This is a genomic window from Streptomyces sp. NRRL S-378, assembly GCF_000720645.1.
In the GTDB taxonomy this organism is placed as follows: domain Bacteria; phylum Actinomycetota; class Actinomycetes; order Streptomycetales; family Streptomycetaceae; genus Streptomyces.
Window position 1 is genome coordinate 1 of sequence record NZ_JOBX01000027.1, and the last position, 55,776, is coordinate 55,776.

Here is a 55,776-nt window from a genome sequence, read left to right on the forward strand (position 1 = left end):
GGGGAGGGCTGGTGGACCGGAGGGGCGGGCGGAGCCGGGGGTGCCGCGGGCGCCGGGGGCGCGGGCGGGGCGACGGCTGCCGCGGGAGCCGGTTCCTCGTCCACGCTGACCCCGAAATCGGTGGCGATGCCGGCGAGGCCGTTCGCATACCCCTGGCCGACCGCGCGGACCTTCCACACACCGCCGCGCTGGTAGATCTCGACGACGACGAGCGCCGTCTCGCCGGCCAGCTGCGGCGGGGTGAACGAGGCGATCACCGAGCCGCCGTCGGCGTTGCGCACGGTGGCGGTGGGCTCGATGCCCTGGAAGGTCTGTCCGGCGGCGTCGGGGCTGGCCGTGACCACGATCCGCTCGATGCCCGGGGGCACCGAGGCGGTGTCCACGGTGACCGAGTCCGGTGCCGCGCCGCCACCGGAACGGTAGGTGACACCGGGCCCGGTGGGCTGGTTGAAGAAGATGAAGTCGGCGTCCGAGCGCACCTTGCCGTCCGCCGTCAGGAGCAGGGCGGACACGTCGAGCCGCACCGGCGCAGCCACGTCGACCGTCACGCGGACGGCGTTGAGCGGCAGGTTGGATCCAGGGGTCATAGCGGTCATGCCCGGAGAACGACCGGAGGGGCTTTGCCGTTCCCTTACCCTCGCGGGATATTTCCGCGCCGGTTGCGGGGGTGGTTCTTCGCGGTGCGCTCGTTGCCGAACTTGTAGGAGCCGGTCCACCGGGCCATCACGAGCTGTGGATCCCCGGCCTCCACTTCGGCCAGGAACGCCGCGGCGCGCCCCCCTCGCAGGGTGGCGGCGGTGCGGCCCCGGTGGGTGATGACGACGTGGCCGTCGCTCCGTCGGTCGTAGGTGAACCCGTGCGGTTTCGGCATGGCCCGCAGCCTGCCCCGCCGGGGGCGGGGCGGGCAACGGGTTTCTGCGTGCGTTCGCGCGCTCACATGTCCGTGGGTTCGTGGCGCGTTGGCTCGTGTGCTCGTGCCGCGGTGGCTCGTGCGCCCGGGCTCCCGGGGGCCGGCCGCCGGGGGCCGGCCGCCGGCCGCCGGGGGGTCAGTCGCCCGTGACCCGGCGGGGGAGCCCCAGGGGATTGGCCTCGCGCAGCTCGGCCGGCAGCAGCGCGTCCGGCACCGACTGGTAGGCCACCGGCCGCAGCCAGCGCTCGATCGCCGTGCCGCCCACCGAGGTGGAGTGCGAGGTCGCGGCCGGGTACGGCCCGCCGTGGTGCTGGGCCGGGGCCACCGCGACCCCCGTCGGCCAGCCGTTGACCACGATCCGCCCCGCCAGCTGCGTGACCTGCCCGATCAGCTCGGCCGCCGGGCCCGGGGCGCCCTCGGCCTCGGCGGCCGACAGCTGGAGGGTGGCGCTCAGGTTCCCGCCCAGCAGCCCGAGGACCGCGCCCGCCTCGGCCTGCCCGCCGTACCGCACGACGACGGTGACCGGGCCGAAGCACTCCTCCAGGAGGAGGCCGTGCCCGTCGCCCGCGAGGAGGTCCCCGGCCCGCACGGTCAGGTAGCCCGCACCCACGGTGTGCTCACCGCCGGACCCCGGCGTCACGGGGGCCTCGACACCGGGCAGCGCGGCCCGCTCGCGCACCCCGGAGATGAAGTTCTCCCGCATCCGCCGGTCGAGGAGCACCCCGGGCTCGATCTCGCCGAGGGCCTTGGTGAGCTCGCCGGTGAGCCGGTCGCCGTCCGCGCCGTCGGGCACCAGGACCAGGCCGGGCTTCACGCAGAACTGGCCGACGCCGAGGGTCATCGAGCCGGCGAGACCGGAGCCGATCTCCTCGGCGCGTTCGGCGGCCGCGGCCGGGGTGACCACGACGGGGTTGAGGGAGCCCAGTTCCCCGTGGAAGGGGATGGGCACCGGCCTGGCGGCGGCGGCGTCGAACAGCGCCCGGCCGCCCCGGACGGAACCGGTGAACCCGGCGGCGGCGACCAGCGGGTGGCGGATCAGCTCCAGGCCGGCGTCGAACCCGTGGACCACGCTCACCACTTCGGGCGGGAGCCCGTTGGCGGCGGCGGCCCGGCGCAGCAGCGAGCCGCACAGCTCGGAGGTGGCGGGGTGGTCGGGGTGCGCCTTGACCACGACCGGGCAGCCCGCGGCCAGCGCGCTCGCGGTGTCCCCGCCGGGGACGGAGAAGGCGAGCGGGAAGTTGGAGGCGGCGTAGACCGCGACCACGCCAAGCGGCACCTTGTAGCGGCGCAGCTCGGGGCGGGGCGGGCTGAGCGAGGGATCGGCGCGGTCGATCCGGATGTCGAGGTAGGACCCTTCGTCGACGGCGTCGGCGAAGGCGCGCAGCTGGCCGGTGGTGCGGGCCAGTTCGCCGGTGAGCCGGCCCGGGCCCAGCGCGGTCTCTGCGTCGGCGGCCTCGATGACGTGGGCGGCGGCCTCGTCGAGCAGCGCAGCGGCGGTGCGCAGGAACGCGGCGCGGACGGCGGCGTCCGCGAGCGGTCCGCGGGCGGCGTGGGCGGCCCGTACGGCCTCGTCCACCTCACGGGGTGTGGCCTCCACCGCAACCTGTTCGCGCTGCTTCCCGGTGCGGGGGTCCACACTCCAGACTGGTGTCGTTGTCATGGCCCACTGCCTCCTGGATCGTTCAGTATTCTGAACGCGGTTCCGGTGGATGAATGATCACATCTGCTGCGGACTCTATTTCCGGGTCCTCCGCGTGACAAGAGCCGACGAGTGGCGACCAGAGGGGAAGCAGGCGTATGACGACGACCGAGCCGGGGATCCCTGCCCAGGCCGCGCCGGTCAAATCGGCGGTCCGCACCGTCCTGCTGCTGGAGCACTTCGCGGCGCGGCCGGGGCTGCACAGTCTGGCCGACATCCAGAACGACCTTTCCCTGCCCAAGTCCAGCCTCTACATGCTGCTGCGCACCCTGGTGAACCTGGGCTGGGTGGAGACCGACGCGACGGGCACGCGGTACGGCATCGGCGTACGGGCCCTGCTGGTCGGCAGCTCGTACATCGACGGCGACGAGGTGGTCGCCGCGGCCCGGCCCACCCTGGACCGGCTCTCCGACGACACGACGGAGACCATCCACCTGGCCCGGATCGACGGGACCAGCGTGGTGTACCTCGCCACCCGGCAGTCCCAGCACTACCTGAGGCCCTTCACCCGGGTCGGACGGCGGCTGCCCGTGCACTCGACGGCGCTCGGCAAGGCCCTGCTCGCCACGCACTCGGACGCGGAGGTGCGGGCGCTGCTGCCGCGGCGGCTGGAGGCGGTCACCGAGCACACCATCACCGACCGGGAGCAGCTCATCGAGGAGCTGGAACTGGTACGGGAGCAGGGGTACGCGGTGGACCGGGAGGAGAACACGCTCGGACTGCGCTGCTTCGGGGTGGCCGTGCCGTACCGGACGCCGGCCCGGGACGCGGTGAGCTGCTCGGTGCCGGTGGCCCGGCTGACGCCCGGGCACGAGCAGGTCATCAAGGCGGCGCTGTTCGAGGCGCGCGACCGGCTGTCGGTGGTGACGCGCCGCATGTGACGGTGCGTGGGGCGCCGCGGGCCCGGGAGGTTCCTCCCCCGCACGGGGGAGGCGGTTCCCCTTCGAGGGGGAGGTGGCGGGCCGCCGTGCACGCGACTGTGGGGACATGACCACACGAGGCGTTCACACGACGTACGAGCCGCAGTCCTCCACCCCGTCGCAGGGGGCCGGGAGGAGCGTCCTCGCGGCGGCGGCCCTGGCGGCCACGGTGCCGTATCTGGCGCTCAAGGCCGCCTGGCTGTCCGGCAGCCGGATCGGGATACCGGACGGCAGCGTGCTGCTGGAGGCCGGGCCGTTCCTCACCGTGGCCAATGCCGTCACGCTCGCCATGGACGCGGCCGTGATCGTGCTCGTCCTGGTGCTCACCAGACCCTGGGGGCTGAGAACGCCCGCCTGGATGCTGACCGTTCCGGTGTTCACCGCCACGGGCCTGCTGACCCCGATCCTCCTCGGCTTCCCCGGTCAGCTGCTCGCGCGGGCCCTGGGCTTCGGGACCGGCCCGGACGAGGCGGCCGCGAGGGAGTCCTTCCTGGACTCCTGGGTCTTCATCGTCGTGTACACGGGATTCACCGTCCAAGGACTCGCCCTGGCCGGACTGTTCGTGCCCTATGCGCGCAAGCGCTGGGGCCGGCGGTGGCAGGGCGTGCTGGGAGAGCGGCTGCCGTCGCCCACGGGGGTGGTGGCGGCAGCCGCGGTCCCGTGCGCCCTGGCCCTGGGGGTGCTCTTCCTCTACTGGGCCTTCGGCGGTACGGCCGGGCTGAGCGCCGAGCGGGCCGAGGCGTATGCGGTGGAGAGTGCCGTGGGCTCCGTGGCCCACGCGATATGTGCGCTTGCCGCGGGAGCGGGCACGTTGCTCCTGACCCGGGGCGGGACGCTGCGGGCACGGTGGCCGCTCGGGCTCACCTGGGTCGGCGCCGCCGCGACCCTGGCCTGGGGAGCCTGGATGCTGATCGCCTCGCTGGGCCCACAGGTGGACGGCGGTGAAGGGCCGTCCACCGCGGGGCAGTTGATCTACGCTGGCCAGATGGTCACCGGAGCGCTCGCCACCGCCGTCCTCACCCGGTTCCTCATATCCCGACGCGCGAGCTGATGCGCGACGGCCCGGGCCGGCTGCTGGGTGAGCGGGCCCGGCTGCGATGGCTCCACCAGATCCTCGGCGGTGCCCTGCTGATGCCGTACTTCCTCCTGGCCTCGGTGGGGGTCGGCTCGGCGGCCGGCGGAGCCAACGCCCTGTCCTCCCTCCCGCTGAGCCTCGCCGCCTACGCGGCGGCCCTCCCGCTGGTCGCCGTCACCGGCGTGTACGGGCTGGTCCGGCCGCTGTCGGTGACCGCCGTGCGGGCCATGTGCGGGGTGCCGGGGGAGCGGCTCGCCGAAGGGCCCGCGCGGACCTGGGCCGCGCGGGGGCGGGCCTGCGCCTGGTGGATCCTGCACCTGGGGGTCGGAGCACTGGTCAGCGGGATGACCCTGGCGGTGCCGCCCATGGCGGTGGTGCTGCTCGTCCTGCCCTTCGTCAGTGGCCTGCGGGAAGTCCGGCTGGGGTTCGGCTGGTTCAACACGGGCGTCGAGACGTACACGGCGCCCCTCCTCGGGATCGGTCTCCTGGCCGCTCTCACGCTGTGCGCGGCCGCAGCGGGGGAGCTGCTGGCCCGGCTGGCGCCCGTACTGCTCGGGCCGACGGCGGCGGACCGGCTCGCGGCGGCCGAGGAGCGGGCCGCCGACCTGGCCGTGCGCAACCGGCTCGCCCGGGAGCTGCACGACGCGGTCGGACACGCGCTCAGCGCCGTCACCCTCCAGGCGGCCGCCGCCCGGCGGATGCTGGAGCGCGACCCCGAGTTCGTACGGGAGGCGCTCGCCGCGATCGAGGACACCACCCGGCGGACGGTGGGCGAGCTGGACGCCGTACTGGGCCTGCTGCGCGAGGGGGACCCGGCCCGGCCGGACGGCGCGGCCGCCCCCGCCCCCACCCTCGCCGCCGACCTCGACGGCCTGCTCGCCCGCACCCGGGCCGCGGGAGCCGTCGTCACCGCACACCAGGACCCCGGGCCCGTGGAGGACTGGCACCGGCTTCCGGAGATCACCTCGCGCGAGGCCTACCGGATCGTCCAGGAAGGCCTCAGCAACGCCCTGCGCCACGGCGCCGGCCCGGTGGACCTGTGGATCCTCGTCCGGGCCGGCCACGACACCGCACCGCGAGAACTGGAGATCACCATGACCAATCCCCCCGCCGGGCCCGAGGGACGGGAGCCCCGCACCACCGGCGGCCGCGGGCTGCGCGGCTGCGCCGAGCGGGCTGCACTGCTCGGCGGCAGCGTCGGGGCGGGCCCGCACGAGGACCGGTGGCGGCTGCGCGCGGTCCTCCCGCTGGCCGGAGGCGAGCGATGACCACGGCCGCCCCGGCGGGCCGGCCGCCGCTGCGCATCGTGCTCTGCGACGACGAGCGGATGGTCCGCACCGCGCTGCGGGCCATCCTCGAGGCCGAGGCGGACCTGGAGGTCGTCGGAGAGGCCGCCACCGGCGCCGAAGCGGTCCCGCTGGTGCGCTCCCTCGCCCCCGACGTGGTGCTGATGGACGTCCGCATGCCCGAGATCGACGGCATACGGGCCACCGAGCAGATCCTGGCCACCATGGCCGAGCCGCCCCGGATCGTGGTCGTCACCACCTTCGAGAACGACGCCCACGTCTATGACGCGCTGCGCGCCGGAGCCGTCGGCTTCCTCCTCAAGCGCGCCGATCCCGACGAGCTGGTCGGAGCGGTCCGGCTCGTCGCCCGCGGCGACTCGCTGCTCTTCCCGGCCGCCGTCCGCTCCCTCGCCGCCACGCACGCGTCGGCCCCCGCCCCCGTCACCGCCCCCTGGATCGCCAGGCTCACCGACCGCGAGGCCGACGTACTGCGTCTGATGGCCACCGGGCTGTCCAACCACGAGATGAGCGAACGGCTCGGGGTCGGACCCCAGACGGTCAAGACACACGTCGCGTCGGTCCTCACCAAGACCGGCTCCCGCGATCGCACCCAGGCGGTCATCGCGGCCTACGAGGGAGGATTCATCATGAAGAACCGCTGAGAACTCGGCCACAATCGGGGCAGAGCGGAACGCCGGGGGCCGCCGGGGCGTCCTTTCGTTCGATGAACAAAACGATCAGGCGTGCGTCGGTCTTCTGTCTGCTCCTGGTGCTGGCCCTGCTGGTCCGCGTCACCTGGGTGCAGGCGTACCAAGGCCAGGCCCTCGCAGACGACAAGCACAACCGCCGCAATCTCATCGGGCAGTACGAGAACCCGCTGGGCAACATCATCGTGGGCGGGGAGGCGATCACCGGCTCGGAGAAGACGGGGGGCAAGGACTTCGGCTACAAGCGGACCTACGTCGACGGTCCCCTCTACGCGCCCGTCACCGGTTACAGCTCACAGGCCTTCGGCACCAGCATGCTGGAGGGCGTCTACAAGAACGTCCTCAACGGCTCCGACAGCAGGCTGAAGACCGTGATGGACATGCTCACCAACAAGCGGGCCGACCCCGGCAACGTCCTCACCACGATCGACAAGGACGTCCAGAAGGCCGCCTACGACGCGCTCCAGGGCAAGCAGGGCGCCGCCGTGGCCATCGACCCCGTCACCGGCGAGATCCTCGCCGTCGTGAACAACCCCTCCTTCGACCCGGGCAGCATCGCCGGCGCCAACGACCAGAAGGCCTGGGACGCGCTCTCCGCCGACAAGGGCAAGGCCATGGAGAACGTGGCCCTCCGCAAGCCCCAGGCGCCCGGCTCCACCTTCAAGCTGGTCACCCTCGCCGCGGCGATCGAGAACGGCCTGGTCACCGACATCGACCAGCAGACCGGCATCGCCGACCCGTACACGATCCCCGGCACCCGCACCCCGCTGCCCAGCGAGGCGGGCTCCGCGGCCTGCAACAACGTCTCGGTGCGCACCGCCCTGCGCCTGTCCTGCAACAACGTGTTCGCCGAGCTCGCCTCCAAGCTCGGCCAGGACAAGATGCGCGCGACCGCCGAGAAGCTCGGCTTCAACACGCAGATCGACACCCCGGTCCGCACCAACCCGCCGAGCAAGTACCCGTCCAAGAAGATGTCGATCGACCAGGTCGCGCAGACGGGCATCGGCCAGTTCGACGTCCAGGCCACCCCGCTGCAGATGGCGATGGTCACGGCCGCGATCGAGAACGGCGGCAAGCTCGTCGCCCCGCACATGGTCTCCGAGGTCACCGACGCCAACGGCAACGTGCTGGAGAGCTTCAAGGACCCGAAGTCCCAGCAGGTCATGAAGGAGCGGACGGCCTCGATGATCCGGGACGCCATGCGCACCGTCGCCACCGAGGGCGGCGGCAAGCCGGCCCAGGTGCCGGGCGCAGAGGTGGGCGGCAAGACCGGCACCGCCCAGCGCGGCGTGAACAACAGCCTCGCACCGCTGGCCTGGTTCACCTCGTACGGCAAGGCGAACGGCAAGCAGATCGCCGTGGCCGTCGTGATCGAGAACTCCGACACCGACCGCTCCGAGATCGGCGGCGGCAAGCTGGCCGCCCCGATCGCGCAGAAGATGATGCAGGCCTGGCTGAAGAAGTAGGCGAGCGGGGCTCCGTGCCCGACGCGCCGGGAACCGACGCGGTTCCCGGCGCGTATCTGTCGTCATGATCAGGAATGCGCGACCCGCCGACCTCGACGCCATCGCCGCCCTCCACACCAGGGCCCGCGCCACCTATTACCAGGGCCACATACCCGAGGAGGCCTACGCCGGGGAGGCCGAGCTGGCCCGGACCCGCGAGGGCTGGACCCTGGCCGTCGCCCGCGACGCCACCGAGGGCGGGGTTCTGTGCGCCGAGGAGGACGGCGTGCTCACCGGGGTCGCCGCCTTCCGCACGCAGGGCGGCGAGACCACCCTCACCCAGCTGCACGTCGACCCGGTCCACTGGCGCCGGGGGACCGGGGGCGCCCTGCACGCCGCCTGCGTGGAGGTCTGGCGGCGCGCCGGCGTCCGCCGGGTGCGCGTGGAGGTCTACGAGCACAACCTCCGGGCCCAGGCCTTCTACACGGCCCAGGGCTGGCTGCCCGACCCGGCCGGCACCCCCTCGGGCAGCCACCGCACGCTCTGGCTGGACGTCGCCTGAGGCAGCCGCGCCGTCAGAGTCGTCAGAGCCGTCAGCGCCGTCAGCGCCGTCCGCGCCGTCCACGGCGTCCGGGGAATGAGACGGCGGAGCGGATGGTTCGCACCACTGATGGTTGAACAGCAAACCGTCCCCCCCAGTGACCCCGGAGAGAAGAAGGATCATGCGCGTCGAGATCTGGAGCGACATCGCCTGCCCCTGGTGCTACATCGGCAAGGCCCGTTTCACCAAGGGGCTGGCCGAGTTCGCGCACCGTGACGAGGTGGAGGTCGTCTTCCGGTCCTTCGAGCTCGACCCGGCCGGCCCCAGGGGCGTGACCGCCCCCGTCGTGGAGATGCTCGCCAAGAAGTACGGCCGCACCCTCGACGAGGCGCGCGGCATGGAGGAGCACGTCGCCGCGAGCGCCCGCGCCGAGGGGCTGGCGTACCGGACCGACGGGCGCGACCACGGCAACACCTTCGACATCCACCGGCTGCTGCACCTGGCCGACGCCAGGGGGCGGCAGGAGGAACTGCTCGACCTCGCCTACCGGGCCAACTTCGCCGAGGAGCGCTCCGTCTTCGACCCCGAGGTGCTGGTCGCGCTCGCGGTCGAGGCCGGACTGGACGAGGCGGAGGCGCGCGCCGTCCTCGCCGACGGCTCCGCCTATGCCGACGAGGTCCGCGCCGACGAACGCGAGGCCGCCGAGCTGGGTGCGAACGCCGTGCCGTTCTTCGTCCTCGACCGCCGTTACGGGATCTCCGGCGGACAGCCGGCCGAGGTGTTCACCCGGGCCCTGGAGCAGGCGTGGGCCGGGCGTGAGGTGGAGGAGCCGGCCGCCGGGGCCGACGCGTGCGAGCCCGACGGGTCGTGCGCCGTCCAGGCATAAGCATCACTTGGAGTGGGCGAGAAAAACTCGGCAATGGACTTTGGGTCGTTCCTGGCACAGAGTTGACGGCATGGACCTTCCGATCGCCGAAGCGACCCGTGCCGAGTTCGCCCACTCCACCACCTACCTCAACTCCGCCAAGTGCGGGGTGGTCCCGCGCTCCGCCGTCGTGGCGATGAAGGAGCTGGCCGAGGCGGCAGGGGCCGGGACCCCCGCCGGATTCGGCGACTTCGACCGCGTGAACCGCGCCCGCGCCTCCTTCGCCCGCCTGGTCGGGGTGGACGCCGACCGGGTGGCCGTAGGCTCCGCCGTGTCCACCCACGTCGGCCTCGTCGCGGCCTCGCTGCCCTCCGGCGCCGAAGTGCTCTGCCCGGAGGGCGACTTCGCCTCCGTGATCAACCCGTTCGTGGTGCGGGGCGACCTCAAGGTGCGGTTCGCGCCGCTGGAGGCCCTCGCCGAGGCCGTCGGCCCGGACACCGCCCTGGTCTCGCTGAGCGCCGTCCAGTCCGCGAACGGGCGCAAGGCCGACCTGGCGGCGGTGCGTGCGGCGACCGCCGCACACGGGGCCCGGATGCTCGTGGACGCTTCCCAGGCGGCCGGCTGGCTGCCCTTCGACGCCTCGCCGTACGACTACACGGTCGCCGTCGGCTTCAAGTGGCTGCTCGGCGTCCGCGGGGCCTCGTTCATGACCGTGTCGCGGGAGGCGCAGGACGCGCTGACCCCGCTGCACGCCGGCTGGGTGGCGGCGGAGTCCATGTGGGACGCCGTCTACGGTCCGATGCCCGAACTGGCCGCCTCCGCGCGTCGGTTCGACGAGTCCCCGGCCTTCCTCGCCTACTACGCGGCAGAGGTCTCGCTGGCCCTGATCGAGCGGATCGGCATCGAGGCCGTGCACGCCCACGACACCGCCCTGGCCGCCCGCTACCGCGCCGGACTCGCGAGCCTCGGCCACGAGCCCGTACCCGGTGACGCCGCCATCGTCTCCGTGCCGGGCCTGGCCGACCGGCAGCCCGCCCTGGAGTCGGCCGGCATCCTCACCTCGGCCCGAGCGGGCCTGCTGCGGGCCTCGTTCCACCTGTACAACACGGAGGCGGAGGTGGACCGGCTGCTGGACGTCCTCTCCGCCTCCTGACGCGGTGGGGGCCGGACGTACAGTGCCGCCATGAGCCATGTGAGCGATGTGCGCGATGTGAGGGGTCCGAGCGGTCCGGGCGACGTGCTGCACGTGAAGGGGCGGGTGCTGATCGGGCCCGACGAGGTCCGCGACGAGCTCTGGGTGGTCGGCGGGCGCGTCTCCTACGAGCGCCCGCCCGGCGCGCGCGAGGTCACCACCGTGACCGGCTGGGTCCTGCCCGGGCTGGTCGACGCACACTGCCACGTGGGGCTCGACGCCCATGGGCCGGTCGACGCCGGGACGGCGGAGCGCCAGGCGCTCACCGACCGCGACGCGGGCACCCTCCTGATCCGCGACGCCGGATCGCCCTCGGACACCCGCTGGATCGACGACCGCGAGGACCTCCCGAAGATCATCCGGGCGGGCCGGCACATCGCGCGCACCCGCCGCTACATCCGCAACTACGCCCACGAGATCGAGCCGGCCGATCTCGTCGAGTACGTCGGCCGCGAGGCACGGCGCGGCGACGGCTGGGTGAAGCTGGTCGGCGACTGGATCGACCGCGACGCCGGCGACCTGACGGCCTGCTGGCCGCGCGCCGAGGTCGAGGCGGCCATCGCCGAGGCGCACCGCCTGGGCGCCCGGGTCACCGCGCACTGCTTCGCCGAGGACTCGCTGCGCGACCTCGTCGAGGCCGGCATCGACTGCATCGAACACGCCACCGGCCTCACGGAGGACACCATCCCGCTGTTCGCGGAACGCGGGGTCGCCATCGTCCCCACCCTCGTCAACATCGCGACCTTCCCGAAGCTCGCGGCAGGCGGCGACGCGAAGTTCCCGCGCTGGTCGGCCCACATGCGGCGGCTCCACGAGCGGCGCTACGACACCGTCCGGGCCGCCCACGACGCGGGCATCCAGGTCTACGTCGGCACCGACGCCGGGGGTTCCCTGCCGCACGGGCTGGTCGCGGCGGAGGTCGCCGAGCTGGTGAAGGCGGGGATCCCGGCCCTGGACGCCCTCTCGGCGACGGCCTGGGCGGCCCGCGAGTGGCTGGGCAGGCCGGGCCTCACCGAGGGCGCACCGGCGGACCTGGTGGTCTACGACGCCGACCCGCGGGCCGACGTACGGGTCCTGGCGCAGCCGCGTCGGGTGGTCGTCGACGGCAGGGTCAGGGCCTGAACACGGTGCCGAACGCGGTGCGGTGAGCGGGGCCGCAAATCGAAACCCAGCACGGAAACCACCCTTTGGGGTGAAGTGACCTCAGGTAGCTGCCCCGTCACCCACATTGAGTAAGGATTCCCAGGGTCGAAGCCGTCGGCGCGTGCGATGTCCCCCATTGGCCGCGCGACGGCACCCAACTCCCCGGGGGTTCCAGCACCTTGAACAGCAACACCTTCCGCATGCCCGCGGCCGTTCTGCTCGCCACGGGGGCGGTCGCCCTGCTCACCGCACCGCCCGCCTCCGCCACGGGAGGCACCCCTGCCGACGGAGCGGGCAGGTCCGGCGCCGTCGTCCTGCGCACCGGGCTGGACGTGGGCCTGCTCAACAAGACCGTGCACGTGCCGCTGAAGGCCACCCTCAACGAGGTCAGCGCGCCCGCGACGGCCGAGAAGACGGCGCTGACCGTGACCCTGGACGGGGTCGAGGGGAACAAGCCGGTCAGCGTGCTGCGCGCGGACGTCGCCACCTCCAAGGCCACCGCGGACAGGACGAAGGCGGAGGCCGAGGCCAACCTCGCCAAGGCCCGTGTGCACGTGCCCGGGCTCCCGCTGCTCTCGCTGATCGAGGTGGAGAAGGTCACCTCCAAGGCCGTCTGCGAAGCCGGCAAGAAGCCGGTGGCCAGCGCCAACGTCCTCGGCACGGTGACCGCGCTCGGCAAGAAGGTCACCCTCTCGGCAGGCGGTCCCACCAAGGTCGAGGTCCCCGGAGTGGGCATGGTCAGCATGGAGCTGTCCGGCACCGAGACCACCTCCACCACGGCCGCCGCGGCCGCGCTCCGGCTGAAGGTGGCGGTGAACCCGCTGAACCTGAACGTGGCGCAGGTGGACGGCGAAATCGTGCTGGCCGAGGCCCACTGCGAGTCCCCGAAGGGCCCGGCCCCGACGACGAAGGCGCCCGGGCAGCCCGACATCAAGACCCAGACCGGGACCGGCACCGGCGGCGCCGCCACGGGCGCGGGCACCGGATCGGGCGGCACCACGGACGCCAACCTGGCCGAGACCGGGGGCGGTTCGCTCACCCCCTTCATCACGGGCGGTGCGCTGACCCTGCTCGCCCTCGGCGGCGGCGCGCTCTTCCTGACCCGGCGCGGCAGGGCCCAGTAGGACCGCCGGGCGACCCGGCCCCGGCCCCGGCCCCCAGTCCGGCGCGGCCGCGTCCGGTACCACCGCCACCCGGCGAGCACATCGGAGGGGAGTGCTCAACGGGTGGCGTGGGTGAGCCCCTGATCACCCGCGCCGCGTGACATCACGGCGTCGGTGACCTGCCGGTCGATCCGGGCGTACTCGCCGCGCTTCGCGGCCGGCAGCGTCTCGTCCGAGGCCGCGCAGGAGGCGCAGACGACGCGGAACGGCGGGCCCATGTCCGAGTACTGGGTGAGGTACTCGGCCTTCACCACGTCCCAGCGGCCCGGCCGGTCCGCCGCCGGGGCGAAGGTGAAGCGGGGGACCGAGGACTGGTTGCCGCGCAGCTTGTCGGCGGGGACGAAACTGGCCACCTGGTCACCCATGCCGAAGACCACCCAGGTGCCGTTGATCTTCTCGTAGGGCTGAGGCACGTGGTTGTGCGTGCCGATGATCAGGTCGATGTCGGGGAGGCCGTCGGCCGACCGGGAGGCGGTCAGGGCCTGCGCCAGCTCCGTCTGCTGCTGGTCCGGGGCCGTCTGCCATTCGGTGCCCCAGTGGACGCTGAGCACCACGACGTTCGCCCCGCCCGCCCGGGCCGCACGGGCGTCGGCGACGATCCGGTCCTTGTCGATCAGGTTCACGGCCCACGGCTTGTCCTGGGGGAGCGGGATGCCGTTCGTGCCGTAGGTGTACGACAGCTGGGCGACCTTCGCGCCGCCCGCCGAGAGCAGGGCCGGGGCCTTGGCCTCCTCCGCGCTGCGCGCCGAGCCGACGTGCGGGATGCCGACCCGGTCCAGGTGGTCCAGGGTGCGGGCGAGGCCCTCGTAGCCGTCGTCCAGCGTGTGGTTCGAGGCGGTGGAACACCCGTCGTACCCGGCGTCCTTGAGGGCGTCAGCCAGCTGGTGCGGGGCCTTGAAGGTGGGATAGCCGGTGTAGGGGCCGCCGGGGCGCCCGTACGGTATCTCGTGGTGGCATATGGCCAGGTCGGCGGCGGAGACCAGGGGTTTGACCCCGGCGAGTATCTTCCGGAAGTCGTACTCGCCGGCCCGTCCGGCGTCGTCCCCCGCCCGCTGGACGATCGACGGGTACGGGATGATGTCCCCGGTCGCCACCAGCGTGAACGGCTGCCCCGCGGGAGCGGCGGCGGCCGTCGGCAGGGGTGTGGCGCCGCGGTCCTGTCCGGCCCCCAGCCGCTGCCGTGCGGCGGGTGCGTCGTCCCCGTCGAGCAGCTGCGGTACGGCGTACAGGGCGCCGCCCACGATCACCAGTCCGGCCAGCGCTGCGCCTGTCGCGGCGGATGCCTTCATTCCCGTTCCCCCCGTTGTCCGTGCACCGATGCGGGGATCCTCGAACGCCCCCGCCCCCGCAGCCATCGTAGGGGGGCCGTTCGGGTGAACCCGGCACCGGAGCCCCCGAGAAAACGCAGGTCAGGCGGGTGGGTGCGAGGCGACCCCCAGGCCGGACGCAGGCCGGGCCCAGGCCGGATCCAGGCCGGATCCAGGCCGGATCCCGGCCGGATCCCGGCCGGACCCAGGCTCGGCCCAGGCCGGCGCGAGGCCGGCGCGCGGTCAGCGCGAGGTCAGCGCGAGGGCGCGGTCCAGGGCCTGCAGCAGCCGGCCCGTCGTCGCCCGGTCGCGCACCGCCAGCCGGAGCCAGGTCCGGTCCAGCCCGGGGAAGGTGTCCCCGCGCCGGACGGCGAAGCCGAGGGCCCGCAGCCGGGTGCGGACCTCCGCGCCGTTCGCCACCCGGATCAGGACGAACGGACCCTCCGCCCGGCCCACGACCGTCACCTCCTCGAACTCCGCGAGCCCGGCCAGCAGGTGCGCCCGGTCCACCGCGATCCGCCGCGCCGCCTCCTCCGCCTCGGCCAGCGCCGCCGGAGCCACGCAGGCCTCGGCCGCCACCAGGGCGGGCGTCGACACCGGCCACAGCGGCTGCGCCGCCGCCAGCTTCGCGATCACCCCGGGCTCGGCCAGCACGTAGCCGATCCGCAGCCCCGCCAGGCCCCACGTCTTCGTCAGGCTCCGCAGCACCACCAGCCCCGGCAGGTCGGTGCGGCCCGCGAGGGCCTCCCGTTCGCCCGGGACCGCGTCCATGAACGCCTCGTCCACCACCAGGATCCGGTGCGGCCGGGCCAGCGAGGCCAGGGTCGCCGCCGGGTGCAGGACGGACGTCGGATTGGTCGGATTGCCGACGACGACCAGGTCCGCGTCCTCCGGCACGGCCGCCGGATCCAGCCGGAACCCCTCCTCGGGGCGCAGCACCACCCGCTCGACCCGATGGCCGGCGTCGCGCAGGGCGGCCTCCGGCTCGGTGAACTGCGGATGCACCACGACCGGCCGTAGGGCGCCCAGGGCCCGCGCGATCAGCACGAAGGCCTCCGCCGCCCCCGCCGTCAGCAGCACCCGCTCGACCGGCAGCCCGTGCCGGGCCGCCACCGCCGCGCGGGCGGCGCGCCCGTCGGGATACGCGGCGAGGTCCCCGAGGGAGGCGGCGATCCGCTGCTTGAGCCACTCCGGCGGCGTGTGCGCCCGTACGTTGACCGCGAGGTCCTCCAGGGCGGAGCCCGCGTCCACCACTTCGGCGTCCCCGTGATGGCGCAGGTCATGGGCCTGCGCCGTGGCCACCGCGCAGGTCGCCGAGAGCGAGCGGCGCTTGGGCACGAGGAGCTCCCCGCCCGCCGCGAGGGCGGCGGCCTCCGCCACCGAGGGCGTGCCGGTCGCGGCCCGCGCCGCCTCCGAGGGGTGCGGTACGGGGACGGCGGCCAGCCGGTCCGCGGAATAGCCGACGACGGGCACGCCGAAACGTTCCGCCGCCCCGGCGATCCCCGCCTCGCCCGTCTTCGAGTCCACCGTGGCCAGCGCCGTCACCGCCGCCGCGGCCAGCCCGGCGCCCCGCAGCGTCTCCTCGACCAGCGCGCAGACCTCCTCGACGGACACGCCCGCCCGCCCGCCGACCCCGACCACCAGCTGCGTCGTGTACTCGCCCACCGCGGGGCCTCCCTCCGTAGTCACGGTCACCGGCACTTCACCGGACACCGGTCAGTCGTCAACACTGCGACGCCCGCCGTCCGCGCGCGGACGTGCGCGCGGGCCGGGGAGTCTGTATTCAGGGGCACATGGCCGTGATCGTGGCGTTGGGCGCGTTCCTGATGACCCTGCTGGGCGGTTGGACGGCGCAGCGCGTCACCGACCGCCGCCACCTCGTGCTGGGGCTGGCGGGCGGGCTGATGCTCGGTGTCGTCGGCCTCGACCTGCTCCCCGAGGCGCTGCACGCGGCGGGCAGCGAGGTCTTCGGCGTCCCGCTCGCCCTGCTGCTCTTCGTGGCCGGCTTCCTCGTCGCCCACGTCGTCGAGCGGCTGCTGGCCGTCCGCCAGGCCGCGCACGGCGCCGAGAACGGCGCGCGCGTCCCGGAGGTCGGGCTCACCGCGGCCGCCGCGATGGTCGGCCACAGCCTCGCCGACGGCGTGGCGCTCGGCGCGGCCTTCCAGGTCGGCGGCGGGATGGGCGTGGCCGTCGCGCTGGCCGTCATCACCCACGACTTCGCCGACGGGTTCAACACCTACACCCTCACCAGCCTCTACGGGAACGACCGCCGCAAGGCCCTGATGATGCTCTTCGCGGACGCGGCCGCCCCGGTGGTGGGCGCCGCGTCCACTCTGCTCTTCACCCTTCCGGAGGAACCTCTCGGCGCGTACCTCGGGTTCTTCGGAGGCCTCCTGCTCTACCTCGCGGCCGCCGAGATCCTGCCCGAGGCGCACCACAAGCACCCCGCCCTGTCCACGCTGATGTGCACGGTGGGCGGGGTGGCCGGGATCTGGCTCGTGGTGGGCATCGCGGAGTGAGCCGGCGGGGTTCACGGCCGTGCTGCCGCGGCATCCCGCACGGCCGCCGCCCGCGCGGCCGCGGCCGCGGCGAAACGGCGGGCGACGGACGGCTCCGCCGCCCAGTGCGTGTGCAGGTAGCTGGCGTGCACCCCCTGCCGGACGAAGCCCTCGACCCGGCGCTCCGGGTGCGTGAACCCCCACGCCGGAGCGGCTCCGGCGCCCGGCTCGATCACCGTCCGGTGGAACTCGTGCCCGCGCAGCCGGGTCCCGGCCGCCGCGAGCGAGCTGTCGGACACCGCCACCGCCTCGCGGTACCCCAGGGTCAGCCGCTCCGACATCCGCGCGTCCGCGTCGAGCACCCCGCACATGGGCTTCCCGTCCAGCGACCGCGCCAGGTACAGCAGCCCGGCGCACTCGGCCGCCACCGGCCCGCCGGCCGCCGCGAACGCCGCGACGGACCCGCGCAGCGCCTCGTTGGCGGACAGCTCCGGCGCGTACACCTCGGGGAAGCCACCGCCGATCACCAGGCCGGCCGTCCCCTCGGGCAGCGCCTCGTCCCGGAGCGGGTCGAAGGTGACGACCTCGGCCCCGGCGGCGGCGAGCAGTTCCGCGTGCTCGGCGTACGAGAAGGTGAACGCGGCCCCGCCGGCGACGGCGACGACGGGCCGGCCGGACGGTGCGGCGCCGCTGCCGGGGCTCCGCACCGGATCCGCCGCCTCGAACCCGAGCGAGGCCGGGTACGGCGACCACGGTTCGCAGGACAGCGGCGGAGCCGTCCGGGCCAGCGCCATCAGCGCGTCCAGGTCACAGCCCGCCCGCACCTGCTCGGCCAGCGCCGCCACGGCGGCCAGCGCGTCGGTGTGCCGCTCGGCCACCGGCACCAGTCCCAGGTGCCGCGAGGGCGTGGCCACCTGGGGAGCCCGCCGCAGGACACCGAGCACCGGCATCCCCGCCTCCTCCAGGGCCTCCCGCAGCATCACCTCGTGCCGGTCGGAGCCGACCTTGTTCAGGATCACGCCCCCGAGGCGCACCTGCGGGTCGAAGGACGCGAAGCCGTGCACGAGCGCCGCCACCGACCGCGACTGCGAGGACGCGTCGACCACCAGCACCACCGGGGCCCGCAGCACCTTCGCCACCTGCGCCGTCGACGCCAGCTCGCCTCGGCCCGCGGCCCCGTCGTAGAGCCCCATCACGCCCTCGACCACGGCCAGGTCGCACCCCGCCGCTCCGTGCGCGAACAGCGGGGCGACCAGCTCCGGCCCGCACATGAAGGCGTCGAGGTTGCGGCCCGGCCGGCCGGTGGCCAGCGCGTGGTAGCCGGGGTCGATGTAGTCGGGCCCGGCCTTGTGCGGGGACACGGCGAGGCCGCGCTCCGCGAAGGCCGCCATCAGGCCCGTGGCCACGGTGGTCTTGCCGCTGCCGGACGACGGCGCGGCGACGACCAGCCGGGGCATGTCGAACGAGGTCACCACTCGATGCCCTTCTGGCCCTTCTGGCCGGCGTCCATCGGGTGCTTCACCTTGGTCATCTCGGTGACCAGGTCCGCGAACTCCACCAGCTTCTCCGGCGCGTTGCGTCCGGTGATCACCACGTGCTGGCTGCCGGGGCGGCCGCGCAGCACCTCGATGACCTCGTCGACGTCGATCCAGCCCCAGTGCATCGGGTACGCGAACTCGTCGAGCACGTACAGCTTGTGCGTCTCGGCGGCCAGATCGCGCTTGACCTGCTCCCAGCCCTCCTTGGCCGCCTGCTCGTTGTCGAGCTGCGCGTCCCGCTGGACCCAGGACCAGCCCTCGCCCATCTTGTGCCAGACGACGCTGCCGCCCTCGCCGGAGGCGCCGAGCACCTTCAGCGCGTTCTCCTCGCCGACCTTCCACTTCGCCGACTTGACGAACTGGAACACCCCGATCGGCCAGCCCTGGTTCCAGGCGCGCAGCGCCAGCCCGAAGGCCGCCGTGGACTTGCCCTTGCCCGGTCCGGTGTGGACGAAGACGAGCGGGCGGTTGCGGCGCTGGCGCGTGGTGAGCCCGTCGTCCGGAACGACGGACGGCTGTCCCTGAGGCATTACGCGGCCCTCCTGGTGGTGTGGGAAGCGGAAGTTGTCACTGCGGTACGTACGTCCTTCACGAGCCCGGCCAGCGAGTCGGCCCGCAGCCCGTCGAGGGTGACGGCCGGTCCGCCCAGGTCGGCGGCCAGCGCCCCGGCCAGTCCCAGCCGGACCGGCCCCGACTCGCAGTCCACGACGACTGACGCGACCCCGTCGGCGGCCAGCAGCCGGGCACTGCGCGTCGTCAGCTCGCGCGGGTCACCGCCGAGGGCCCCGGCCGAGGTGGCCCGCCCGTCGGTGACCACGACCAGCAGCGGGCGGCGGCTCGGATCCCGCAGCCGCTCGATCCGCAGCACCTCATGGGCCTTCAGCAGCCCGGACGCGAGCGGCGTGCGGCCGCCGGTGGGCAGCTTCTCCAGCCGGGCGGCGGCCGCGTCCACCGAGGAGGTGGGCGGCAGCGCCAGCTCGGCGGCGGCGCCGCGGAAGGTGACCAGGCCGACCTTGTCCCGGCGCTGGTAGGCGTCCAGGAGCAGCGACAGCACGGCGCCCTTGACCGCGCTCATCCGCTGCCGGGCGGCCATGGACCCGGAGGCGTCGACCACGAAGAGGACGAGGTTGCCCTCGCGGCCCTCCCGGGTGGCCTGGCGCAGGTCGTCCTTGCGGACCACCAGGCCGCGCCCGGCGCGGCCGCGCGCCTTCTGGTGCGGGGCTGCGGCGTGCACGGTGGCCGCCAGGTGCAGCTTCGTGAGCTGGCCACGGGGGCGCTGGGCGCCGGTGGTCCGGCCGTGGGCGGTGCGGGCGCGCGACCGCCGCCCGGCGGCGCCCTCGCCGAGCCCCGGCACGCTCAGCATCCTGGTGCGGAACGGCTCGTCGGCCCGTACGGCGCCCTGCTCGGGCCCGTCGGCCTCCTGGGCGGAGGGCTGCGGGGCCGCCCCGGGGGACGGCGCCGGGGGGCCGGGGGTCTCGGCAGGGGGCTGCGCGTCCTGGGCACCGCCGCCCTGCGGCGGCACCCCGCCGCCGCCGTCGGAGCCGCCCCCGTCGTCGTCCGGGCCGCCCTCGGGACCCTCGGGGCCGGGATCCGGCTCCGGGTCGGGCTCGTCCTGCGGGTCCTCGTCGGGGAACCGGTCGAGGATCTCGTCCAGCTTGTCCTCGTCCAGGCCCGGCGCGTCGAAGGGGTTGCGGCGCCGCCGGTGGGGGAGCGCGAGCAGCGCGGCCTGCCGTACGTCCTCCTTCAGCACGGTGGTCCGTCCGGCCCAGGCGGCCAGCGCGGTCGCGGTCCGCGCCATCACGATGTCGGCCCGCATGCCGTCGACCTCGAAGCCGGCGCAGGTCGCGGCGATCTGCAGCAGCGCGGTGTCCCCGAGGCGGACCTGCGGCAGCAGGGCCCGCGCGGCCACGACCCGGGCGCGGACCTCGCTCTCGTCCCCCGACCAGCGGGCGGCGAAGCCCGCGGGGTCGTCCTCGTAGGCGAGCCGGCGGCGGACGACCTCCACCCGCTGGGCGGGCTCGCGGGAGGCGGCCACCTCCACGGTCAGCCCGAAGCGGTCGAGGAGCTGCGGCCGCAGCTCGCCCTCCTCCGGGTTCATGGTGCCGACGAGCAGGAAGCGGGCCGCGTGCCGGACGGAGACGCCCTCGCGCTCCACGTACGAGGCGCCCATCGCGGCGGCGTCGAGCAGCAGGTCGATCAGGTGGTCGTGGAGGAGGTTGACCTCGTCGACGTAGAGGATCCCTCGGTGGGCGTCGGCGAGCAGGCCCGGCTCGAAGGCCTTCACGCCCTCGGCCAGGGCCCGTTCGATGTCGAGGGCGCCGACGAGGCGGTCCTCGGAGGCGCCGACGGGCAGCTCCACCATGCGGGCGGCCCGGGCGCCACCGGGGCCGGCCTCGTGCGGACCGTCGGGGCAGCCCGGGTCCGGCGCGGCGGGCGCGCAGGAGAACCGGCAGCCGGGCACGACGTCGACCTGCGGCAGCAGCGCGGAGAGCGCGCGTACGGCGGTGGACTTGGCGGTCCCCTTCTCGCCGCGCACGAGCACCCCGCCGACCGCCGGGCTCACGGCGTTCAGCAGCAGCGCCAGCCGCAGGTCGGTCTGGCCGACCACCGCGGTGAACGGATAGGGCGTGCTCATGCGTTGCCTCTCTCTGTGCGGATGTGGGTCTGCGTGCGGGCGGGCCGGCCCGTCACGGGGCGCCCGGCGGGAGGAACGGCAGGCCGGTGGGGGCTCCGGTCTCGATCAGGCGCAGCAGTGCGTGCGTGTCGGCGTGTTCCTCGATCAGGTCGCCCAGTACGTCGAGCTGTTCCTCGCGCAGCGCGCCGAACGAGGTGTCCGGGGCCGGGACGAACCGCCGCCCGGCGGCCGCCGCCACCTCCCGCAGGAACGCCCGGCGGAAGCCGTCCGACTCCAGCGAGCCGTGCCAGTGCGTCCCCCAGACCGCGCCGACGCGGCACCCGTCCAGGAAGGAGTCGCCGCCGAGCACCTCGGCCACCCCGTGGTGGATCTCGTACCCGTCGACCGGCTCGCCGAGCGCGGTCCCGGTGGGCCGGGCCAGGGTCTTCTCCCGTGCGAAGCGCACCCGGACCGGAAGCAGGCCCAGGCCCTCCACCGAGCCCGCCTTCGACTCGACGTCGTCCTCGATGTGCTCGCCCAGGGCCTGGAAACCGCCGCAGATGCCCAGGACCGGCCGGCCCTCGGCGGCCCGCCGCGCCAGCGCGTCCGCCAGTCCGCGTTCGCGCAGCCACGCCAGGGCCTTCACCGTGCCGCGGGTGCCCGGTACGACGACCAGGTCCGCGTCGGCGAGTTCCTCGGCGCGGTCCACGAAGCGCACCACGACCCCGGGCTCGGCCGCGAGCGCGTCGACGTCCGTGAAGTTCGACATCAGCGGCACCGCGCAGACTGCGACCCGCAGCACGTCCTCGCCCACGGGCGGCGCCACCACGGACTCGCGCACGGCACCGCGCAGCGAGACCCGCAGGCCGTCCTCCTCGTCGATGCCCAGGCCGTGCCGGAAGGGCAGCACCCCGTAGGTCGCCCGCCCGGTCAGACCGCGCAGCATCTCCATGCCCGGCTCCAGCAGCGACACGTCGCCGCGGAACTTGTTGACCATGTAACCGGCGATCAGCTCCTGGTCCTGCGGGGAGAGCAGTGCCGTCGTCCCGAAGAAGGACGCGAAGACCCCGCCGCGGTCGATGTCGCCGACCACGACCACCGGGAAGCGCGCGGCCCGCGCGATGCCCATGTTCACGATGTCGGTCCGGCGCAGGTTGATCTCGGCCGGACTGCCCGCCCCCTCGCAGATCACGGCGTCATACGTGCCCCGGAGCTGCTCCAGGCAGTCCGTGACGATGCCGAGCAGCTGCTCCTGGCGCCCGCCGTGGTAGCCGCGGGCGCTCATCTCGCCCACCGGCTTGCCCAGCAGCACCACCTGGCTGCTGCGGTCGCTGCCGGGCTTGAGCAGCACCGGGTTCATCAGCGCGGTCGGCTCCACGCGGGCCGCCTGGGCCTGCATCGCCTGGGCGCGACCGATCTCGGCGCCCTCCCGGGTGACGAAGGAGTTCAGCGACATGTTCTGCGCCTTGAAGGGCGCCACCTTCACGCCCTGACGGGCCAGCCAGCGGCAGATGCCCGCCGTGACCACGCTCTTGCCCGCGTCCGATGTCGTACCGGCGACCAGCAGCCCGCCGCCGCGCCTCGTGCCGCTCATGCGCGTCCCCCTCGTACTCGTCCCACCAGCAGCCGCGCGGCCACGCAGGTGCCCAGGGCCAGCCACGTCACCCGCCGTGACAGCCGTACCGCCCGCTCGATGTCGGCGACCTCCACCGGCCGCCCTTCCGCGCCGTTCAGCACGGCCCGGTGCTCGACCCGGCCGCCGTAGGCCAGGGTTCCGCCCAGTCTGACGCCGAGCGCCCCGGCGAAGGAGGCCTCGACGGGCCCGGCGTTGGGGCTCGGGTGCGCGGCGGCGTCCGCGCGCCAGGCGCGCACGGCCCCGCGCCGGTCGGGGCCGGCCACCACGGCGGCCAGGGCCGTCAGCCGGGCGCCGGGCCAGCCGGCGAGGTCGTCGAGCCGGGCGGACGCCCAGCCGTAGCGCAGGTGACGGGGGGACTTGTGGCCGACCATCGCGTCCAGCGTGTTGACGGCACGGAAGGCCAGCAGTCCGGGGACCCCGGCCACGGCGCCCCACACCAGGGCCCCGACCACGGCGTCGGAGGTGTTCTCGGCGACGGACTCCACGACGGCACGGGCCATCTGCTGCCCGTCCAGGGACTGCGGGTCGCGGCCGCACAGGTGCGGCAGCCGCTCGCGCGCCACCTCGACGTCGCCGGCGGCGAGCGCGCCGCCGATGGCACGGGCCTCCCGGCCCAGCGAGGTGCCGCCCACGACGGCCCAGGTGGCGGCGGCGGTCAGGGCGATACGGGCGGCTGCGGGGCGGGAGCGCACGGCGCGGGCGCCCAGCGCGCCGACGGCGGCCGCGCCCCCGGCGCACAGCAGGGTGTGCAGGACGCCGCGGGCGCGGTCGTCACGCCACAGGGAGCGCTCGACTGCGGCGGCGGCTCGTCCGAAGGCGGCCACGGGGTGCCCTCGGCGGGGATCACCGAGGATCCGGTCGCCGATCAGGCCCGCCGTGGCGCCGTACGCGAAAACGCGATCGGCACGCATGGTGGCAGGTATGTCCTCACTCAGGGTCCGCGCCCTGGTTCGACGTGTCCGGCGGCGAGAGTTCCTGGCTCCCGGGTCGCACGCGCGGCGTGCGCTCCCCGGTGACAGTGGCGGGACCGCGCCGGAATCGCACCGGACTTCCTCTCCATGCCGCCGTATTGGCTCGGGCAGTCCACCACGCACCCGGAAGGCCCGTCAACTCGCCGTTGACCTGCGGCGCGGCAGGCCCGGAGATGCGAAAGCCCCCTCCGGGACGAACCCGGAGGGGGCTTTCACGCCGTGCCCGCGCTGTCGCGGGGGATCAGGCGACGATCAGGTAGATGCCGTACGTCACGGCCGCCGCGACGAGCGCGAAGCAGAGGTACGCGCCGCTGCGGGCCAGGGTGGCGCTGCCGCCCTGCTCGGTGGCGGCCTCGTGCTTGGACAGGCCCACCAGGCCCAGGGTGAAGAGGGCCACGAGGGCGACGGTGGCGAAGAGGCTGACCCCGAAGACGGAGCCGAGCGCTTCCCAGTCGATCTTCATACTGCCGATTCCTCTGTGTGTCTCTGTCTCGGTCAGACCGCGGCGGCCGGAGCCGCCGGGGTCTGCGTCGCGGCCGGGATGGTGGCCTTGAGGTCCTCGTCCGTGACCGCGGCGGCCGTGCCGGCGGCGGCGACGGTCGGCGGGACGGTGACGGCGGCGATCGCCGTGGTGACGACACCCGGCTCCTCGGTGACGGCCGGCGCCACCTCGTTGACGTTGGTGTGGTCGACGACCTGGCGGCGCGAGATGAGCCAGATGGCCAGGCAGGAGCCCACCAGGAAGACGGTGACGGCGGCGATGCCGATGTCACCGGCGCGCATGACCAGCTCGGCACCGGCCGAGACCAGCGCGGCGGCCGGCAGGGTCAGGCCCCAGGCGACGAACATGCGGGTCGCGGTGGACCAGCGGACCACACCGCCCTTGCGGCCCAGGCCCGCACCCATGACCGCGCCGGAGCACGAGTGGGTGGTGGAGAGCGAGAAGCCCAGGTTCGAGGAGGCGAGGATGACGGACGCGGCCGAGGTCTGGGCGGCGAAGCCCTGCTGCGGGTGCAGGTCGGTCAGGCCGCTGCCCATGGTGCGGATGATGCGCCAGCCGCCCAGGTAGGTGCCGAGCGCGATGGCCACACCGGCGGAGACGATGACCCAGACCGGCGGGTTCGCGTCGGGCGCGATGGCGCCGCCGGCGATGAGGGCCAGGGTGATGATGCCCATCGTCTTCTGCGCGTCGTTGGTGCCGTGCGCGAGGGAGACCAGACCGGCCGAGGCGATCTGACCGGCGCGGTACCCCTTCGCGGAGGTCTTCTCGCCGACCTTGTCACCCAGCTTGTAGGTGAGCTTGGCCGCCAGGTACGCGGCGATGCCGGCCACCAGCGGGGCGGCGATCGCGGGGATGAGCACCTTGGTCACGACGACGCCGCCGTTGACCGCGCCGAGGCCGGCGGAGGCGACCGCGGCACCGATCAGGCCGCCCATCAGGGCGTGGGAGGAGCTGGACGGGAGTCCGACCAACCAGGTGACGAGGTTCCAGAGGATGGCGCCGACCAGCGCGGCGAAGATCACCTCTGGCTGGATGCCTTCCTCGTTGACCAGGCCCTTGGAGATCGTCTTGGCGACCTCCACGGACATGAACGCGCCGACGAGGTTGAGCACGGCGGACATGGCCACCGCGGTCTTGGGCTTGAGGGCGCCGGTCGAGATGGTGGTGGCCATCGCGTTGGCCGTGTCGTGAAAACCGTTCGTGAAGTCGAACACGAGAGCGGTGATGATCACGATCCCGAGGAGAAGCGTTATGTGCTCCATTTACCCAGGCTTCTGTTTGGCGTCAGTGGCTCGGCGAACGTAGGCAACCTGAGTGAACGGAAGGTGAACTGGCTCCGGCGGAGCGGTGTACGGGCACGGGGCGCGATCGGGACATTCGTCCTGATTCTTCCGTAGATTTCGACATTAATGCACGTCAAAGCCGGGTGAATGAGCCCCTCCGCACGTCCCCGGAGGTGTCCGTTGCCCCCCTTCCCGACCTGTGAATGTGACCCGGATCACTCATCCCGCGTAGACCCGGAATGATCTCCTCCGGTGGCCCTCCGGACTCTGCGCGACGAAACTGGAACGGTGCGTACCGTTACTGCGGCGGCAGCGGCCGTCATGACGACCCTCATCGGAGCGGGCGCGGCCGCCGTGGCGGCCGGCCGGTACGCCGCCGACGCCGCCCTGCGCCCCCGGCCCGGCATGCCCCTCCCCGGCGGGCCGCGGCTGAGCGTGCACTCCGCGGGCGACGGCAGGATCGCGCTGACCCGCTCGCTCGCCTCCCTGCGCCCCGGCACGTACGGCCTGGCCGCGCCCGGAGCGCACGCCGTCGTCGGGCCCGTCCTCCCGGACGCCGACCACGGCCCGGACACCGTCGTGCGCAGGCTCCTCGCCGTCACCCACGGCAGCCTCGCCCCCGGCACCCGGGTCACCCTCACCCCCCAGGTGCACATCGGCAACCCGCGCACCGCGCTCGGGCTCGACCACGCCGACGTGGACATCCCCGGGGAGCTCGGCGCGCTTCCCGCGTGGTTCGTGCCCGCCGCCCGGGACACCTGGGTGATCACCGTGCACGGACTCGGCTCCGGGCGGGAGCACCCCATGGTGGTCATGCCCTTCCTGCACCGGCACCGGCTGCCCGTCCTGGACCTCGGCTACCGCGGCGACCTCGGCGCCCCCGAACCCCCCGACGGCCTCGGCCACCTCGGCGAATCCGAATGGCGGGACCTGGACGCCGCCATCCGCTACGCCCTGCGCTACGGCGCCCGGCGGGTGATCCTGCACGGCTGGTCCACCGGCGCGACCATGGCCCTGCACGCCGTCGAACGCTCGGCGCTCGCCGACCGGATCGCCGGCCTGGTCCTCGACTCGCCCGTGCTCGACTGGCACACCACCCTGCGCGCGCTCGTCGCGGCGCGCCGCACCCCGGCCCCCGTGCTGCCGCTGGCGGTACGGGCCGCCGAGGGCCGCGCCGGACTGCGCGCCGACCGCCTGCCACCGGGCGCCGACCCCGGAGCGCTGCGCGTCCCCGTACTGATCTTCCACGGCCCGGCCGACACCCTCGCCCCGTGGGAACCCTCCCGCAGGCTCGCCGCCGCCCGCCCCGACCTGGTCACCCTGCACACGGTCGGCCAGGCCGGACACGGGGCGATGTGGAACGCCGATCCCGCCGGTTACGAGGAAGCCCTGCGCCGCTTCCTCACCCCTTTGATGTGAAGGCCGTGTGACGGACCGGGACCTCCGGGCGGCTTGTCCCGGTCTGCCCCTGGGGCGCGGGTGGAAGGAGCCGATTCCGTTTGGGCTTTCGGCCAGTGACGGGCGAGACTGCTTCCGTGACGTCCCGAAAGCCTGATGAGCAGTTGGCTCGCGACTCCAGACTCCGACTCGTCTCCCCGCGCTCCGTCGCCGCGGCGCGCAAGGCGGTGACCGACCGACGCACCCGCCCCGCCCCGCGGCCCCCGGCGGGCACCCCGGCCACCGCCGACCTCGCGAACCGGGCCAGGGCCTCGCTGGCGGACGCCGTACGCCTGACCCGCTGGGCCGAGCGCAACCTCGGCGCGGGGGACGGGGGCCGGCCCGCCCCCACGGGAGCGCTGGCCGCCGCCGACGTAGAACGTGCCGCCGGCGAACTCGGCCTGACGCACGGCCAGATCCGGGTCGGCTGGGACCGCGCCCGCCTCGCCGGCCTCGTCGAGGTGCACGGCGGCCACGCCCGGCCCGGGTGGCGGCTGCGCGCCTGGGACCGCGACGACACCGCCGTACTGCGCGGCTGGGTCGCCCTCTTCGACGCCTGGTCGCTGGTCCACCCCGCCCCCGCCGACATCGCCCCCGCGGTCGTCGCCGAGGTCGTCGAGGCCATGCCCCAGCTGCTCTCCCTGCTCCAGCTGTCCGCGGGCCCGGTGACCGTCCCCGACCTGCTCGACCTGCTCGGGCAGCGCGTCACCGAACTGCGCGACGAGCGCTGCGAGATCCCCTACGAGGCGGAGCCCGCGGGTGCCCGCACGGCCGCGGCCGCCCCGGGCGCCGAGGCCCCTCCCGTTCCGCTCGCCCGGCTGCTGCGCTGGGCGCTCGGCGGCCTCGCCGCCGTGGACGCCGTGACCCTCGGGCCCGCCCGGGCCACCCTCACCCCGCTCGGCAGCTGGGCCGTCTGGGTCAAGCTGGAGCAGATCTGCGTCGCGGCACAGAGCCCCGCCGGGAACATCGAGCAGTCCGCCGCCGCCATGCTGCACGGCTGCGCACGGCTCACCCCCGGACCGGCGCGCGCCGAGTACCAGGCCTGGCTCGCCGCCCGGCCCGTCGGCCACGCCGTCGCCGAACTCCTCCAGGCCGCCCGCGGCGAGGACGCCCTGCTGCGCGGCCTCGCCTTCGAGGCGCTGCGCGTGGTGGGCGCCCCCGCCGAGCCCGAGGTGCGCGCCGCCGTGCGCGAGCCCGCGCTGCGCCCGTACGCGCTGCTCTGGCTCGCCGAACACGACGGGATCGACCCCGACGAGGCGCAGGACGTGCTCACCGCGGAGGAGTCGACCTGGCTCTGGGTGGACACCGCCGCCGCCATCGCCGACCACGGTGAGGCCGATCTGCTGGCCCGCCACCTGGACTCGGCCGTCCGCACCACCGTCCCCCGGCTGCTGGACGAGGTCCGTGCGGTCGGCCATCCGCGCACCGTCCAGGTCCTGGTCGCGCTGGCCGCGGCGCACCCGGACCCGGCCCTGGCCAAGGCGGTCCGCCGGGCCGCGTTCCAGGTCCACACCGGCGGCGCCTGACACCGGCGCTACGCGCGTGGGCGCCGCGGGTCCTCAGGCCTGCGGCGCGTACGTACCGAAGCTCCAGATGTTGCCCTCGCCGTCCCGGGCCATGTAGTCGCGGGAGCCGTAGTCCTGGTCGGTGGGCCCCATCAGGATCTCCACACCGTGCTCGACCGCCCTCAGGTGGTGGGCGTCCACGTCGTCCACCACGACGTAGACCCCCGCGGGGCCGGCGTTCTCCATGGCCTTGTCGAAGGCCCCGCCGGTGCCCTTGCTGCCCAGCATCACCACGCCGTTGCCGTACGCCAGCTCCGCGTGCACCACCGAGCCGTCGTCCCCCTCGTACACCGCGACCTGGCTGAAGCCGAAGGCCTCGGTCAGCAGCTTGATGGCCGCCTTCGCGTCGCGGTAGACCAGCGTGGGACAGATGGACGGAACGCCTGCCATGACGATCACTCCCTCTCGTGACGGTGACCCGCGTCACACAGCATGGCAGGCGCCGCCGACGGTCAGCGGAAGGTGTTGCACTGGGCCATGTCGCCCGTCCGGTAGCCCTGGTAGAACCACTGCTGGCGCTGTTCGGCCGAGCCGTGCGTCCAGGACTCCGGGGTCACCCGGCCCTGGAACCTCTCCTGGATCCGGTCGTCGCCGACCGCCGCCGCCGCGTCCAGCCCGTCCCGGATGTCCTGGTCGGTCAGCCGGGTGATCAGGGGCCGCCCGGTGGACTCGTCCGGCGTCCGCGTCGCATGGTGCGCCCACACCCCCGCGTAGCAGTCCGCCTGCAGCTCGACCTTGACCGCGTTGCTGTTCGCGCCCTGCCGGCCGTCCTGGGCCCGCTGGAGGGTGCCGGTCAGGTTCTGGATGTGGTGCCCGTACTCGTGGGCCACGACGTAGGCCTGGGCGAAGGGGCCGCCGCTCGCGCCGAACTTCGTCCGCAGCTCGTCGAAGAACCCCAGGTCCAGGTACACCTGGCGGTCGGCGGGGCAGTAGAAGGGGCCCACGGCCGAGGTGGCGGCCCCGCACGCGGTGTTCACCCGGCCGGTGAAGAAGACCGTCGACGCCGGGCCGTACTGGCCGCCGCGCCGCGTGAACTCCTGCCGCCAGAAGTCCTGGGTGCTGTTGACCACCGCGACCAGCCGGCAATCCTCTCGCGTGTTGGCGTCCCGGCCCGTCCTGCACGCCTGCTGCACCTGGCTGAGGGAGGACGCGGCCGGGGCGGGCTCCTCGTCCCCGGAGGACAGTCCCAGCTGCTCCGGCCCCACGCCGAAGAGCAGGCCCATGATCAGCGCGATGATGCCGACGAGGCCGCCGCCGACGGTGGCCCTCCCGCCCGGGATGCGGCTGCCACGCACATCCTTGACCTCGGAGGTGTCCAGATCGGCGTTGTCGTCGAACTGCATCCCGCACCGCCCTCCCTTCGTGGAGCCGGCGCGGCCGCATGACCGCCCCTGCGGTGAGTATCGACCCATTCGTTCCGGTACGCGCCCCAGCTCGTACCGATCCAGGCCCCGGCTCCTCCCCCAGGGCCCTGGGCCGGACGGGTGAGGCGGGGGAGCGCGGGCGGCCGCCGGGCCGTCCGGCCGTCACCCGGCCGCCGCCCCGGAAACCAGTTGCACACCCCCGGTAGAATGTCTCCCATGGCAAATCTCCTCGCGGATTAGCGGCGTCGAAGCCTCGCGTCCTGCCCCCTTCCGCCGTCCCGACCCGCCCTGGAGTATTTCCGTGATCACCGCCACCGGCATCGAGCTGCGCGCCGGCGCCCGCGTCCTCATCGAGTCCGCCTCTTTCCGCATCGCCAAGGGTGACCGCATCGGCCTGGTCGGCCGCAACGGTGCCGGCAAGACCACCCTCACCAAGTGCCTCGCGGGGGAGGGCCAGCCCGCCGGCGGCTCCATCACCCGTTCGGGCGAGGTGGGCTACCTCCCGCAGGACCCGCGCACCGGCGACCTCGACGTCCTGGCCCGCGACCGGATCCTGTCGGCCCGCGGTCTCGACGTCCTCATCAAGAAGATGCGGATGAACGAGGAGCGCATCGCCACCGGCTCCGGCGCCACCCGCGAGAAGGCGCTCAAGCAGTACGAGCGCCAGGAGACCGAGTTCCTCACCAAGGGCGGGTACGCCGCCGAGTCCGAGGCCGCGACCATCTCGGCCGCCCTCAGCCTCCCGGACCGGGTCCTCGGCCAGCCGCTGCACACCCTCTCCGGTGGTCAGCGCCGCCGCGTCGAGCTCGCCCGGATCCTCTTCTCGGACGCCGACACCCTCCTCCTCGACGAGCCGACGAACCACCTCGACGCCGACTCGATCGTCTGGCTGCGGGACTACCTCAAGAACTACCGCGGCGGCTTCGTCGTGATCTCCCACGACGTCGACCTGGTCGAGACCGTCGTGAACAAGGTGTTCTACCTGGATGCCAACCGGTCCGTGATCGACGTCTACAACATGGGCTGGAAGCTCTACCAGCAGCAGCGCGAAGCCGACGAGAAGCGCCGCAAGCGCGAGCGCCAGAACGCCGAGAAGAAGGCCGCGGCCCTGAACTCGCAGGCCGACAAGATGCGCGCCAAGGCCACCAAGACCGTCGCCGCGCAGAACATGGCCAAGCGGGCCGAGCGCCTGCTGTCCGGCCTGGAGGCCGTCCGCGTCTCCGACAAGGTCGCCAAGCTGCGCTTCCCGGATCCGGCGCCCTGCGGCAAGACCCCGCTGACCGCCGAGGGCCTGTCGAAGTCGTACGGCTCGCTGGAGATCTTCACCGACGTCGACCTGGCGATCGACAAGGGTTCCCGCGTCGTCATCCTGGGCCTCAACGGCGCGGGCAAGACCACCCTGCTGCGCCTGCTCGCGGGCACCGAGCAGCCCGACACCGGCCAGGTCACCCCCGGCCACGGCCTCAAGCTCGGCTACTACGCCCAGGAGCACGAGACCCTGGACCCGGACCGCACCGTCCTGGAGAACATGCGCTCCTCCGCGCCCGACCTGGACCTGGTCGAGGTGCGCAAGACGCTCGGTTCGTTCCTCTTCTCCGGCGACGACGTGGACAAGCCCGCCGGCGTCCTCTCCGGTGGTGAGAAGACCCGTCTGGCCCTGGCCACCCTGGTCGTCTCCTCGGCGAACGTGCTGCTCCTCGACGAGCCCACGAACAACCTCGACCCGGCCAGCCGCGAGGAGATCCTGGGCGCACTGCGCACGTACAAGGGCGCCGTCATCCTCGTCACGCACGACGAGGGCGCCGTGGAGGCACTGGAGCCGGAGCGCATCATCCTGCTCCCGGACGGCGTCGAGGACCTGTGGGGCCCGGACTACCGCGACCTGGTGGCCCTCGCCTGACCGCTGCCCCGGCGGCGCCGGGGGGTGCCGGGACGGCGCCCCGGCCCTGATCCAGTTCCTTATGGATCATTCGGCTCAGGGGTGATCCATCATCTGAGTGAGACGGTCTCGTACCGCTGCGCGTCGTACGACGGCCCCGGCCGCACCCACGGAGGTGCGCGACCGGGGCCTTCGGTTTTCCGCGGTCCGGCCCCTGACCAGGAGATTCACGGGTGGGGCGGCGAAGTGTGACGGAAGTCATGCAGCGGAAGAGGAGATTCCGTTCTGCTCGCGTGTCCACGGCTCGAGAAATGCCGTCGTACCGACCTTGCTGAATGGGTGGCCAGGAAGCCGGGGAGGGGTGATCATGAGAAGTCCAGAGCGCACTTCCCATGAGGAGGCACGGGTGGCCGAGACTCTGAAGAAGGGCAGCCGGGTTACCGGCGCCGCGCGCGACAAGCTCGCGGCAGACCTGAAGAAGAAGTACGACTCCGGTGCGAGTATCCGGGCGCTGGCCGAAGAGACCGGCCGGTCCTACGGATTCGTCCACCGGATGCTCAGCGAGTCCGGGGTTTCGCTGCGTGGCCGCGGTGGCGCGACGCGTGGCAAGAAGGCGGCTACGGCCTGACCCCGGTCCATCGGATCCAACGCTCCAACGGCTTCAAGGCTCACATGATCCGGCGTTTCCTTCGGTGACCCCCGGTCGGCCTCCCGGTCGACTGGGTGGTTACTGTGCAGTCACTTAGGCCGAGCTTGCGGCCGACTGCACACCGGAGGCACACGGATGGCTCTGCTCGACAAGGACGGCGTACGACTCATCGTCGACGACACGGTCGCCACGGTGACACTGACCAATCCGGCCAAGCGAAATGCCCAATCCCCCGCGCTCTGGCGGGCTTTGGCCGAGGCGGGCAGGTCGTTGCCGGGCACCGTCCGGGTCGTCGTGCTGCGCGGCGAGGGCAAGTCCTTCTCCGCCGGACTCGACCGGCAGGCGTTCACCCCCGAAGGTTTCGAGGGCGAGCCGTCCTTCCTCGATCTGGCGCGCGGTTCCGACGAACGGCTCGACGCCACGATCTCCGAGTACCAGGAGGCGTTCACCTGGTGGAGGCGTAACGACATCATCTCCGTCGCCGCCGTGCAGGGGCACGCGATCGGCGCCGGCTTCCAGCTCGCACTCGCGTGCGACCTGCGCGTGGTCGCCGACGACGTGCAGTTCGCCATGCGCGAGACGAGCCTGGGCCTCGTCCCCGACCTGGCCGGCACCCAGCCGCTGGCCTCCCTGGTCGGGTACGCCCGCGCGCTCGAGATCTGCGCGACGGGCCGCTTCGTGCACGCCGAGGAGGCGGAACGGGTCGGTCTCGCCAACCTGGTCGTTCCGGCCGACGAGCTCGACGCCGCCGTCCAGGACCTGACCACCGCCCTGCTGGCCCCGCCCCGGGACGCCGTGATCGAGACGAAGACCCTGCTGCGCGCCGCGCAGACCCGGCCGTACGACGACCAGCGCGCCGCCGAGCGCGCGGCCCAGGCCCGCCGCCTGCGGGACCTGGCCGGCCTCTCGGACTGACCCGACCCCCACCGCGTGCCGGAAGGCGCCCCGGGAGCACGCCGACCGGCGTAGTCCCCGGGGCGCCTTCCTGCCTCCGCGCGCCTACCGTGGAGCGGAGTGAGTCCGTACACGTGAAGGGACACGCCATGACCGACACCGCATCAGGGGGCTCCCAGAAGGTACCCGGCGACCGGGGGCGCACGACCGTCGCGGACGGGGTGGTCGAGAAGATCGCCGGACTGGCCGCCCGTGAAGTGGTCGGCGTGCACGCCCTGGGCAGCGGCCTCTCCCGTACGTTCGGCGCCGTCCGGGACCGCGTCCCCGGGGGCGACAAGGCCGCGGTCACCCGCGGGGTCAAGGCCGAGGTCGGCGAGGTCCAGACCGCCCTCGACCTGGACATCGTCGTCGACTACGGCGTGTCGATCCGTGACGTGGCACGAGCCGTCCGTGAGAACGTCGTCTCCGCCGTCGAGCGCATGACCGGCCTGGAGGTCGTCGAGGTCAACATCGCCGTGGGCGACGTCAAGCTGCCCGACGAGCCCGACGAGGAGCCGGAGCCCCGACTCCAGTAGCCGAGAGGAACCTCCACATGAGCATGGCGGTCGCCTGCATGTTGGCCGGCATGGCCCTGGGATTCGCCGGCCATTTCGGCGGATTCGGTGCCTTCCTGCTGGTCGCGGCCCTCGGAGCCGTCGGCTTCGTCGCGGGCCGCTTCCTCGACGGGGACCTGGATCCCGGGGACCTCTTCCGCCGCCGCGACGACCGGCGGAGGTGAGCCGGGATGAGCCCCCTGCCGCAGGCCACCCCGCCGGGCCCGCCCCCGTCGGACCCCACCGACCCGCCCCCCGGCGCGCGGACCGCCCCGGCCGCGGTGGCCGCCGCCGACCGCGGGTCCACCCGTATCGCCGACCGGGTCGTTGCCAAGATCGCGGCGCAGGCCGCCCGCGAAGAGCTCGCCGGCAGCTCCGGCGCACCTCCGCACGCCACCGTCACCGTGCACCACGACATCGCGCGGGTCCGGGTGGGCGTGGAGCTCGACTACCCCTCCGACCTCGCGGCCCAGTGCGCCGCCGTCCGCAGCAGGGTCGTACGCCGCGTCGAGGAGTACGCGAACATGTCCGTGCCCGAGGTGGACATCGACATCGAGCAGCTGCACTCCACCCACACCCGGACCGGCGCCGGGCGGGACCGGCGGCTGCGGTGACGGCACACCGTTTCCGGTCCGCCCGCCGCATCCCCGCGGCCCTCGTCGCCCTGCTCGTGCTCGGCGGGGCCGGCCTCCTCCTCTACGACCTGGCCGCCGTACGGGCCGACCGCCCCGCCATGGCCTGGCGCCGCGAACTCGCCCACCGGCTGGAGGTCCACACCCCGGCCGACCTGGGCGTGCAGGCGGCCGGTGGGGTCCTGGCCCTCGCCGGTGCGGTGCTCCTGCTGCTGGCCTTCACCCCCGGCGTCCGCCGGATCCTGATGATGCGGGGCCCCGACCAGGACGGCGAGCCGGGTGCCGCGCCGCCGCTGCGCGCCGGGATCGGCCGCAAGGACGCCGCCCAGGTCCTGCGGGACCGGGCCATGGAGGTGCCCGGCGTCCGGTCCGCCCGGGTCCGGATGGGCCGCTCCCGCGTCCGGGTGCGGGCCACCTCCCACTTCCGCGAACTGGACGAGGTACGGGCCGACCTGGACGCGGTGATCGCCGTCGGCATTGAGGAACTGGGCCTCGTGCACCCGCCGCGGCCGCGTCTGCGGGTCAGGAGGCGAGCGGATTGATCGGGATCGTGAACCGGACCCTGCTGGCGGTGGCCGGCGCGGTACTGCTGGTGGCCGGGGTCGTCCTGCTGACCGCCGTACGCCCGCTGAAGGGGCGCGCCGAGCCGCTGCTGACCGCCGCCGACCGGCGCCGGTACCTGCACGCCGAGGGCTGGGCGTGGTGGGTGCTGATCGCCGCCCTCGTCGTATGCCTGCTGCTGGTCCTGTGGTGGCTGCTGGCCCAGCTGAAGCGCGCCCGGCTGCGGACGGTCACCGTGGACACCGGGGACGGTGCCTTCGCCCTGCTGCGCGGGCGGGCCCTGTCCGACGCCGTCGCCGCGGAGGCCGGGGCGCTGGACGGCGTCGCCGGCTGCCGGGCCGTCCTGCGCGGGCGGCGCGGCTCGCCCGCCCTGCGGGTGGCGGTCGAGCTGGAGCCCCACGCCGTCCCGGCCGACACCCTGGCCGGGCTGGCGGGCCCGGTGCTGACCCATGCCAGGACCTCCGCTAACCTCCCCGGACTGCCGGCGGAGGCCCGCTTCAAGGTGACCTCCCACCGCGCCCGCCGCGTGAGCTGACGGCCGTCGCGGCAGCCGCCGCCGGGCGGCTGCCGCAACGGACGCTCAGAAGCCGTGCCGGGAGCCGCCGTCGACCGGGAGCATCACGCCCGTCAGGTACGAGGCGGCCGGCGAGAGGAGGAACGCGGCCGTGCGGCCGAACTCCTGCGGGGTGCCGTACCTCCGCAGCGGGATGCGGGACTCGTTGCCCGCACGGGAGGTGTCGGCATCGCCGGACAGTGCGTCGAGCTCCCGCACCCGGTCGGTGTCGATGCGGGCCGGAAGCAGGCCGACGACGCGGATCCCGCGCGGACCGAGCTCCACCGACAGGGACTTCGCAAAACCGGCCAAGCCCGGGCGCAGGCCGTTGGAGATGGTCAGACCGGGGATCGGCTCGTGGACCGAGCCCGACAGGACGAAGCCGATGACCCCGCCCTCGCCCAGTACCGCGGCGGCCGCCCGGGCCAGACGTACCGCACCGAGGAAGACCGACTCGAAGGCGGCCGACCACTGCTCGTCGGTGCTGTCGACGGCGAAGCCCGGGACGGGGCCGCCGACGCTGATGAGAATGCCGTCGAAGCGCCCGAAGCGTTCGCGCGCGGTGGCGATGAGCCGCCCGGCGGCCGCCGGGTCCGCGTTGTCCGCGGCCGCGGCGGCGGCGTTCGGGCCGAGTTCGGCGGCGGCCTCGGCCACCCGCTTCTCGTCCCGGCCCGTCACGAGGACCTTCGCGCCGTCGGCGACCAGTTCCCGGGCGGAGGCGAAGCCGAGGCCGCGCGAGGCCCCGGTGACGATGTAGACACGGTCTTTCAGTCCAAGATCCATGCCCGACACGCTACGCCGTCGCGGGCTCCTGTTCGGTGGCTTCGGCACGGGCCGCGGCCTCCTCGCGGTCGCGCTTCTCGCGCCGTACGAGGACCAGCCAGCCCACCGGCACCGCGGAGGCGAACAGCCACCACTGGACCGCGTACGCCATGTGGGCGCCGATCGAGTCGTGGTCGGGGTCGGCGACGGTCTCGGGACCGCCGTCCGGAGCCGGATCGGTCAGCTCCAGGTACCCGCCGAGGACCGGCCGGCCCAAGGCCTCCGCCTGCTGCCCGCTGTTGATCAGCATCACCTGACGGTCGGGCAGGCCCTTGCGCTCCTTGATGCCGCTGCCGCCGCTGGTCTCGTCGGCCTTCAGCCGGCCGGTGACCGTCACCTCGCCCGCGGGCGCGGCCGGCACCGGGGGGTAGGCGCGCGGGTCGCCGCCGCCCGCGACCCAGCCGCGGTCGACCAGCACCACCCGGCCGTCGTCGAGGACGAGCGGGGTCACGACGTGGAAACCGACCTTGTCGTCGTTCGAGGTCCGCATCCGTACGACCACCTCGTGCGCGGAGTCGTACGTGCCGGTCGCCGTGACGGCGCGCCAGAAGTCGGCGCGGGGGACCTTGTGGCCGGGGGAGGTGACCTCCGTCATGGGGACGGGCTTCGCCCGCAGGTTCGCCTCGATCAGCTGGTTCTGCGCGACCCGGTGCACATGGCGGTGGTACTGCCAGAACCCGAGCTTGATCATCACGGGGATGAGGACGAGGGCGATGAGGGTGAGGCACACCCACTGCCGGGTCAGCACAAAGCGGTACACGCCCACGACGGTACCCCGGCCGACGAGGACCCCGGTGGCCGGGTGGCCCTCCGGGGTCGCCGGGTGGGGAAGGCGGCGGTCAGACGTGGTCGACGATGCCCACCTTCCCTTCCGCGCGGGCGCAGTGCCCGCCGCAGAACCACTGGCCCTCGACCTCGACGCCCTGTCCGATGATCTGGACGCGGCAGTGCTCGCAGATGGGCGCCATGCGGTGGATGGCGCAGGAGAAGCAGTCGAAGACGTGGACCGCTCCCTGTGCATGAACCTCGAAGGACATGCCGTAGTCGTTTCCGCAGACCTCACAACGTGCCATGGGCCGCATGCTGCGCACGGCGGAGCGGCGCAGCAAGATCCACCCTGGTGAGTCGTCGTGCGGACACCCGCCCGGCGCAACGGCCGGCGGCCGGTCCGCTCATTCCCCGGCCGCGGCCACGTCCCGCAGCAGCTGCGTGAAGGCGGCCTCGTCGACGACGGGGGTGCCGAAGGACTTCGCCTTGACCGTCTTCGACGTCGCCGAGTCGGGGTCGTTCGTCACCAGGAGGCTGGTGAGCCGCGACACACTCGTGGCGACGTGCAGGCCCGCCTCGATCGCCCGGTCCTCCAGCAGCTCCCGCTCCACCGAGGTGTCGCCGGAGAAGGCGACCCGCATGCCCTGCTTGAGGGGCTTGCCGTCCTCGAAGCGCCCCGGGTTGGGATGCGGGCAGGCCGGCCGCTTGCGCGAGGGCCGCCAGCTGCTTCCCCCCCGGTACGACGCCTGGTGGCCCACGCGCGGGGCGGCGGCCGCATCCGACCACTCCGTCAGCGGCCGGCACTCCAGCAGCGGCAGCCGTACGCCGCCCTGCGCCGCCGCGTGCAGCGACGGACGGAAGGCCTCCGCGAGCACCCGGGCGTCGTCGAGGGCGTGGTGGGCGCGCTGCTGGACCACGCCGAAGTGCGCGGCCAGCGACTCCAGCTTGTGGTTGGGCAGCGGGAGGTTCAGCTCCTTCGACAGGGCGATGGTGCACAGCCTCTGACGGACCGGCGCGGTCGTCTCCGCACGCGCGTACTCCCGGGCGATCATCTGCCAGTCGAAGATGGCGTTGTGCGCGACCAGCACGCGGTCCGCGAGCCGGCCGGCGAACTCCTCGGCGATGTCCCTGAAGAGGGGCGCACCGGCGAGCACGTCACTCGTCAGGCCGTGGATCCACACCGGCCCCGGGTCCCGCTGCGGGTTGACCAGGCTGTACCAGTGGTCCTCCACGTTGCCCTGTGCGTCGAGCCGGTAGACGGCGGCGGAGACTATCCGGTCGTCGCGCGCGAGCCCGGTGGTCTCCACGTCGACGACCGCGTACCCCTGGGGGTACGCGGTCGGCCACGTCGTCTCTGCGGTCGTACGGTCGTCGAGCATGGTCACAGAGGATATCGGCACGGACTGACACCGCGGCCCCACCCTGGGTCAGCCCGGGGCGGACACCAGGTCACCGGCGGCAGGCTGTTCGAGCCCACAGCCGTCGGCGGGTCCCGGCGACGACCGGCCGCGCCGCGGCGCCCACCGGTTCACCGGGCGGTTCCCGGAGCCTGGGCCGGTGGCGCCAGCAGGGCCGTCACCAGGGCCCGTACGGACAGCAGGAAGAGCCGCTCCGGTTCCGCGGGCCGGGCCAGCGCCCGGGCGAGGGCCGGGTCGTCGGGTGCCGCGGCCGGGTCCCACAGCTCGCTCTCGGCCGGGTGCTGGGCGGGGGAGCGCTCGCGGTTGCGCTCGACCAGGAGGAAGCCGACGATCTGGAACTGCACGGCGCGCACCGCGTCGGCCGCCCGGGCGCCCCGCAGCCCCGCGGCGTGCACCTCGTGGACGAGCGCCTGCTGGGCGGGCAGGAACATCCGCTCCGTGAGTCCGCGTTCGTGGACCATCGCGATCAGGTGCGGGCGCCCGCGCAGTTCGCGGCGCAGGGCCCGCGCCACCGAGAGGATCCGCTCGGACGGGGTGCGGCCGGCCGGCCGGATCGCGCCCATCTCCCGCACGGTCCGCTCCACGAGGGCGTCGAGCAGCGACTCGCGGTTCCCGACGTGCCAGTAGATGGACGTCACCGCGGTGCCCAGCTCGGCGGCGAGCCCCCGCATCGTGAGGGCGGCCGGACCCCGCTGCTTGACCAGGGAAGCGGCGGCGTCCAGCACCTCGTCGCGGGTCAGCGAGGAACGGGCCATGTCAGCGGTACCACCGATCTGTCGAAGCGTCAGTTCCGGTGTGTGCAGGGGTCTTTACCCTTCATCGGCGGCGGTGTAACTGTGTTACAGACCCGAACCGAGAGGTGGTGCGAGACATGGCACGCGTACGGTACGGAGCACGCAGCGGGGCTGAGATCGCCGCGTCGCGCGAGAAGAGTTCCAAGCTCCCCGACATCTGGTCCACCGGCGTGGTGGCCCTCTGGGAGACCGACCCGGACGTGGTCGCCGCGGTCCTCCCACCGCCGCTCAAACCGGCCGAGCGGCCCCTCGTACGGGCCAACATCAGCAAGGTCGACCTGCCCGGCTACCCGCTCGGCGCCGGCTCGGTGGCCGTCGCCGCCCAGCACGACGGGGTGGAGGGCTGGTACCCGCTCGTCATGCCGATGACCCACGAGCGCGCCCTGACCGGCGGCCGCGAGGTCTTCGGCGAACCGAAGAAACTGGGTGAAGTGACCGTCGAGCGCGACGGTCTCGTCGTACGCGCCGCGCTCGCCCGGCACGGGATCGCCTTCGTCGAGGTGCGCGGCGCCGTGGACCGCGCGCTCCCGCTGCCCGAACCCACCCGCAAGACCGACTTCTACTTCAAGTTCCTGCCCGCCGTGGACGGTTCGGGCTTCGACGTGGACCCGGTCCTCGTGCACTGCGTCCGCAACGAAAAGGTCCGCAGGCTGGAGCACGTCACCGGAGACGTCGTCCTGCGCGAGTCGATGTTCGATCCCGTAGCGGACCTTCCCGTCCGCCGCCTCGTGGAGATCACCATCGGCGAGAAGACCACCGACCAGCAGGGCCGGGTCGTCGAGCGGGTCAGCGCCCGGGCCCTCCTCCCGTACGTCCACCAGCGCTACGACGACCCCCTGCAGATCCTCGACGGCCCGCCGGAAGGGAGCCTGTGAGATGCGGCTCGTACCGGGACAGGTCGCCGTCGTCACCGGCGCCGCCGGCGGCATCGGCCTGGCCATGGCCCGCCGCTTCGCCGCGGAAGGGCTGAAGGTCGTCCTTGCCGACGTCGAGGAGGCCGCTCTGCGCAAGGCCGCCCGGGAACTCGCCGCGGACGGGGCACAGGTCCTCGCCCGGACCGTCGACGTCAGCGACCGCGACTGCGTCCTCGCCCTCGCCGACGCGGCGTACGACGCCTTCGGCGCCGTCCACGTGCTCTGCAACAACGCGGGCGTCGGCTCCGGCGCCGAGGGCCGGATGTGGGAGCACGAGCCCAACGACTGGAAGTGGGCCTTCTCCGTCAACGTGTGGGGCGTCTTCCACGGCATCCAGGCCTTCGTGCCCCGCATGATCGCCGGCGGCGCCCCCGGCCACGTCGTCAACACCTCCTCCGGCGACGGCGGCATCGCCCCGCTGCCCACCGCCTCCGTGTACGCCGTCACCAAGGCCGCCGTGGTCACCATGACCGAGTCCCTCTACGCCCACCTCAAGGCGGAGGGCGCGGCCGTCGGCGCCTCCGTGCTCTTCCCCGGACCGCACATGCTGCGCACCGGACTGTGGGAGTCCCACCGCAACCGGCCCGAGCGGTACGCGAAGGAGCGCCCGCGCAGGACCCCGTACCGCAGCCTCGACCAGTACGAGGCCGCGATGAAGCAGGCCGGCCACGAGGTGAACTTCACCCCGGTCGAGGAGGTCGCGGAGCACGTCGTCGACGGCATCCGCGCCGACCGCTTCTGGATGCTGCCGCCGAGCGAGCACAGCGACCGGCAGATCCGCGCCCGGTCGCAGTCGATGCTCGACCGCGCCGACCCCGCCTACCTGGAGAGCTTCATCCTCGACTGAGGAGCGTCCGCCATGAGCGACACCACCAGTGAGACCACGAGCGACACCCCGTACGAAGACCCGTACCTGATCATCTCCTCCGACTGCCACGCGGGCCTGCCCACGGAGCAGTACCGTCCCTACCTCGACTCCCGCTTCCACCGCCAGTTCGACGAGTTCCTCGGCCAGCGCGACGCCCGCCGCGCGGAGGCCACCCGGCTGGGCGTCCGCAACGAGGCCTTCGCCGAGAAGTGGTTCCGCGATCACGAGGAGGGCCTCCGGGGAGGCTGGGACACGGGCCGGCGGCTGAAGGAACTCGACGGCGACGGCGTGGCCGCCGAGGTCGTCTTCCCCGACGCGGACGCGGTCGACAGCCAGACCGCGGCCCCCTTCGGCGTGGGCCTCGGACTCTCCGGCGACCAGGACCCCGAGCTCGGCATGGCGGGCGCGCAGGCGCACAACCGCTGGCTGGCCGAGTTCGTCTCGCAGACCCCCGAACGCCACTGCGGCGTCGCGCTGCTGCCCGTCACGGGCGAGCCGGACAAGGTCGTCGCCGAGATCCACCGGGCCAAGGAGTCCGGGCTGGGCGCGCTCATGATCCCCGCCATGTGGGTGGACAAGGCGCCCTACCACGACCGCCGCTACGACCCCGTCTGGGCGGCGGCGGCCGAGACGCGGATGCCGATCGTCACCCACTCTGGCTCCTCGCCGCGCCACGAGTACGGCGACCACCTGGGCATCTTCGTCTCCGAGGTCACCTGGTGGCCGGCCCGCCCGCTGTGGTTCCTGCTCTGGTCGGGGGTGTTCGAGCGGCACCCGGGCCTGCGCTTCGGGGTCGCCGAGTCGGGCTGCTGGTGGCTGCCGAACCAGCTGTGGTTCATGGACCGGCTCTACCTCGGCGCGCACGGCGGCAAGAAGCTCTCGCCCTTCGAGGAGCTGAAGCGGCCGCCGAGCGAGTACCTGGACCGCCAGGTCTTCGTCTGCGCGACGAACACCAAGCGGCGCGAACTGGCCCAGCGCTACGAGATCGGCGTCGACAACATCCTGTGGGGCTCGGACTTCCCACACCCCGAGGGCACCTGGCCCGACACCCGCAACTGGCTGCGCCGGACCTTCCACGACATCCCGGTCGACGAGACCCGGCGGATGCTCGGGCTCGCCGCGGCCGAGGTCTTCGGCTTCGACACCGCGAAGCTGGCCCCGATCGCCCGCCGGATCGGCCCCACCCCGGCCGAACTGGGCCAGTCCGCGGACCAGGCGGCGGTGGCGGCCTCCTGGGCGCGCTCGCGCGAGGTGGGCCGGCACTGGCTGACGGACCACGACTTCCCGGTCCTGGGGGTCGCGCAGTGACCGGCGACGGCGGCAACGGTCGCGCCAACGCCGGCAACGCCGCCAACGCCGGCGATCGCGTCAACGGCGGCAACGGCCGTGATGAGGACCGCTACACGGTGATCTCGGCGGACTGCCACGCGGGCGCCGACCTCCTGGACTACAAGCCGTACCTGGAGAAGCGGTACCACGACGACTTCGACGCCTGGGCCACCACGTACGTGAACCCGTACGAGGACCTCCTCGCGGACACGGCGGACCGCAACTGGAACTCGGCGCGCCGCCTGGCGGAGCTGGAGGCCGACGGCATCGTCGCCGAGGTCGTCTTCCCCAACACCATCCCGCCGTTCTTCCCCAAGGCCTCGCTGATGGCCCAGCCGCCGACGGCCGCGGAGTACACGATGCGCTGGGCCGGGCTCCAGGCCCACAACCGCTGGCTGGCGGACTTCTGCGCGGACGCGCCGGGCCGGCGGGCGGGGGTCGCGCAGATCCTCCTCAACGACGTCGACGCGGCGGTGCGGGAGATCCGCCGCACGAAGGAGGCGGGCCTGACGGGCGGCATCCTGCTCCCCGGCGTGCCGCCCGGCTCCACGGTCCCCGAGCTGTACTCGGCCGCGTACGACCCCGTCTGGGCGGTGTGCGACGAACTGGACGTCCCGGTCAACCACCACGGGGGCTCGGCCTCGCCGCCGCTCGGCGACGAACCGGCGGCCCGGGCGGTCTTCATGGTGGAGACCACCTGGTTCTCGCACCGCGCCCTGTGGCACCTCGTCTTCGGCGGGGCGTTCCGGCGCCACCCGGGTCTCAAGCTGGTCCTGACGGAGCAGGGCTCCGGCTGGATCCCGGGCGTGCTGGAGATGCTGGACTACTACCACGGCCGCCTGGTCGCGGCCTCCTCCACCGCCGAGTCCAAGTTCGGGGCGGGCCTCGCCGAGGCGATGGGCAAGGGGCCGAGCGAGGTCTGGCGGGACAACTGCTTCGTGGGGGCGAGCTTCATGCGCCCCCACGAGGTCCCGCTGCGGGACCGGATCGGCCTCGACAAGATCATGTGGGGCAGCGACTACCCCCACGACGAGGGCACCACGCCGTACTCCCGCGAAGGCCTCCGCATCGCCTACGCGGGCCTCCCGCGGGACGAGGTCGCCGCGATGGCCGGCGGCAACGCGGCCCGCGTCTACGGCTTCGACCTCACCCTGCTGGACGCCCTGGCCGCGCAACACGGCCCGCTGGTCTCGGAGATCGCCGAACCCCTGACGGAGGTCCCACCCGAGGCCACCAGCCCGGCCTTCGCCCGAGGGGGGTCGGTCCGCGTCTGGTAGCCGCTGTGCTCCCCCCGGAGCGGCTCAGGAGCCGCGCAGCCTGAGCCGCTCCGGCGGGAAGAGCTCGGCGCCGGTGACGGCCGCGCCGCCGAACACGGTGATCGCGACGCGGTCCAGTCCGGCCAGCGGGGTGAGGTCGAGGCTCCCTTCGCAGTTGTTGAGGGTGAGGAACCTGAGTCCGAGCAGGGACCGCAGCGGTGCGAGGTCGCCGATGGAGCACTGGTTCAGCGTCAGGGCGATCAACTGCTGGTACCGGAGCAGCCGGCCGAGGTCGGGCGTCACGGCGGCGACGGCCAGGTGCGTGAGCGCGGGCGCGGCCATTTCGGTGAGCTCGTCGAACCGGTCGTCGCCGACGATCGACAGGCTCTCCAGTTCGGGGATGCGCTCCAGTCCCTCCAGCGACAGACCGGCCGCTCCCTGCAGCAGGTGGAGCCCCCGCAGCCCTTCGGGGAGCGGCAGGTCGCCGACCCGGTCGGTGGAGGTCCGGTAGCCCAGGGTCAGCCTCTCCAGCGGGAGGCCGCGCACCGGTTCCAGCGGGAGACCCGCCGGCAGCCCGACCAGACTCAGCTCGCGCAGCGGCAGCCCCGACAGTGGTGCGAGGTCGCGTACGTTCGGGCACATCGACAGGCCCAGGAAGGCCAGCCGGTCCATGGGCGCCAGCAGGGAGAGGTCGGTCAGCCCGTCGTTGCGGTACACGAAGAGGTGCTCGAGGTCCGGGCGCTGCGCGACCAGCACAGGTAGACCGGGAGCCCAGTGCAGGTTGATCCGCTTCAGGTGGGTCAACCGCCCGACCCGGGCCGCCTGCTCCTCGGTGCTCACCAGCAGGTACGACCCCGGCAGGGTGGCGGTCGACAGCACCGCCTCGGTGTACTCCTCCGTGGGGAAGTGGGCCCAGACGTCCGACAGCGCGAAAGCCACGCTCAAGCGGGTGTCCTGGCGGAAGCGCGCGACGACCTCCAAGGCGCGCGGTCCGCCGATCCACCCCGCCGTACGGACGACTGCTTCCGCCTCGTCCTCGTCGAGATCGGCCTCCGGGGGCAGGAGTTCCAGGACGAGCTCGCCGACGTCGGCGAGTTGCCGCGCCTGTGCGCGGGTGCGGGGCGGTAGCAGGCGCGCCGTGCGCGCCCGCACGTCCGCCCGTACCTCGGGGTCCAGCTCCGGGGCGTGTTCCAGGCAGGCTGCCGCCAGCAGGACGAGGCGGTCGTGGGCCGACTTCACCTTGTCGGCGCGGCGGAGCAGGCCCCGCAGGAGGCGGGCGCGCTCGTCCGGGCGGGCGTGGCCCACCGCCATGCGGACCACGTCGTCCCAGGAATCGTCCTGCGCGTTCTTCACCAGCACCCCGAAGTCCCGCGACTCCACCGCCGCCTTGGCGCCGAGGTAGTCCTGGAAGGTGCGGTGGACGAAGGTCACCGAGCCCGGGGACGGCTCCAGGAGCAGGCCGCTGCGGATCAGCAGGTGCGCGAAGACGGGCTCGGCCCCGCCCTGTGCCCGCACCTGCGGCATCGCGTCGAGCCACTCGTTCAGCATCTCGACGGCCTCGTCCCGTGCCGCCTCCCACTGCCCGTTGCGGATCAGCCAGTACGCGAGCCGCTGGAGCAGCGCGATCTGTTCCTCACGAGTGAGGTGGACCCCCTCGACCCCGCTGATCTCCCGCTCGGTGTCCCGGCGGACCAACAGCATGTCCAGTGCCGCGTCGTACAGTTCCTTGCGGGCCCGGGGGAGCTGCATCCGCCGGTCCTGGTTGAGGGCGCAGAGCAGGGCGCACATCAGCGGATTGGTCGCCAGCCGGGCCAGATCGCGGCGGGAGGCGACCGCGTTGCGCAGCGAGGCTTCGTACGCGTCCACCTCCTGCCCCTGCGCCCGCGCGGCCGCGTGCCAGTGCTCCACGAAGGCCCGGATGTCGCGCTGTTCCATCGGCAGCATCGAGTGGGTGGAGAATCCGAGGCCCGCGAGCCAGTCCTCCGGGACCGCCGACGGGCGGGTGGTCACCACGTACCGCGCCTTCGGGAACGCGGAGACGAGCGAGCGCAGCCAGGTCTCCGTGCGGGCGCGCAGCCGTTGTGGGACCTCGTCCACGCCGTCCACGAGGACCAGCGCCCGGCCGCTCAGCATGAGGTCCTCGACCCAGCCCGACGGGGCGGACAGCGGTACGCCGCCCGCGCGCAGGAAGTCCTCCGGCAGCGGCAGGTCGCCCGACGCGGTGAAGGAGCGCAGTCGCAACACGAGCGGCACGCACGTGCTCCACGGTCCGTCGCTCTGCCGGGCCGCGTTGAGGGCCAGCCACTGGACCAGGGTCGATTTCCCCGAGCCCGCCGGGCCGCGCAGCAGGACCCGGTCGGCGGAGGCGAGGGCCTGCTCGGCACGGACCTGGGTCCGGTGCACGGCCGGTTCGCCCGGCAGGAACTGCTCCGCGCCGCTGACCGACAGGCTGATGTACGCCACGTCCAGGGGCCATTCCTGGCGGGAGCGGCTGAGGGTGATGCCGAAGAGCTGGAGGCGCCCGTGGGTCGCGGCGATGTAGTGCGCGTAACGCTCTTCGAAGGCGTACGCCGTCCCGTCCCCGGCTTCGCCGAGGCGGCCCACCGCACGCGCCAGGTCCCCCGTTCGCCGGACCAGTTCCACGTCCGCGCGGGCACCGAAGCCCGGCAGGGTCGTCAGGTACTCCACGGTGTGCTCGCAGCACAGCCGGACCAGCCGCCCGTACAGGGCCTCGGCCGCCTCGCCCAGGCCGGGCGGGGCCGGCGGCAGTGTCGCCGCCAGGGTCGCCGGGTCCAGGTCCGCCGCGAAAAGGGCCTCCGCGTCCAGCGGGCCCAGCGCGGCGAAGGCGTCGCCGGCCGCGGCCACCGCCGCCAGGCGCTCGTGTTCCGGGAGGCGGGCGGTGGCCTCGTCCATGCGGGCCGCGAGGGTCTCCGTCAGCCGGCGGATCTCCGGCTCGCCCAGCTCCGCGGTCGTTCGGCGCCACCTCGGCACCGGGCGGGCCGGGTCCGCGGTCAGACCCGCGCCGGGGGCCCGGGACAGAGCGGACCTGATCAGGGCGCTCGCCGCCGTCCCCGCCACCCGTAAGAGAACCGTCTCGAATCCCGTCATTCCCCACCCTCCCCGAACCGTCGGTAACCTTGACGGATACCGATCGGTAACAACCTCTAGCGGCAGCCCCGAAGGCGCCTCTATGGTGCGGACATGCCGAACCTGCCCGATGTCGTGCTGTGGTCCATACCCGCCTTCGTGCTGCTCACCGTCATCGAGCTGGTGAGCTACCGGCTCCATCCCGACGAGGACGCGGCCGGATACGACACCAAGGACGCCGTCACCAGCATCGGCATGGGGCTCGGCAGCATCGGCTTCGACCTGCTCTGGAAGATCCCGGTGGTGGCGGTCTTCACCGCCGTCTACGAACTGACCCCGCTGCGCGTGCCGTTGCTGTGGTGGACCATCCCGCTGATGCTGCTCGCCCAGGACTTCCTCTACTACTGGCAGCACCGCGGCCACCACGTCATCCGCATCCTGTGGGCCTGTCACGTGGTCCACCACAGCAGCCGGAAGTTCAACCTCACCACCGCCCTGCGGCAGCCCTGGACCAGTGCCACGACGTACTGGTTCTACCTGCCGATGGTGGCCGTCGGGGTGCACCCGGCCGTGATCCCGTTCTGCTACGGCATCAACCTGCTCTACCAGTTCTGGGTGCACACCGAGCGCATCGGGAAGCTGCCGCGGGCCTACGAGTACGTCTTCAACACCCCCTCGCACCACCGCGTCCACCACGCCTCCCAGGGCGGCTACCTGGACCGCAACTACGGCGGCATCCTGATCATCTGGGACCGGATGTTCGGCTCCTGGGTGGGCGAGACCGAGAAGCCCGTCTACGGGCTCACCAAGAACATCAACACCTACAACCCGCTGCGCGTGGCCACCCACGAGTACGCCGCCATCGCCCGGGACGTACGCGCCGCCCGAAGCTGGAGCGAGCGGGCCGGCCGGGTCTTCCGCGGCCCCGGCTGGCAGCCCGCCGCCACGGCCGCCACTGCCACTGCCACTGCCACCGCCGCCACCGCGCCCGCACCGGCGCCCGCGCCGGACCGGGCCACCGCCGCACCGGCACCCGCGCCGGACCGGGCCACGGCCGCCAGGGCCACCGCGCCCGCACCGGCGCCCGCGCCGGACCGGGCCACCGCCGTCCCGGCCGCCGGGGCCGCCGCGCCCGCCGCCGACCCGGCCGTACAGGAGAGCACCGCGTGAGCACCGCAGAGTCCACCGGCCGGCCCGCCCCTTCCTGGGCCGCCGACGGGGCGGCGGCCGACCGGGCCCGGCTCGGCCGCACCGCCCTCGCCGCCTTCGCCGTGGCCGCCGCCGCCGACCTCGGGTCGCTGCTGGCCGACTGGCACCTCGGGCACGTGATCGCCAAGCCGCTGCTGATGCCGCTGCTCGTCGCCTACGTGATCACGCGCGGCGCGCCCCGCCTGCTGGTGGCCGCGCTGCTGTTCGGCTGGGGCGGGGACCTGGCCCTGCTCTTCGACGCCGAGGCCGCCTTCCTCGTCGGGATGGGCTCCTTCGCCGTCGGGCACGTCTGCTACCTGGTCCTGTTCGGCAAGCGTCCCGCGAACGCCCTGCTCGGGGGCGCCTACGTCCTGGCGCTCCTCGGAACCGTCGCCCTGCTGTGGGCCGACCTGCCCGCCGACCTGCGGATCCCCGTGGCCGGCTACAGCCTGCTGCTCACCGCCATGGCCTTCCGCTCCAGCGCCCTCGGCGTGCGGGCCGGCATCGGCGGTGCGCTGTTCCTGCTGTCCGACACCCTCATCGCCACCGGCGTCGCGGAATGGCCGCAGCTGCCCCGCCCGGACTTCTGGATCATGGCCACCTACCTGGCCGCCCAGTACCTGCTGGCGACCGGCGCGACCACCCGCGAAGCAGGCGTACCGTAGGACGGCCGTCAGTCGTACAAGACTGAACCATTTCGAGCCGGAGGACTGCACCACCATGCGCGCCACCGTCATCCACGCCCCGCACGACATACGCGTGGAGGAGGTGCCCGACGCTGCGATCCAGCGGCCCGAGGACGCCGTCGTCCGCGTCCTGCGCGCCTGCATCTGCGGCAGCGACCTGTGGGCCTACCGCGGTGAGGCCGAGCGACGGCCGGGCCAGCGCATCGGCCACGAGTTCCTGGGCGTCGTCGAGGAGACCGGCCCGGCCGTCTCCGGCGTGCGCGCGGGAGACCTGGTCGTCGCGCCCTTCATGTGGTCGGACGGCACCTGCGAGTACTGCAAGGAGGGCCTCTACACCTCCTGCGACCACGGCGGCTTCTGGGGCTCGGTCGGCCACGACGGCGGCCAGGGCGAGGCGGTGCGCGTCCCGCACGCCGACGGCACGCTGGTGAAGCTGCCCGCCGAGGCCGTCTCCGACGACCACCTGCTCACGGGCCTGCTCGCCCTCTCCGACGTCATGGGCACCGGGCACCACGCCGCGCTGGGCGCGGGCGTACGCCCGGGCGCGACGGTCGCCGTGGTGGGCGACGGCGCCGTCGGCCTGTGCGGCGTCCTCGCCGCCAAGCGCCTCGGCGCCGAGCGGATCATCGCGCTGGGCCGCCACACCGTCCGAACGGACATCGCCAGGCTCTTCGGGGCCACCGACGTCGTCGCCGAGCGCGGCGAGGCCGCCGAGGCGGCCGTGCGGGAGCTGACCGGCGGCCGCGGCGCGCACTGCGTCATCGAGGCGGTCGGCACCGAGCAGTCCATGCGCACGGCGGTGAACGTCACCCGCGACGGCGGCGCCATCGGCTACGTCGGCGTCCCGCACGGCAGCGGCACCGGCCTCGACCTCGGCGTCATGTTCGACCGCAACATCACCCTGCGCGGCGGTGTGGCCCCCGTCCGCGCCTACATCCCGGAGCTGCTGGAGGACGTGCTCAGCGGGGCGATCGACCCGGCGCCCGTCTTCGACCGCGCGGTGTCCCTGGACGAGGTGCCGGACGGCTACCGCGCCATGGACGACCGCAGCGCGCTCAAGGTACTGATCAAGCCCTGACCCTGGCGCCGGAGTGGCGGACGGGCCGGGCGGGGAAGCTCCCCGCCCGGCCCGTCCGTCACGGTGAGCCGTACTACTTCACGGCCTTGAGGGCGTCGACGACGCCGTAGCCGTAGTAGCCGGTCTGGCCCCACTTGGCCTGGCAGGTGGTGGCGTTGATCAGCGCGCCGGTGGCGTCGTAGATCTGGGCCGGGCACGTGGCCTTGGTGGACTGCGCCTTCAGCATCGCCTGGAGCTGGGAGGGCGAGGCCGAGGGGTGGGCGCTCTTGAGCAGCGCCGCGACGCCCGCGACGTGCGGGGCGGCCATCGAGGTGCCCTGCTTGTAGCCGTAGCCGCCCGGGACGGTCGACAGCACGCGCCCGTTGGCGTCCGGGGTGGCCGGGACCTGCCACTTGTCGCCGCCGGGGGCCGCGACGTCCACGACTCCGAGGCCGTAGCTGGAGTAGTAGGAGCGCAGGCCCTTGTCGCCGGTCGCGGAGACGGTGACCACGCCCGGCAGCTGCGTGGGCAGGTCCAGGCAGACCTTCGGGTCGATGGTGCGGGTGACCGGGGTGGTGTCGTTCGGGCTGGTGGTGTCCTCCAGGGAGGCCGCGGCCAGGTCCTGGTTGGAGTTGCCGGCCGAGGCCACGTGCAGGGTGCCCTTGCGCTCGGCGTACTTGGTGGCCCGGCCGATGGCCTCCACCAGCGCCTTCTGGTCGTCGTCGGTCTTGCAGTTGAAGAGCCACGGGTCGACGTAGTAGCTGTTGTTGGTCACCTCGATCCCCTTCTCGGCGGCGAACATGAAGCCGCAGACGACCGCCTCGGTGTAGAAGAGGCTGGTCCCGGGCTCGCTCACCTTGATCGCGGCGATCTTCACGCCGGGCGCCACACCGCTGATGCCGACGCCGTTGCGCGGGGCGCCGATGGTGCCGGCCACGTGCGTGCCGTGGTCGCTGCCGTCCGGGTACGGCCGCCAGGCGCCCTCGGTGGTGTCGGCGACGCCGCCGACGCAGTTGGCGGACTGGCCCTTGGAGAAGTTCGGGGCGAGATCGGGGTGGGTGTCGTCCACACCCGTGTCGATGATGCCCACGGTGACGTCCTGGCTGCCATCGTTGATCTTGTGAGCCTCGTCGGCCTTGATCGTCCGCAGGTCCCACTGGTTGGGCTCGAGCGGCTCCTGACCCTCCTGGGCCTGCGCCGCCGCCTTGGCGGCGTCGGCCTCGCTCAGCCGCTGGGTCGCCCCCTCGTCGGTGGTCTGCACCGCCTGCATCGGCGCCGTCCGGGTGGCGCCGACCGACACGAACAGCCCACGCTGGGCGCGCAGCTGCTTGGCGAAGTCCGGGTTCTGGGAGTGTGCGACGACGACCCCGATCTGCTCATAGGCCGTCACCACCGTTCCGCCGGCCCGCTCGATGGCCTTCTTGGCCGCCTTCACCGTGGCGTAGGCGTTCAGGTTGGCCACGTAGGACAGCTTGGGGCCGTCGGCCGTGGCCTTCGGAGCCGTCGCCGTACCCGCGGTGCCGTCCAGCGGGGCGGCGGAGGCCGACACCGAGGGCAGCAGGGCGAGCGAGGCGGTGAGCGCCAGGCCGACCGGTACGGCGAGGGCACGCCGGCGGGCGGATCCCAGATGAGCCATGGGTTCTCCAGATCATCTTGAAAAAGCCGTCCGCGCGCGGTCGCGCCGGACGGGTCCATGACAAGTGAACCTAGTGCCGCCGTTCCCCTTTCCGCCATCAGTTCGAGAAATCAGTTCCTGAAAGATCCCTGGGCGTTGAACCGTCGCGACACGCCGGCCGTGCCGTTGACAGAGGGGGCTCAGCGCCATCGATCCCCCCACGGAGGTTGCTTTGTCCGTCGTCCCCACCGCACCTGCGTCACAAGGAGATTCCCCCGTGACCACCGAAGCAGCGCCGCCCCCCGGCAGCGCGGGAACGCCCCTGGCGGGCCCCACGGCCGATGAGTTCGTGAGCGTCCAGCAGAGCCCCGAGTTCGCCGAACTCCGCCGCTCCTACCGCTCCTTCGCCTTTCCGCTCACCGTGGCCTTCATCGCCTGGTACCTGCTCTACGTCCTGCTGTCCAACTACGCGGGCGGCTTCATGGGGACCAAGGTCTTCGGCAACATCAACGTCGCCCTGGTGCTCGGCCTCGCCCAGTTCGCGACGACCTTCCTCATCGCCTGGCTCTACGCCCGCCACGCCGCCGCCAAGCTCGACCCCCGGGCGGCGGCCATCAAGGCGCGGATGGAGGCCTCCGAATGAGCAGAGCGCACCACCTGACGACGGTCGCGGCCGGCGCCTCCGAGCACCGCCCGCTCATCATCACCCTGTTCGGGCTGTTCGTCGTCGCCACCCTGATCATCACGGTCTGGGCCGGCCGCCAGACCAAGGACGCCGCGGACTTCTACGCGGGCGGCCGCCAGTTCACCGGCTTCCAGAACGGCCTCGCCATCTCCGGCGACTACATGTCCGCCGCGTCCTTCCTGGGCATCGCCGGAGCCATCGCCCTCTTCGGCTACGACGGCTTCCTCTACTCCATCGGCTTCCTCGTCGCCTGGCTGGTCGCCCTGCTGCTCGTCGCCGAGCCGCTGCGCAACTCCGGCCGCTACACGATGGGCGACGTCCTCGCGTACCGGATGCGCCAGCGGCCCGTCCGTACCGCCGCCGGCACCTCCACCATCGTGGTCTCGATCTTCTACCTGCTCGCCCAGATGGCCGGAGCCGGCGTCCTCGTCTCGCTGCTCCTCGGCATCACCAGCGACGGCGGCAAGGTGGCGGTCGTCGCGCTCGTCGGCGTCCTGATGATCGTCTACGTGACCATCGGCGGTATGAAGGGCACCACCTGGGTCCAGATGATCAAGGCGGTCCTGCTGATCGCGGGCGCCCTGCTGATCACCCTCCTGGTGCTGGTGAAGTTCAACTTCAACGTCTCCGACCTGCTGGGCAAGGCCGCCGAGAACAGCGGACAGGGCGCCAAGTTCCTCGAACCGGGCCTCAAGTACGGCAAGGACGCCACCTCGAAGCTGGACTTCCTCTCCCTCGGCCTCGCCCTCGTCCTCGGCACCGCCGGCCTCCCGCACATCCTGATCCGCTTCTACACCGTGCCCACCGCCAAGGCCGCCCGTAAGTCCGTGAACTGGGCCATCGGCATCATCGGCGCCTTCTACCTGATGACCATCGCCCTCGGCTTCGGCGCCGCGGCCCTGCTGGAGCGCGCGGACATCCTGGCCTCGAACAAGGCGGGCAACACCGCCGCACCCCTGCTGGCCCAGGCCGTGGGCGGCGGAGCGGACTCCACGGGCGGCGCCGTCCTGCTCGCCGTCATCTCCGCGGTCGCCTTCGCCACCATCCTCGCCGTGGTCGCGGGCCTCACCCTCGCCTCCTCCTCGTCCTTCGCCCACGACCTGTACGTGAACGTGATCCGCAGGGGCAAGGCCACCGAGCAGGAGGAGGTGCGCGCAGCCCGCTGGTCCACGGTCGTCATCGGCGCCGTCGCCATCGGCCTGGGCGCGCTGGCCCGCGACCTGAACGTGGCCGGCCTCGTCGCGCTCGCCTTCGCGGTCGCCGCCTCCGCCAACCTGCCGACGATCCTCTACAGCCTCTTCTGGAAGCGCTTCACCACCCAGGGGGCGCTCTGGTCGATCTACGGCGGACTGGTCTCCGCCGTCGGCCTGGTGCTCTTCTCCCCGGTCGTGTCCGGCAAGCCGACCTCGATGTTCAAGGACGCCGACTTCTTCTGGTTCCCCCTGGAGAACCCGGGCATCATCTCCATCCCCCTCGGCTTCCTCCTCGGATGGCTGGGAACCGTCCTCACCAAGGAGAAGGCGGACCCGCAGAAGTTCGCCGAGCTGGAGGTGCGCTCACTCACCGGAACAGGGGCGCACTGACATCGTCCGAACACCCGGCGTGGCCGTGTCGTAGGTCCCTACGACACGGCCACGTCACGTCTCGTTCATTTGGGCATCACGGAACGACACATGCGTCACGTAGTCTCGAAATAGAACGCGTGCAGTAGCTCCCATGTCGCGCGTATGTCTACTTCCGGACAGGGGAGGGGGCCACAGTGCTTCTCGACACCTATGGCCGCGTGGCCACTGACCTGCGCGTCTCGCTCACCGACCGGTGCAATCTGCGCTGCACGTACTGCATGCCCGAAGAGGGCCTCCAGTGGCTCGGCAAGTCCGACCTGCTCACCGACGACGAGATCGTCCGGCTGATCCGCATCGCCGTCACGCAGCTCGGCATCACCGAGGTCCGCTTCACCGGCGGCGAACCGCTGCTGCGACCCGGCCTGGTCGGGATCGTCGAGCAGTGCGCGGCCCTGGAGCCGCGCCCCAAGATGTCGCTCACCACCAACGGCATCGGTCTGAAGCGCACCGCGCAGGCCCTGAAGGCCGCCGGCCTGGACCGGGTGAACGTCTCCCTGGACACCCTGCGGCCCGAGGTCTTCAAGACCCTCACCCGCCGCGACCGGCACAAGGACGTCATCGAGGGCATGGCCGCGGCCCGCGAGGCCGGCCTGACCCCCGTCAAGGTCAACGCCGTGCTCATGCCGGGGCTCAACGACGACGAGGCCCCCGACCTGCTGGCCTGGGCCGTGGAGAACGAATACGAACTCCGCTTCATCGAGCAGATGCCCCTCGACGCCCAGCACGGCTGGAAGCGCGACGGCATGATCACCGCCGGCGACATCCTGGAATCGCTGCGCACCCGCTTCACGCTCACCGAGGAGGGCGCCGACGAACGCGGCTCCGCCCCGGCCGAGCGCTGGGTCGTCGACGGCGGCCCCGCCACCGTCGGCGTCATCGCCTCGGTCACCCGCCCGTTCTGCGGCGCATGCGACCGTACCCGGCTCACGGCCGACGGCCAGATCCGTACGTGCCTGTTCGCCACCGAGGAGTCGGACCTGCGCTCCGCGCTGCGCTCGGGCGCCCCGGACGAGGAGATCGCCCGGCTGTGGAAGGTGGCGATGTGGGGCAAGAAGGCCGGCTCCGGCCTCGACGACCCGTCGTTCCTCCAGCCCGACCGCCCCATGTCCGCGATCGGCGGCTGACCCCGGCGAAGCGGCGGCGGCCGGTCGGCGGCGGCCACCGCGCGCCGACCGTCACCGCGGGTCAGCGGGGGCGCTCCGAGCCCTCCGGCTGCACCCACTCGTCGAGCTTCACGACGTCCTTGAGGAAGCCGCGGACCCCCAGGAACTGCGAGAGGTGTTCGCGGTGCTCCTCGCAGGCGAGCCACGTCTTGCGCCGCTCCGGCGTGTGCAGCGTCGGGTTGTTCCACGCGAGGACCCAGACGGCGGCGTCACGGCAGCCCTTGGCCGAGCAGGTGGGGATCTCTTCGGGAGCGGGGGAGTCGGAGGAAGTCACGACCTCACCCTAGAGGGTGTATCGAACGGAAAGGCGACGCCGGGCAGCCACGGGGGGAGCTGCCCGGCGTCGGTCCGTCGCTCCGACGGGGGATGCGGAGCGCGTGAGCAGTATGTCACGCAGGACCCGGTGCGGTGCACCGGAACTTCATGATTGATCTGAGCTTTTCTTGAGGTTTCCCGCGTCCAGTGCCGGGCGGACGGGAGACGGGACGAAATGGGAGGGCAGCGACGGCGCGGACTCGCGGCCCGCGTTGGCGATGACCACGGCGACGTAGGGGAGCAGGGCCCCTGCGACGAGCGTCACGACGGCCACCGGCCGCGACACGTTCCACAACAGCACGGTCGCGATGACCGACAGGGTCCTGACGGCCATCGATATCACATAGCGGCGCTGGCGGCCCCGCACGTCCTCGGCGAGCCCCAGCCGGGCGCCGGTGATCCTGAAGACCTCGGCCCCGTTCCGCTTCTGTCGCTTCACCCGTTCCATGTCCTACCACCCGATCGCCGGCCGGGCCTTCCCCGGCCCGGACCCTTCCACGGTACGCCCCCGCCGCCGCGGGCACGGCGGGACCCCCGGGAGCGCCGACCGAAATGCGCGGTACGCCGGACGGGCCGAGACTGGGCGCACGTGCGCACACCGCGCCAGGAGGAGGCTGAACATGAGCTGGTTGTGGGCGATCATCGTCGGTTTCGTGCTGGGGCTGATAGCCAAGGCCATCCTGCCGGGCAAACAGCACCAGCCCCTGTGGCTGACCACGCTGATGGGCATCATCGGCAGCGTCCTCGGCAACGCCGTCGCCGGC

The 55,776-nt window shown here is 73.3% G+C and carries 55 protein-coding genes and 1 riboswitch (1 of these 56 only partly in view); of the genes, 32 read left to right on the top strand and 23 right to left on the bottom strand.

Features of this window, described 5'->3' with window-relative positions; all coding sequences use genetic code 11:
- From IH80_RS0119820 to IH80_RS0119830, 3 genes are all read right to left on the bottom strand, one after another.
- On the bottom strand, positions 1–596 hold a 596-nt coding region (locus tag IH80_RS0119820), incomplete at its 3' end, for a TerD family protein (RefSeq protein ID WP_030962233.1).
- A gap of 35 nt (positions 597–631) precedes the next feature.
- Positions 632–871: a hypothetical protein gene (locus IH80_RS0119825; RefSeq protein WP_030962123.1), complete on the bottom strand. Its 240-nt coding sequence runs from the start codon at positions 869–871 to the stop codon at positions 632–634.
- A 175-nt stretch (positions 872–1,046) separates the two neighbouring features.
- Positions 1,047–2,570: an aldehyde dehydrogenase (NADP(+)) gene (locus IH80_RS0119830; protein WP_030962124.1), complete on the bottom strand. Its 1,524-nt coding sequence runs from the start codon at positions 2,568–2,570 to the stop codon at positions 1,047–1,049.
- Between the two features lie 137 nt (positions 2,571–2,707).
- Here IH80_RS0119830 and IH80_RS0119835 point away from each other — a divergent pair, with 137 nt between their 5' ends.
- The 10 genes from IH80_RS0119835 (at position 2,708) to IH80_RS0119880 (ending at position 12,907) form a co-directional block, all read left to right on the top strand.
- A complete protein-coding gene (locus IH80_RS0119835; RefSeq protein WP_030962125.1) occupies positions 2,708–3,490 on the top strand; it encodes an IclR family transcriptional regulator in 783 nt (260 codons plus the stop codon).
- 106 nt (positions 3,491–3,596) lie between these two features.
- The gene (locus IH80_RS0119840; protein WP_030962127.1) at positions 3,597–4,580 is read left to right on the top strand and encodes a hypothetical protein; all 984 of its coding nucleotides are present in this window, start codon (positions 3,597–3,599) and stop codon (positions 4,578–4,580) included.
- On the top strand, positions 4,580–5,872 hold the full coding sequence (locus IH80_RS0119845) for a sensor histidine kinase (RefSeq protein ID WP_030962129.1): 1,293 nt from the start codon (positions 4,580–4,582) through the stop codon (positions 5,870–5,872). Before IH80_RS0119840 ends, IH80_RS0119845 begins: the two co-directional genes overlap by 1 nt.
- The gene (locus tag IH80_RS0119850) at positions 5,869–6,552 is read left to right on the top strand and encodes a response regulator transcription factor (protein ID WP_030962130.1); all 684 of its coding nucleotides are present in this window, start codon (positions 5,869–5,871) and stop codon (positions 6,550–6,552) included. The genes IH80_RS0119845 and IH80_RS0119850 overlap by 4 nt, the downstream gene beginning before the upstream one ends.
- Before the next feature lie 62 nt (positions 6,553–6,614).
- Positions 6,615–8,063, top strand: a complete 1,449-nt coding sequence (locus IH80_RS0119855) for a peptidoglycan D,D-transpeptidase FtsI family protein (protein WP_030962131.1) — start codon at positions 6,615–6,617, stop codon at positions 8,061–8,063.
- Between the two features lie 64 nt (positions 8,064–8,127).
- Complete coding sequence (locus IH80_RS0119860; RefSeq protein ID WP_030962132.1) at positions 8,128–8,604, top strand: GNAT family N-acetyltransferase; 477 nt, start codon at positions 8,128–8,130, stop codon at positions 8,602–8,604.
- 160 nt (positions 8,605–8,764) lie between these two features.
- Positions 8,765–9,469: a DsbA family oxidoreductase gene (locus IH80_RS0119865; protein ID WP_030962133.1), complete on the top strand. Its 705-nt coding sequence runs from the start codon at positions 8,765–8,767 to the stop codon at positions 9,467–9,469.
- 70 nt (positions 9,470–9,539) lie between these two features.
- The gene (locus IH80_RS0119870) at positions 9,540–10,601 is read left to right on the top strand and encodes an aminotransferase class V-fold PLP-dependent enzyme (protein ID WP_030962135.1); all 1,062 of its coding nucleotides are present in this window, start codon (positions 9,540–9,542) and stop codon (positions 10,599–10,601) included.
- Between the two features lie 30 nt (positions 10,602–10,631).
- Positions 10,632–11,762, top strand: coding sequence for an amidohydrolase family protein (locus IH80_RS0119875; protein ID WP_051809588.1), 1,131 nt, complete (start codon positions 10,632–10,634; stop codon positions 11,760–11,762).
- Between the two features lie 200 nt (positions 11,763–11,962).
- Positions 11,963–12,907, top strand: coding sequence for an SCO1860 family LAETG-anchored protein (locus tag IH80_RS0119880; RefSeq protein ID WP_030962138.1), 945 nt, complete (start codon positions 11,963–11,965; stop codon positions 12,905–12,907).
- A gap of 95 nt (positions 12,908–13,002) precedes the next feature.
- On the opposite strand, the gene IH80_RS0119885 is transcribed toward IH80_RS0119880, so the two are convergent.
- Positions 13,003–14,235 carry a CapA family protein gene (locus tag IH80_RS0119885; protein ID WP_078906636.1) on the bottom strand — a complete coding sequence of 411 codons (1,233 nt, stop codon included), beginning with the start codon at positions 14,233–14,235 and terminating at the stop codon, positions 13,003–13,005.
- A gap of 261 nt (positions 14,236–14,496) precedes the next feature.
- Positions 14,497–15,918, bottom strand: coding sequence for an Rv2231c family pyridoxal phosphate-dependent protein CobC (gene cobC / locus IH80_RS0119890; protein ID WP_234432298.1), 1,422 nt, complete (start codon positions 15,916–15,918; stop codon positions 14,497–14,499).
- 128 nt (positions 15,919–16,046) lie between these two features.
- Here cobC and IH80_RS0119895 point away from each other — a divergent pair, with 128 nt between their 5' ends.
- Positions 16,047–16,772 carry a ZIP family metal transporter gene (locus IH80_RS0119895; protein ID WP_030962142.1) on the top strand — a complete coding sequence of 242 codons (726 nt, stop codon included), beginning with the start codon at positions 16,047–16,049 and terminating at the stop codon, positions 16,770–16,772.
- A gap of 11 nt (positions 16,773–16,783) precedes the next feature.
- On the opposite strand, the gene IH80_RS0119900 is transcribed toward IH80_RS0119895, so the two are convergent.
- The 7 genes from IH80_RS0119900 to IH80_RS0119930 form a co-directional block, all read right to left on the bottom strand.
- Positions 16,784–18,208: a cobyrinate a,c-diamide synthase gene (locus IH80_RS0119900; protein WP_051809596.1), complete on the bottom strand. Its 1,425-nt coding sequence runs from the start codon at positions 18,206–18,208 to the stop codon at positions 16,784–16,786.
- Between the two features lie 11 nt (positions 18,209–18,219).
- Positions 18,220–18,819, bottom strand: a complete 600-nt coding sequence (gene cobO / locus IH80_RS0119905; RefSeq protein WP_030962145.1) for a cob(I)yrinic acid a,c-diamide adenosyltransferase — start codon at positions 18,817–18,819, stop codon at positions 18,220–18,222.
- Complete coding sequence (locus IH80_RS0119910) at positions 18,819–20,924, bottom strand: putative cobaltochelatase (protein WP_030962147.1); 2,106 nt, start codon at positions 20,922–20,924, stop codon at positions 18,819–18,821. The genes cobO and IH80_RS0119910 overlap by 1 nt, the downstream gene beginning before the upstream one ends.
- Positions 20,925–20,976: 52 nt before the next feature.
- Positions 20,977–22,497 (bottom strand): cobyric acid synthase, encoded by a 1,521-nt coding sequence (locus IH80_RS0119915; protein WP_030962148.1) that lies wholly within the window; start codon positions 22,495–22,497, stop codon positions 20,977–20,979.
- Positions 22,494–23,450: a cobalamin biosynthesis protein gene (locus IH80_RS0119920; RefSeq protein WP_030962149.1), complete on the bottom strand. Its 957-nt coding sequence runs from the start codon at positions 23,448–23,450 to the stop codon at positions 22,494–22,496. Before IH80_RS0119920 ends, IH80_RS0119915 begins: the two co-directional genes overlap by 4 nt.
- 58 nt (positions 23,451–23,508) lie before the next feature.
- Positions 23,509–23,595, bottom strand: a riboswitch (cobalamin riboswitch).
- Positions 23,596–23,751: 156 nt separating this feature from the next.
- Positions 23,752–23,973 (bottom strand): hypothetical protein, encoded by a 222-nt coding sequence (locus IH80_RS0119925; RefSeq protein ID WP_030766819.1) that lies wholly within the window; start codon positions 23,971–23,973, stop codon positions 23,752–23,754.
- A 32-nt stretch (positions 23,974–24,005) separates the two neighbouring features.
- Positions 24,006–25,274 carry an inorganic phosphate transporter gene (locus IH80_RS0119930; RefSeq protein ID WP_030962150.1) on the bottom strand — a complete coding sequence of 423 codons (1,269 nt, stop codon included), beginning with the start codon at positions 25,272–25,274 and terminating at the stop codon, positions 24,006–24,008.
- Between the two features lie 309 nt (positions 25,275–25,583).
- On the opposite strand from IH80_RS0119930, the gene IH80_RS0119935 reads away from it, so the two are divergent.
- Positions 25,584–26,714, top strand: coding sequence for an alpha/beta hydrolase family protein (locus IH80_RS0119935; protein ID WP_030962152.1), 1,131 nt, complete (start codon positions 25,584–25,586; stop codon positions 26,712–26,714).
- Between the two features lie 116 nt (positions 26,715–26,830).
- Positions 26,831–28,258 (top strand): hypothetical protein, encoded by a 1,428-nt coding sequence (locus IH80_RS0119940; RefSeq protein WP_386394956.1) that lies wholly within the window; start codon positions 26,831–26,833, stop codon positions 28,256–28,258.
- Positions 28,259–28,291: 33 nt separating this feature from the next.
- On the opposite strand, the gene IH80_RS0119945 is transcribed toward IH80_RS0119940, so the two are convergent.
- Positions 28,292–28,687, bottom strand: coding sequence for a VOC family protein (locus tag IH80_RS0119945; RefSeq protein ID WP_030962155.1), 396 nt, complete (start codon positions 28,685–28,687; stop codon positions 28,292–28,294).
- A 62-nt stretch (positions 28,688–28,749) separates the two neighbouring features.
- Entirely contained in the window at positions 28,750–29,640 is an 891-nt protein-coding gene (locus tag IH80_RS0119950) for a neutral zinc metallopeptidase (RefSeq protein WP_030962156.1), read from the bottom strand.
- Positions 29,641–29,962: 322 nt separating this feature from the next.
- Here IH80_RS0119950 and IH80_RS0119955 point away from each other — a divergent pair, with 322 nt between their 5' ends.
- The 8 genes from IH80_RS0119955 (at position 29,963) to amaP (ending at position 35,404) form a co-directional block, all read left to right on the top strand.
- The gene (locus IH80_RS0119955) at positions 29,963–31,561 is read left to right on the top strand and encodes an ABC-F family ATP-binding cassette domain-containing protein (protein WP_030962157.1); all 1,599 of its coding nucleotides are present in this window, start codon (positions 29,963–29,965) and stop codon (positions 31,559–31,561) included.
- A 385-nt stretch (positions 31,562–31,946) separates the two neighbouring features.
- Positions 31,947–32,168 carry a helix-turn-helix domain-containing protein gene (locus tag IH80_RS0119960; protein WP_030010789.1) on the top strand — a complete coding sequence of 74 codons (222 nt, stop codon included), beginning with the start codon at positions 31,947–31,949 and terminating at the stop codon, positions 32,166–32,168.
- A gap of 156 nt (positions 32,169–32,324) precedes the next feature.
- A complete protein-coding gene (locus tag IH80_RS0119965) occupies positions 32,325–33,104 on the top strand; it encodes an enoyl-CoA hydratase/isomerase family protein (RefSeq protein WP_030962159.1) in 780 nt (259 codons plus the stop codon).
- 128 nt (positions 33,105–33,232) lie between these two features.
- The gene (locus IH80_RS0119970; protein ID WP_030962160.1) at positions 33,233–33,658 is read left to right on the top strand and encodes an Asp23/Gls24 family envelope stress response protein; all 426 of its coding nucleotides are present in this window, start codon (positions 33,233–33,235) and stop codon (positions 33,656–33,658) included.
- A gap of 17 nt (positions 33,659–33,675) precedes the next feature.
- Positions 33,676–33,861: a hypothetical protein gene (locus IH80_RS0119975; RefSeq protein WP_030962161.1), complete on the top strand. Its 186-nt coding sequence runs from the start codon at positions 33,676–33,678 to the stop codon at positions 33,859–33,861.
- A 15-nt stretch (positions 33,862–33,876) separates the two neighbouring features.
- Positions 33,877–34,290, top strand: coding sequence for a hypothetical protein (locus IH80_RS0119980; protein ID WP_420708816.1), 414 nt, complete (start codon positions 33,877–33,879; stop codon positions 34,288–34,290).
- Complete coding sequence (locus IH80_RS0119985; protein ID WP_051809592.1) at positions 34,287–34,850, top strand: DUF6286 domain-containing protein; 564 nt, start codon at positions 34,287–34,289, stop codon at positions 34,848–34,850. Before IH80_RS0119980 ends, IH80_RS0119985 begins: the two co-directional genes overlap by 4 nt.
- Positions 34,847–35,404, top strand: coding sequence for an alkaline shock response membrane anchor protein AmaP (gene amaP / locus IH80_RS0119990; RefSeq protein ID WP_030962166.1), 558 nt, complete (start codon positions 34,847–34,849; stop codon positions 35,402–35,404). Before IH80_RS0119985 ends, amaP begins: the two co-directional genes overlap by 4 nt.
- A gap of 45 nt (positions 35,405–35,449) precedes the next feature.
- On the opposite strand, the gene IH80_RS0119995 is transcribed toward amaP, so the two are convergent.
- The 5 genes from IH80_RS0119995 to IH80_RS0120015 all read right to left on the bottom strand — a co-directional run bounded on the left by IH80_RS0119995 (position 35,450) and on the right by IH80_RS0120015 (position 39,185).
- Entirely contained in the window at positions 35,450–36,205 is a 756-nt protein-coding gene (locus IH80_RS0119995) for an SDR family oxidoreductase (RefSeq protein WP_030962167.1), read from the bottom strand.
- 10 nt (positions 36,206–36,215) lie between these two features.
- Positions 36,216–37,004, bottom strand: a complete 789-nt coding sequence (locus tag IH80_RS0120000) for an SURF1 family protein (protein WP_030962168.1) — start codon at positions 37,002–37,004, stop codon at positions 36,216–36,218.
- Between the two features lie 79 nt (positions 37,005–37,083).
- On the bottom strand, positions 37,084–37,317 hold the full coding sequence (locus IH80_RS0120005; RefSeq protein ID WP_075972011.1) for a hypothetical protein: 234 nt from the start codon (positions 37,315–37,317) through the stop codon (positions 37,084–37,086).
- A 99-nt stretch (positions 37,318–37,416) separates the two neighbouring features.
- Positions 37,417–38,397 carry a DEDDh family exonuclease gene (locus IH80_RS0120010; RefSeq protein WP_037880532.1) on the bottom strand — a complete coding sequence of 327 codons (981 nt, stop codon included), beginning with the start codon at positions 38,395–38,397 and terminating at the stop codon, positions 37,417–37,419.
- 143 nt (positions 38,398–38,540) lie between these two features.
- The gene (locus IH80_RS0120015; protein WP_030962171.1) at positions 38,541–39,185 is read right to left on the bottom strand and encodes a TetR/AcrR family transcriptional regulator; all 645 of its coding nucleotides are present in this window, start codon (positions 39,183–39,185) and stop codon (positions 38,541–38,543) included.
- A gap of 116 nt (positions 39,186–39,301) precedes the next feature.
- Between IH80_RS0120015 and IH80_RS0120020 the strand changes: the two genes are divergently transcribed.
- The 4 genes from IH80_RS0120020 (at position 39,302) to IH80_RS0120035 (ending at position 43,612) form a co-directional block, all read left to right on the top strand.
- The gene (locus IH80_RS0120020; protein ID WP_030962172.1) at positions 39,302–40,099 is read left to right on the top strand and encodes an acetoacetate decarboxylase family protein; all 798 of its coding nucleotides are present in this window, start codon (positions 39,302–39,304) and stop codon (positions 40,097–40,099) included.
- 1 nt (position 40,100) lies between these two features.
- On the top strand, positions 40,101–40,985 hold the full coding sequence (locus IH80_RS0120025) for an SDR family NAD(P)-dependent oxidoreductase (protein ID WP_030962173.1): 885 nt from the start codon (positions 40,101–40,103) through the stop codon (positions 40,983–40,985).
- 12 nt (positions 40,986–40,997) lie between these two features.
- Positions 40,998–42,314: an amidohydrolase family protein gene (locus IH80_RS0120030; RefSeq protein ID WP_051809594.1), complete on the top strand. Its 1,317-nt coding sequence runs from the start codon at positions 40,998–41,000 to the stop codon at positions 42,312–42,314.
- A gap of 98 nt (positions 42,315–42,412) precedes the next feature.
- Positions 42,413–43,612, top strand: a complete 1,200-nt coding sequence (locus tag IH80_RS0120035) for an amidohydrolase family protein (RefSeq protein ID WP_030962176.1) — start codon at positions 42,413–42,415, stop codon at positions 43,610–43,612.
- Between the two features lie 24 nt (positions 43,613–43,636).
- Here IH80_RS0120035 and IH80_RS0120040 read toward each other — a convergent pair whose 3' ends face one another.
- Positions 43,637–46,699 carry an NACHT domain-containing protein gene (locus IH80_RS0120040; protein WP_030962177.1) on the bottom strand — a complete coding sequence of 1,021 codons (3,063 nt, stop codon included), beginning with the start codon at positions 46,697–46,699 and terminating at the stop codon, positions 43,637–43,639.
- A 93-nt stretch (positions 46,700–46,792) separates the two neighbouring features.
- Between IH80_RS0120040 and IH80_RS0120045 the strand changes: the two genes are divergently transcribed.
- Genes IH80_RS0120045 through IH80_RS0120055 form a run of 3 tightly spaced genes read left to right on the top strand, consistent with a single transcriptional unit; the run spans position 46,793 to position 49,630 of the window.
- Positions 46,793–47,848 (top strand): sterol desaturase family protein, encoded by a 1,056-nt coding sequence (locus IH80_RS0120045; protein ID WP_078906637.1) that lies wholly within the window; start codon positions 46,793–46,795, stop codon positions 47,846–47,848.
- The gene (locus tag IH80_RS0120050) at positions 47,845–48,531 is read left to right on the top strand and encodes a lysoplasmalogenase (RefSeq protein WP_030962180.1); all 687 of its coding nucleotides are present in this window, start codon (positions 47,845–47,847) and stop codon (positions 48,529–48,531) included. Before IH80_RS0120045 ends, IH80_RS0120050 begins: the two co-directional genes overlap by 4 nt.
- A 55-nt stretch (positions 48,532–48,586) precedes the next feature.
- Positions 48,587–49,630: a zinc-dependent alcohol dehydrogenase family protein gene (locus IH80_RS0120055; RefSeq protein WP_030962182.1), complete on the top strand. Its 1,044-nt coding sequence runs from the start codon at positions 48,587–48,589 to the stop codon at positions 49,628–49,630.
- A 73-nt stretch (positions 49,631–49,703) separates the two neighbouring features.
- On the opposite strand, the gene IH80_RS0120060 is transcribed toward IH80_RS0120055, so the two are convergent.
- On the bottom strand, positions 49,704–51,245 hold the full coding sequence (locus IH80_RS0120060; RefSeq protein WP_030962184.1) for a S8 family serine peptidase: 1,542 nt from the start codon (positions 51,243–51,245) through the stop codon (positions 49,704–49,706).
- Between the two features lie 256 nt (positions 51,246–51,501).
- Here IH80_RS0120060 and IH80_RS0120065 point away from each other — a divergent pair, with 256 nt between their 5' ends.
- The 3 genes from IH80_RS0120065 (at position 51,502) to moaA (ending at position 54,658) form a co-directional block, all read left to right on the top strand.
- Positions 51,502–51,867 (top strand): DUF485 domain-containing protein, encoded by a 366-nt coding sequence (locus IH80_RS0120065; RefSeq protein ID WP_030962185.1) that lies wholly within the window; start codon positions 51,502–51,504, stop codon positions 51,865–51,867.
- On the top strand, positions 51,864–53,492 hold the full coding sequence (locus tag IH80_RS0120070; RefSeq protein ID WP_030962186.1) for a cation acetate symporter: 1,629 nt from the start codon (positions 51,864–51,866) through the stop codon (positions 53,490–53,492). Before IH80_RS0120065 ends, IH80_RS0120070 begins: the two co-directional genes overlap by 4 nt.
- Positions 53,493–53,668: 176 nt before the next feature.
- Positions 53,669–54,658, top strand: coding sequence for a GTP 3',8-cyclase MoaA (gene moaA / locus IH80_RS0120075; protein ID WP_030962188.1), 990 nt, complete (start codon positions 53,669–53,671; stop codon positions 54,656–54,658).
- 61 nt (positions 54,659–54,719) lie between these two features.
- On the opposite strand, the gene IH80_RS0120080 is transcribed toward moaA, so the two are convergent.
- Positions 54,720–54,971, bottom strand: a complete 252-nt coding sequence (locus IH80_RS0120080) for a hypothetical protein (protein WP_030962190.1) — start codon at positions 54,969–54,971, stop codon at positions 54,720–54,722.
- Positions 54,972–55,118: 147 nt separating this feature from the next.
- Entirely contained in the window at positions 55,119–55,460 is a 342-nt protein-coding gene (locus IH80_RS0120085) for a DUF3099 domain-containing protein (protein ID WP_030962191.1), read from the bottom strand.
- Positions 55,461–55,632: 172 nt separating this feature from the next.
- On the opposite strand from IH80_RS0120085, the gene IH80_RS0120090 reads away from it, so the two are divergent.
- On the top strand, positions 55,633–55,776 hold the 5' portion of the coding sequence (locus tag IH80_RS0120090; RefSeq protein ID WP_030962192.1) for a GlsB/YeaQ/YmgE family stress response membrane protein. Its footprint extends 135 nt past the window's final position; only the first 144 of its 279 coding nucleotides appear in the window; it begins with the start codon at positions 55,633–55,635; its stop codon lies beyond the right edge, outside the window.

What these genes read in the sequence shown, in the direction of transcription:
- IH80_RS0119825 (WP_030962123.1), bottom strand. Translation starts at nt 871, where the DNA reads ATGCCGAAACCGCACGGGTTCACCTACGACCGACGGAGCGACGGCCAC.
- IH80_RS0119830 (WP_030962124.1), bottom strand. Translation starts at nt 2,570, where the DNA reads ATGACAACGACACCAGTCTGGAGTGTGGACCCCCGCACCGGGAAGCAG.
- IH80_RS0119835 (WP_030962125.1), top strand. Translation starts at nt 2,708, where the DNA reads ATGACGACGACCGAGCCGGGGATCCCTGCCCAGGCCGCGCCGGTCAAA.
- IH80_RS0119840 (WP_030962127.1), top strand. Translation starts at nt 3,597, where the DNA reads ATGACCACACGAGGCGTTCACACGACGTACGAGCCGCAGTCCTCCACC.
- IH80_RS0119845 (WP_030962129.1), top strand. Translation starts at nt 4,580, where the DNA reads ATGCGCGACGGCCCGGGCCGGCTGCTGGGTGAGCGGGCCCGGCTGCGA.
- IH80_RS0119850 (WP_030962130.1), top strand. Translation starts at nt 5,869, where the DNA reads ATGACCACGGCCGCCCCGGCGGGCCGGCCGCCGCTGCGCATCGTGCTC.
- IH80_RS0119855 (WP_030962131.1), top strand. Translation starts at nt 6,615, where the DNA reads ATGAACAAAACGATCAGGCGTGCGTCGGTCTTCTGTCTGCTCCTGGTG.
- IH80_RS0119860 (WP_030962132.1), top strand. Translation starts at nt 8,128, where the DNA reads ATGATCAGGAATGCGCGACCCGCCGACCTCGACGCCATCGCCGCCCTC.
- IH80_RS0119865 (WP_030962133.1), top strand. Translation starts at nt 8,765, where the DNA reads ATGCGCGTCGAGATCTGGAGCGACATCGCCTGCCCCTGGTGCTACATC.
- IH80_RS0119870 (WP_030962135.1), top strand. Translation starts at nt 9,540, where the DNA reads ATGGACCTTCCGATCGCCGAAGCGACCCGTGCCGAGTTCGCCCACTCC.
- IH80_RS0119875 (WP_051809588.1), top strand. Translation starts at nt 10,632, where the DNA reads ATGAGCCATGTGAGCGATGTGCGCGATGTGAGGGGTCCGAGCGGTCCG.
- IH80_RS0119885 (WP_078906636.1), bottom strand. Translation starts at nt 14,235, where the DNA reads ATGAAGGCATCCGCCGCGACAGGCGCAGCGCTGGCCGGACTGGTGATC.
- IH80_RS0119895 (WP_030962142.1), top strand. Translation starts at nt 16,047, where the DNA reads ATGGCCGTGATCGTGGCGTTGGGCGCGTTCCTGATGACCCTGCTGGGC.
- IH80_RS0119900 (WP_051809596.1), bottom strand. Translation starts at nt 18,208, where the DNA reads ATGCCCCGGCTGGTCGTCGCCGCGCCGTCGTCCGGCAGCGGCAAGACC.
- cobO (WP_030962145.1), bottom strand. Translation starts at nt 18,819, where the DNA reads ATGCCTCAGGGACAGCCGTCCGTCGTTCCGGACGACGGGCTCACCACG.
- IH80_RS0119910 (WP_030962147.1), bottom strand. Translation starts at nt 20,924, where the DNA reads ATGAGCACGCCCTATCCGTTCACCGCGGTGGTCGGCCAGACCGACCTG.
- IH80_RS0119915 (WP_030962148.1), bottom strand. Translation starts at nt 22,497, where the DNA reads ATGAGCGGCACGAGGCGCGGCGGCGGGCTGCTGGTCGCCGGTACGACA.
- IH80_RS0119920 (WP_030962149.1), bottom strand. Translation starts at nt 23,450, where the DNA reads ATGCGTGCCGATCGCGTTTTCGCGTACGGCGCCACGGCGGGCCTGATC.
- IH80_RS0119925 (WP_030766819.1), bottom strand. Translation starts at nt 23,973, where the DNA reads ATGAAGATCGACTGGGAAGCGCTCGGCTCCGTCTTCGGGGTCAGCCTC.
- IH80_RS0119930 (WP_030962150.1), bottom strand. Translation starts at nt 25,274, where the DNA reads ATGGAGCACATAACGCTTCTCCTCGGGATCGTGATCATCACCGCTCTC.
- IH80_RS0119945 (WP_030962155.1), bottom strand. Translation starts at nt 28,687, where the DNA reads ATGGCAGGCGTTCCGTCCATCTGTCCCACGCTGGTCTACCGCGACGCG.
- IH80_RS0119950 (WP_030962156.1), bottom strand. Translation starts at nt 29,640, where the DNA reads ATGCAGTTCGACGACAACGCCGATCTGGACACCTCCGAGGTCAAGGAT.
- IH80_RS0119965 (WP_030962159.1), top strand. Translation starts at nt 32,325, where the DNA reads ATGGCTCTGCTCGACAAGGACGGCGTACGACTCATCGTCGACGACACG.
- IH80_RS0119970 (WP_030962160.1), top strand. Translation starts at nt 33,233, where the DNA reads ATGACCGACACCGCATCAGGGGGCTCCCAGAAGGTACCCGGCGACCGG.
- IH80_RS0119975 (WP_030962161.1), top strand. Translation starts at nt 33,676, where the DNA reads ATGAGCATGGCGGTCGCCTGCATGTTGGCCGGCATGGCCCTGGGATTC.
- IH80_RS0119995 (WP_030962167.1), bottom strand. Translation starts at nt 36,205, where the DNA reads ATGGATCTTGGACTGAAAGACCGTGTCTACATCGTCACCGGGGCCTCG.
- IH80_RS0120005 (WP_075972011.1), bottom strand. Translation starts at nt 37,317, where the DNA reads ATGGCACGTTGTGAGGTCTGCGGAAACGACTACGGCATGTCCTTCGAG.
- IH80_RS0120015 (WP_030962171.1), bottom strand. Translation starts at nt 39,185, where the DNA reads ATGGCCCGTTCCTCGCTGACCCGCGACGAGGTGCTGGACGCCGCCGCT.
- IH80_RS0120020 (WP_030962172.1), top strand. Translation starts at nt 39,302, where the DNA reads ATGGCACGCGTACGGTACGGAGCACGCAGCGGGGCTGAGATCGCCGCG.
- IH80_RS0120025 (WP_030962173.1), top strand. Translation starts at nt 40,101, where the DNA reads ATGCGGCTCGTACCGGGACAGGTCGCCGTCGTCACCGGCGCCGCCGGC.
- IH80_RS0120030 (WP_051809594.1), top strand. Translation starts at nt 40,998, where the DNA reads ATGAGCGACACCACCAGTGAGACCACGAGCGACACCCCGTACGAAGAC.
- IH80_RS0120040 (WP_030962177.1), bottom strand. Translation starts at nt 46,699, where the DNA reads ATGACGGGATTCGAGACGGTTCTCTTACGGGTGGCGGGGACGGCGGCG.
- IH80_RS0120045 (WP_078906637.1), top strand. Translation starts at nt 46,793, where the DNA reads ATGCCGAACCTGCCCGATGTCGTGCTGTGGTCCATACCCGCCTTCGTG.
- IH80_RS0120055 (WP_030962182.1), top strand. Translation starts at nt 48,587, where the DNA reads ATGCGCGCCACCGTCATCCACGCCCCGCACGACATACGCGTGGAGGAG.
- IH80_RS0120060 (WP_030962184.1), bottom strand. Translation starts at nt 51,245, where the DNA reads ATGGCTCATCTGGGATCCGCCCGCCGGCGTGCCCTCGCCGTACCGGTC.
- IH80_RS0120070 (WP_030962186.1), top strand. Translation starts at nt 51,864, where the DNA reads ATGAGCAGAGCGCACCACCTGACGACGGTCGCGGCCGGCGCCTCCGAG.
- IH80_RS0120085 (WP_030962191.1), bottom strand. Translation starts at nt 55,460, where the DNA reads ATGGAACGGGTGAAGCGACAGAAGCGGAACGGGGCCGAGGTCTTCAGG.